The sequence below is a fragment of the Streptomyces sp. NBC_01261 genome, from assembly GCF_036226385.1.
In the GTDB taxonomy this organism is placed as follows: Bacteria; Actinomycetota; Actinomycetes; order Streptomycetales; family Streptomycetaceae; genus Streptomyces.
The window spans coordinates 6,715,409-6,770,000 of sequence record NZ_CP108463.1; the positions used below are offsets into that span (position 1 = coordinate 6,715,409).

45 protein-coding genes (2 of these 45 cut by a window edge) are annotated in these 54,592 nt (G+C 70.6%); 26 read left to right on the forward strand and 19 right to left on the reverse strand.

What is annotated here, in order from left to right:
- On the forward strand, positions 1–68 hold the 3' portion of the coding sequence (locus OG226_RS29930) for a hypothetical protein (RefSeq protein WP_329350579.1). It extends 1,273 nt beyond the left edge of the window; the window shows 68 of its 1,341 coding nt (coding positions 1,274–1,341); its start codon lies off the left edge, out of view; the stop codon is at positions 66–68.
- 2,029 nt (positions 69–2,097) lie between these two features.
- Here OG226_RS29930 and OG226_RS29935 read toward each other — a convergent pair.
- Positions 2,098–3,594: an oligopeptide:H+ symporter gene (locus OG226_RS29935; protein WP_329350580.1), complete on the reverse strand. Its 1,497-nt coding sequence runs from the start codon at positions 3,592–3,594 to the stop codon at positions 2,098–2,100.
- A gap of 459 nt (positions 3,595–4,053) precedes the next feature.
- Here OG226_RS29935 and OG226_RS29940 point away from each other — a divergent pair, with 459 nt between their 5' ends.
- Both OG226_RS29940 and OG226_RS29945 read left to right on the forward strand, forming a co-directional pair.
- Positions 4,054–4,731: a response regulator transcription factor gene (locus OG226_RS29940; RefSeq protein ID WP_174447603.1), complete on the forward strand. Its 678-nt coding sequence runs from the start codon at positions 4,054–4,056 to the stop codon at positions 4,729–4,731.
- 138 nt (positions 4,732–4,869) lie between these two features.
- Positions 4,870–6,147 (forward strand): ATP-binding protein, encoded by a 1,278-nt coding sequence (locus tag OG226_RS29945; RefSeq protein WP_329350582.1) that lies wholly within the window; start codon positions 4,870–4,872, stop codon positions 6,145–6,147.
- Between the two features lie 22 nt (positions 6,148–6,169).
- Here OG226_RS29945 and OG226_RS29950 read toward each other — a convergent pair whose 3' ends face one another.
- Entirely contained in the window at positions 6,170–6,706 is a 537-nt protein-coding gene (locus OG226_RS29950; protein WP_329350583.1) for a GtrA family protein, read from the reverse strand.
- A 163-nt stretch (positions 6,707–6,869) separates the two neighbouring features.
- On the opposite strand from OG226_RS29950, the gene OG226_RS29955 reads away from it, so the two are divergent.
- The 4 genes from OG226_RS29955 (at position 6,870) to OG226_RS29970 (ending at position 11,018) form a co-directional block, all read left to right on the forward strand.
- Positions 6,870–8,009: a 5-(carboxyamino)imidazole ribonucleotide synthase gene (locus OG226_RS29955; RefSeq protein ID WP_329350585.1), complete on the forward strand. Its 1,140-nt coding sequence runs from the start codon at positions 6,870–6,872 to the stop codon at positions 8,007–8,009.
- A complete protein-coding gene (gene purE / locus OG226_RS29960) occupies positions 8,006–8,545 on the forward strand; it encodes a 5-(carboxyamino)imidazole ribonucleotide mutase (RefSeq protein ID WP_328682863.1) in 540 nt (179 codons plus the stop codon). Before OG226_RS29955 ends, purE begins: the two co-directional genes overlap by 4 nt.
- A 32-nt stretch (positions 8,546–8,577) precedes the next feature.
- Positions 8,578–9,756, forward strand: coding sequence for a dipeptidase (locus OG226_RS29965; protein WP_328682864.1), 1,179 nt, complete (start codon positions 8,578–8,580; stop codon positions 9,754–9,756).
- A gap of 119 nt (positions 9,757–9,875) precedes the next feature.
- Positions 9,876–11,018 carry a dipeptidase gene (locus OG226_RS29970; protein WP_328682865.1) on the forward strand — a complete coding sequence of 381 codons (1,143 nt, stop codon included), beginning with the start codon at positions 9,876–9,878 and terminating at the stop codon, positions 11,016–11,018.
- Positions 11,019–11,028: 10 nt separating this feature from the next.
- On the opposite strand, the gene OG226_RS29975 is transcribed toward OG226_RS29970, so the two are convergent.
- Positions 11,029–11,412 (reverse strand): VOC family protein, encoded by a 384-nt coding sequence (locus OG226_RS29975; RefSeq protein WP_328682866.1) that lies wholly within the window; start codon positions 11,410–11,412, stop codon positions 11,029–11,031.
- Between the two features lie 43 nt (positions 11,413–11,455).
- A complete protein-coding gene (locus OG226_RS29980; protein ID WP_328682867.1) occupies positions 11,456–11,821 on the reverse strand; it encodes a VOC family protein in 366 nt (121 codons plus the stop codon).
- 101 nt (positions 11,822–11,922) lie between these two features.
- On the opposite strand from OG226_RS29980, the gene OG226_RS29985 reads away from it, so the two are divergent.
- Entirely contained in the window at positions 11,923–12,423 is a 501-nt protein-coding gene (locus tag OG226_RS29985) for a CGNR zinc finger domain-containing protein (protein WP_329350587.1), read from the forward strand.
- A 127-nt stretch (positions 12,424–12,550) separates the two neighbouring features.
- Here OG226_RS29985 and OG226_RS29990 read toward each other — a convergent pair whose 3' ends face one another.
- On the reverse strand, positions 12,551–13,894 hold the full coding sequence (locus tag OG226_RS29990; RefSeq protein WP_329350588.1) for a UDP-glucose dehydrogenase family protein: 1,344 nt from the start codon (positions 13,892–13,894) through the stop codon (positions 12,551–12,553).
- A gap of 178 nt (positions 13,895–14,072) precedes the next feature.
- Between OG226_RS29990 and OG226_RS29995 the strand changes: the two genes are divergently transcribed.
- Positions 14,073–15,230, forward strand: a complete 1,158-nt coding sequence (locus OG226_RS29995; protein WP_328682870.1) for an acyl-CoA dehydrogenase — start codon at positions 14,073–14,075, stop codon at positions 15,228–15,230.
- Positions 15,231–15,317: 87 nt separating this feature from the next.
- Positions 15,318–16,151 (forward strand): class I SAM-dependent methyltransferase, encoded by an 834-nt coding sequence (locus OG226_RS30000; protein WP_329350590.1) that lies wholly within the window; start codon positions 15,318–15,320, stop codon positions 16,149–16,151.
- Between the two features lie 22 nt (positions 16,152–16,173).
- Here the strand turns inward: OG226_RS30000 and OG226_RS30005 are convergent, their stop codons facing one another.
- On the reverse strand, positions 16,174–17,469 hold the full coding sequence (locus OG226_RS30005) for an LCP family protein (protein ID WP_328682872.1): 1,296 nt from the start codon (positions 17,467–17,469) through the stop codon (positions 16,174–16,176).
- 120 nt (positions 17,470–17,589) lie between these two features.
- On the opposite strand from OG226_RS30005, the gene OG226_RS30010 reads away from it, so the two are divergent.
- The gene (locus OG226_RS30010) at positions 17,590–18,114 is read left to right on the forward strand and encodes an acyl-CoA thioesterase (RefSeq protein ID WP_328682873.1); all 525 of its coding nucleotides are present in this window, start codon (positions 17,590–17,592) and stop codon (positions 18,112–18,114) included.
- 33 nt (positions 18,115–18,147) lie between these two features.
- Here OG226_RS30010 and OG226_RS30015 read toward each other — a convergent pair whose 3' ends face one another.
- Positions 18,148–19,605 carry an LCP family protein gene (locus tag OG226_RS30015; protein ID WP_329350591.1) on the reverse strand — a complete coding sequence of 486 codons (1,458 nt, stop codon included), beginning with the start codon at positions 19,603–19,605 and terminating at the stop codon, positions 18,148–18,150.
- 126 nt (positions 19,606–19,731) lie between these two features.
- On the opposite strand from OG226_RS30015, the gene OG226_RS30020 reads away from it, so the two are divergent.
- Positions 19,732–20,781: a glycosyltransferase family 2 protein gene (locus tag OG226_RS30020; RefSeq protein ID WP_328682875.1), complete on the forward strand. Its 1,050-nt coding sequence runs from the start codon at positions 19,732–19,734 to the stop codon at positions 20,779–20,781.
- A 27-nt stretch (positions 20,782–20,808) separates the two neighbouring features.
- Here OG226_RS30020 and OG226_RS30025 read toward each other — a convergent pair whose 3' ends face one another.
- The 4 genes from OG226_RS30025 to OG226_RS30040 all read right to left on the reverse strand — a co-directional run bounded on the left by OG226_RS30025 (position 20,809) and on the right by OG226_RS30040 (position 26,598).
- On the reverse strand, positions 20,809–22,368 hold the full coding sequence (locus tag OG226_RS30025; protein WP_329350593.1) for an LCP family protein: 1,560 nt from the start codon (positions 22,366–22,368) through the stop codon (positions 20,809–20,811).
- A 129-nt stretch (positions 22,369–22,497) separates the two neighbouring features.
- Positions 22,498–24,225 (reverse strand): LCP family protein, encoded by a 1,728-nt coding sequence (locus OG226_RS30030; protein ID WP_328682877.1) that lies wholly within the window; start codon positions 24,223–24,225, stop codon positions 22,498–22,500.
- Between the two features lie 214 nt (positions 24,226–24,439).
- Entirely contained in the window at positions 24,440–25,624 is a 1,185-nt protein-coding gene (locus OG226_RS30035) for an LCP family protein (protein WP_328682878.1), read from the reverse strand.
- A 230-nt stretch (positions 25,625–25,854) separates the two neighbouring features.
- On the reverse strand, positions 25,855–26,598 hold the full coding sequence (locus tag OG226_RS30040) for a TIGR03089 family protein (RefSeq protein WP_329350595.1): 744 nt from the start codon (positions 26,596–26,598) through the stop codon (positions 25,855–25,857).
- 138 nt (positions 26,599–26,736) lie between these two features.
- Here OG226_RS30040 and OG226_RS30045 point away from each other — a divergent pair, with 138 nt between their 5' ends.
- Positions 26,737–28,068, forward strand: coding sequence for a peptidoglycan recognition protein family protein (locus tag OG226_RS30045; protein ID WP_329350596.1), 1,332 nt, complete (start codon positions 26,737–26,739; stop codon positions 28,066–28,068).
- A gap of 91 nt (positions 28,069–28,159) precedes the next feature.
- Positions 28,160–29,242 (forward strand): NDP-sugar synthase, encoded by a 1,083-nt coding sequence (locus OG226_RS30050; RefSeq protein ID WP_328682881.1) that lies wholly within the window; start codon positions 28,160–28,162, stop codon positions 29,240–29,242.
- 103 nt (positions 29,243–29,345) lie between these two features.
- Here OG226_RS30050 and OG226_RS30055 read toward each other — a convergent pair whose 3' ends face one another.
- From OG226_RS30055 to OG226_RS30070, 4 genes are all read right to left on the reverse strand, one after another.
- Positions 29,346–30,353 carry a DNA-3-methyladenine glycosylase family protein gene (locus OG226_RS30055; protein ID WP_329350598.1) on the reverse strand — a complete coding sequence of 336 codons (1,008 nt, stop codon included), beginning with the start codon at positions 30,351–30,353 and terminating at the stop codon, positions 29,346–29,348.
- Between the two features lie 141 nt (positions 30,354–30,494).
- On the reverse strand, positions 30,495–31,811 hold the full coding sequence (locus OG226_RS30060; RefSeq protein ID WP_328682883.1) for a coenzyme F420-0:L-glutamate ligase: 1,317 nt from the start codon (positions 31,809–31,811) through the stop codon (positions 30,495–30,497).
- On the reverse strand, positions 31,808–32,767 hold the full coding sequence (gene cofD, locus OG226_RS30065) for a 2-phospho-L-lactate transferase (RefSeq protein WP_328682884.1): 960 nt from the start codon (positions 32,765–32,767) through the stop codon (positions 31,808–31,810). The genes OG226_RS30060 and cofD overlap by 4 nt, the downstream gene beginning before the upstream one ends.
- Positions 32,768–32,889: 122 nt before the next feature.
- Positions 32,890–33,399 (reverse strand): cysteine dioxygenase, encoded by a 510-nt coding sequence (locus tag OG226_RS30070; RefSeq protein ID WP_328682885.1) that lies wholly within the window; start codon positions 33,397–33,399, stop codon positions 32,890–32,892.
- 606 nt (positions 33,400–34,005) lie between these two features.
- Between OG226_RS30070 and OG226_RS30075 the strand changes: the two genes are divergently transcribed.
- The 3 genes from OG226_RS30075 to OG226_RS30085 all read left to right on the forward strand — a co-directional run bounded on the left by OG226_RS30075 (position 34,006) and on the right by OG226_RS30085 (position 39,698).
- A complete protein-coding gene (locus tag OG226_RS30075; RefSeq protein WP_003975777.1) occupies positions 34,006–34,269 on the forward strand; it encodes a WhiB family transcriptional regulator in 264 nt (87 codons plus the stop codon).
- Between the two features lie 198 nt (positions 34,270–34,467).
- The gene (locus tag OG226_RS30080) at positions 34,468–38,211 is read left to right on the forward strand and encodes a glycosyltransferase (RefSeq protein WP_329350600.1); all 3,744 of its coding nucleotides are present in this window, start codon (positions 34,468–34,470) and stop codon (positions 38,209–38,211) included.
- A complete protein-coding gene (locus tag OG226_RS30085) occupies positions 38,208–39,698 on the forward strand; it encodes a DUF5719 family protein (protein ID WP_329350601.1) in 1,491 nt (496 codons plus the stop codon). The genes OG226_RS30080 and OG226_RS30085 overlap by 4 nt, the downstream gene beginning before the upstream one ends.
- Positions 39,699–39,728: 30 nt before the next feature.
- Here the strand turns inward: OG226_RS30085 and OG226_RS30090 are convergent, their stop codons facing one another.
- Positions 39,729–40,178 carry a metallopeptidase family protein gene (locus tag OG226_RS30090; RefSeq protein WP_328686468.1) on the reverse strand — a complete coding sequence of 150 codons (450 nt, stop codon included), beginning with the start codon at positions 40,176–40,178 and terminating at the stop codon, positions 39,729–39,731.
- 278 nt (positions 40,179–40,456) lie between these two features.
- Here OG226_RS30090 and OG226_RS30095 point away from each other — a divergent pair, with 278 nt between their 5' ends.
- From OG226_RS30095 to OG226_RS30120, 6 genes are all read left to right on the forward strand, one after another.
- Entirely contained in the window at positions 40,457–40,888 is a 432-nt protein-coding gene (locus tag OG226_RS30095; protein ID WP_266867391.1) for a DUF3499 domain-containing protein, read from the forward strand.
- Between the two features lie 325 nt (positions 40,889–41,213).
- Complete coding sequence (locus tag OG226_RS30100) at positions 41,214–42,578, forward strand: phosphomannomutase/phosphoglucomutase (protein ID WP_328682888.1); 1,365 nt, start codon at positions 41,214–41,216, stop codon at positions 42,576–42,578.
- A 655-nt stretch (positions 42,579–43,233) separates the two neighbouring features.
- On the forward strand, positions 43,234–43,404 hold the full coding sequence (locus OG226_RS30105) for a Trm112 family protein (RefSeq protein WP_327403572.1): 171 nt from the start codon (positions 43,234–43,236) through the stop codon (positions 43,402–43,404).
- Positions 43,405–43,435: 31 nt separating this feature from the next.
- Positions 43,436–44,563, forward strand: coding sequence for an SIS domain-containing protein (locus tag OG226_RS30110; RefSeq protein ID WP_328682889.1), 1,128 nt, complete (start codon positions 43,436–43,438; stop codon positions 44,561–44,563).
- A 109-nt stretch (positions 44,564–44,672) separates the two neighbouring features.
- Positions 44,673–45,824 (forward strand): mannose-6-phosphate isomerase, class I, encoded by a 1,152-nt coding sequence (gene manA / locus OG226_RS30115; RefSeq protein WP_328682890.1) that lies wholly within the window; start codon positions 44,673–44,675, stop codon positions 45,822–45,824.
- Positions 45,825–45,970: 146 nt separating this feature from the next.
- Complete coding sequence (locus tag OG226_RS30120) at positions 45,971–46,951, forward strand: cation diffusion facilitator family transporter (protein ID WP_328682891.1); 981 nt, start codon at positions 45,971–45,973, stop codon at positions 46,949–46,951.
- Positions 46,952–47,012: 61 nt separating this feature from the next.
- Here OG226_RS30120 and lepB read toward each other — a convergent pair whose 3' ends face one another.
- On the reverse strand, positions 47,013–47,705 hold the full coding sequence (gene lepB, locus OG226_RS30125) for a signal peptidase I (protein WP_328682892.1): 693 nt from the start codon (positions 47,703–47,705) through the stop codon (positions 47,013–47,015).
- A gap of 68 nt (positions 47,706–47,773) precedes the next feature.
- Positions 47,774–50,038 carry a fructose-specific PTS transporter subunit EIIC gene (locus OG226_RS30130; RefSeq protein WP_329350602.1) on the reverse strand — a complete coding sequence of 755 codons (2,265 nt, stop codon included), beginning with the start codon at positions 50,036–50,038 and terminating at the stop codon, positions 47,774–47,776.
- A 496-nt stretch (positions 50,039–50,534) separates the two neighbouring features.
- Between OG226_RS30130 and ahcY the strand changes: the two genes are divergently transcribed.
- Positions 50,535–51,992, forward strand: a complete 1,458-nt coding sequence (gene ahcY / locus OG226_RS30135) for an adenosylhomocysteinase (RefSeq protein ID WP_328682894.1) — start codon at positions 50,535–50,537, stop codon at positions 51,990–51,992.
- A gap of 163 nt (positions 51,993–52,155) precedes the next feature.
- The gene (locus OG226_RS30140; protein ID WP_328682895.1) at positions 52,156–52,770 is read left to right on the forward strand and encodes a hypothetical protein; all 615 of its coding nucleotides are present in this window, start codon (positions 52,156–52,158) and stop codon (positions 52,768–52,770) included.
- A 50-nt stretch (positions 52,771–52,820) separates the two neighbouring features.
- On the opposite strand, the gene OG226_RS30145 is transcribed toward OG226_RS30140, so the two are convergent.
- Positions 52,821–53,816, reverse strand: a complete 996-nt coding sequence (locus tag OG226_RS30145) for an RDD family protein (protein WP_328682896.1) — start codon at positions 53,814–53,816, stop codon at positions 52,821–52,823.
- Positions 53,817–53,944: 128 nt separating this feature from the next.
- Here OG226_RS30145 and OG226_RS30150 point away from each other — a divergent pair, with 128 nt between their 5' ends.
- A protein-coding gene (locus OG226_RS30150) for a stage II sporulation protein M (protein WP_329350603.1) crosses the window boundary here: on the forward strand, positions 53,945–54,592 show its 5' portion. It continues 360 nt past the right edge of the window; only the first 648 of its 1,008 coding nucleotides appear in the window; its start codon is at positions 53,945–53,947; the stop codon falls past the right edge of the window.

Here is a 54,592-nt window from a genome sequence, read left to right on the forward strand (position 1 = left end):
CCGGTACGGCGATCCTGCTTGGCGTGGCGGTGTTCACGTTCATGCCGGGACGGAGGCGACTGCGCTGACAAGTACGGGTTGGCTGCCCGCTTCTTGGTCAGTGTCGGGATTGCGGGAGCCGAGTAAAGGGCGCTCCCTGCGGTCGCGTCGGCTGTGCCGATTCCGCTGCGCTCCACCCTTGACTCGTCTCCCGCAATCCCGTGGTGAGAAGCGAGCGGGCGGCCCCGAGGGATGGGTGGCCCGGGTACGCATCCCCCCACCTGTACTGCGTTCCGGGCCGGGGTGTGGGGGCGCGCTGCCGTCTCGCCAGCACGCCGGGCGGGCTCAGCGGCCAACCCCCGGCGGGTCGGCGGGTGGGTGCGGGAAGCCGGGGGTAAATCCAACCACCGTGGCAGGATTTTACTGGTGAGAGATGACCCCGGCTTCCAGAGAAGAGTGGGCCGGGTCGAGGTCGGCGCGCCGGCGTCTGGCCTGCACGTCGGTTCGGCTCAGCGGCCACCGGCCAACGGCCGGTGGGGGGGGGGGTGGAGGCTGTGGGTAAAACTAACCGGTGTGGTGTGCCGTTACCGGTTAGAAAAGACCCCGGTTTCCAGCGAGGGTGGGGTCGGGGGCGAGGTGGCGCGCCGGCGTCGCGCCCGCACGCGGGGCCCGTTCAGCGGCCACCGGCCGGTGTGGCACGCGGGGACCAACGTCACGGGCATCGGGTCCTGGTCGACAGGCTGTGGCTGATGGGCAGTTCCGGGCCGTAGGCATGGCGGAAGGCTCCGGACTCCGGACTCCGGACTCCGGACTGGTTCCGGGCGGCGGCCCGGGCGATGTCCCGAGTGGTGGCCTGGACGGTGAATCCCCGTCGACCGGTCTGCCTTCCCCGGGCCCTGGGGTACCCGGTCCGCAGCAATGTGACACTCGAAGTGGAAGTGTCACACTTCCCGGACCCACCTCCCCCCTCCTGACCCCGGCCTCCGGTCCTGCCCCTTCGGGAGGCCGGAGTCTTTCCTAACCGGCCAAAGGTCAGGACGGTGGTTAGATTTACCCCCGGCTTCCACCAACCACCCACCCATCCAGGGTCGGCCGCTGAGCCGAGGCACGGCGTGAGGGCGAGACGACAAGACGCACCCCCATGCCCCATACCCCATGCCCCCGTGCCCTGTGCCCTGTGTCCTGTGCTCCCGTGTTCTCTCCACTCCACCTGCCGATAGCCGCTGAGCCGGCCCGGCGTGCAGGCGAGACGCGAACGCACCCCCTCGCACCGTCCCGGATCAACCCAAGGCGGCAGTCCCCACCGCACCTCCCACCCCGCCGGCCGTTGGCCGCTGAGCCGGCCCGGCGTGCTGGCGAGACGCGAATGCGTCCCCGCGCACCGGCCCGGATCAGCCCGAGGCGGCGGTCACCACCCGCACCTCCCACCCCGCCGGCCGTTGGCCGCTGAGCCAGCCCGGCGTGCAGGCGAGACGCGAACGCGCCCCCTCGCACCGGCCCGGATCAGGCCAGGGGGCAGGCGCCACCGCACCTCCCACCCCACCGGCCGTTGGCCGCTGAGCCGGCCCGGCGTGCAGGCGAGACGCGAGCGCGCCCCCTCGCACCGTCCCGGATCAGCCCAGGGGGGCAGTCCCCACCGCACCCTCCCACCCCACCGGCAGATAGTCGCTAAACCAGCCCGGCGTGCTGGCGAGACGCGAATGCGTCCCCGCGCACCGGCCCGGATCTGCCCAAGGCGGCGGTCACCACCCGCGCCTCCCACCCCACCGGGCGATAGCCGCTGAGCCGGCCCGGCGTGCTGGCGAGACGCGGACGCGTCCCCTCCACACCGGCCCCCGACGCAGTACAGACAGGGGCCCGCCCACCTTGGCCACCCGTCCTTCCGGGCCGCTCGCTCGCTTCTGGAACGGGCTGGAGCGGCCCTAGTCAAGGGTGGAGCGCAGCGGAATCGGCGCAGCCGACGCGACCGCAGGGAGCGCCCTTTACTCGGGACGCGGAAGCACGACACTGACCAAGAAGCGAGTGGCCCAACGTTCACTGGAAAGCGCCGGGGATGGGAAAGAGCCGCCGTATCCCGAAGGATCCAGCGGCCCTTTGGCGCGTTGCCGTAGACGCATGTCAGTGGACGTCGCCCATGAGTTCCCTGACCTTCTTGCGGTACATCCAGACCGCCGCGCCCGCGAGGACCGCGAGGGCCGCTTCGAGGGTGACGATGCCTGTCTTGTTGAGGTTGACGCCGGCGATGGAGAGGAGGCCTGTCGTGGCGTCGCCTGCCGTGACCGCGAGGAACCAGACACCCATCATCTGGGAGGCGTACTTCGCGGGGGCCATCTTCGTGGTGACGGAGAGACCGACGGGGGAGAGGGTCAGTTCGCCGACCGTCTGGACGAAGTAGATCGCCACGAGCCACATCGCCGCCGCCTTGTGACCGCCGTCGGCGATCGCGAGCGGGGCCAGGAAGAGGAAGAAGGACGCGCCGATGAGGACCAGGCCCATCGCGAACTTCGTCGCCGTGCTCGGCTCCTTGCCGCGGCGGGCCATGGCCAGCCAGGCCCAGGCGAAGACCGGGGCCAGGGCCATGATGAGGACCGGGTTGACCGACTGGTACCAGGAGACCGGGAAGTGCCAGCCGAAGACGGTGTTCTTCGCGGAGGAGTCGGCGAACAGGGACACCGTCGAGCCGCCCTGGTCGTAGATCATCCAGAAGACGGCCGCGGCGACGAAGAACCAGATGTACGCGGACATCTTCGACTGCTCGGAGCGGTCGAGGTCCTTGTCGCGCTTGATGCGGGCGATGACCAGGACCGGGATCAGCAGGCCGGCGATGGTGATCGGGACCAGCAGCCAGTTCAGGGTGTAGTGGCCGGAGAAGCCGACGATCGCGTAGAAGACGACGGCGACGGCAGCCCACAGCGCCGACTTGCGCAGCGTGGCTGTCTTCTCCTCGGCGGACAGCGGCGTGGGGACGATGTCCGAGCGGGAGCTGAGGTGACGCGTGCCGAGCAGGTACTGGGCGAGGCCGATGGCCATGCCGACCGCGGCGAGCGCGAAGCCGACGTGCCAGTTGAAGTTCTCGCCGACGGTACCGATGGCCAGCGGCGCGGCGAACGCGCCGATGTTGATGCCGATGTAGAAGAGCGTGAAGCCGCCGTCGCGGCGCGGGTCGTCCGGGCCGTCGTAGAGGTGGCCGACCATCGTGGAGATGTTGGCCTTCAGCAGACCCGAGCCGATCGCCACCAGGCCGAGGCCCGCGAAGAACGTGCCCGAGGACGGGAGGGCCAGGGTGAGGTGGCCGATCATGATGATCACGCCGGCTACGGCGACCGTCTTGCGGGGGCCGAGGACCCGGTCCGCGAACCAGCCGCCGGGGAGGGCGAGCAGGTACACGAGCGACAGGTACACCGAGTAGATCGCGGTCGCGGTGGCCGCGTTCATGTGCAGGCCGCCCGGTGCCACCAGGTACAGCGGGAGGAGAGCCTTCATGCCGTAGTAGGAGAATCGCTCCCACATCTCGGTCATGAAGAGAGTGGCCAGTCCGCGGGGGTGGCCGAAGAAGGTCGTCTCGGAACCGGGGGTGCCCGGAGTCACCGAGTCCTTCGTCAGGCTGGACGCCATGGTCGTTCCTTGCTGGTTCGGGACGCGCGTGCAAGAGCGGTCGCGCGCCCGGTGGGGGGCGGCCGGCACCGGCGGGATCTGCACATCCGTCCCCACGCCCTCGGGGAGTGCGCCCCGGGTCACCCGGCCACAGGTCATTCCTTTCAAGGCTGGCGACAGCCAGCCCGCACACAAAAGAGACCTTCAGCTGTAAATGCTCGCCAAAGGTCCCCGGTGTTGCTACAGGCGTTCAGGTCACCATACGGCAGGACACCGCCGGAAATGGAAGGACTTGAGACATCGATCACAGGGTGAAGTGGAACCGTGGTCGACTTTTCGAAGGTGAATACAAGGATCACATCCCACAGGCACAGGTTCGGACCAGATTCTTCACCGCTGCGGATCCGACTTGCCCGAAGGTAAGAATCACTCGTGGCGATCACACCCCGACCGCTGTCCGAGGCGGACTACCATCACCTCATGACCCGTGTACTGCTCGCCGAGGACGACGCGTCCATCTCGGAGCCGCTGGCCCGCGCTTTGCGACGGGAAGGTTACGAGGTCGAGGTGCGCGAGGACGGACCGACAGCGCTCGACGCCGGCATCCAGGGCGGCATCGACCTGTGTGTCCTGGACCTGGGCCTGCCCGGCATGGACGGCCTGGAAGTGGCCCGCCGACTGCGCGCCGAGGGCCACACCGTCCCCATCCTCATCCTGACCGCGCGCGCCGACGAGGTGGACACCGTCGTCGGCCTCGACGCGGGCGCCGACGACTACGTCACCAAACCCTTCCGGCTCGCCGAACTGCTCGCCCGTGTCCGGGCCCTGCTCCGGCGCGGCGCGGCCGAGCCCGCGCAGCCGCCCGCCACGCACGGCGTCCGTATCGACGTCGAGTCCCACCGCGCGTGGATGGGCGACGAGGAACTCCAGCTCACGGCCAAGGAGTTCGACCTGCTGCGGGTGCTTGTGCGGGACGCCGGGCGGGTGGTGACTCGTGACCAGTTGATGCGCGAGGTGTGGGACACGACGTGGTGGTCGTCGACCAAGACCCTCGACATGCACATCTCCTGGCTGCGGAAGAAGCTCGGTGACGATGCGGCCAACCCCCGGTACATCGCGACGGTGCGGGGTGTGGGTTTCCGGTTCGAGAAGAGCTAGGTCGGTTTACGCGCGTCATCGCCATGGTGGCTTGGGTGGGTGCGGGGGTGCTGGCTGCGTATGGCTGGTCGCGCAGTTCCCCGTGCCCCTGAAGCGCCCTTGAAGGGGCGCTGACGTCACCCTTTCTCGGAGAGTCCCGTGCGTCGTCGTCTTATTCAGTCCACGCTCGCCGTGGTGCTCGTGGTCATCGCCGTCTTCGGTGTGTCTCTTGTCATCGTCGAGACGCGGACCATCAGCAACAGCGCCCAGGAACGCGTGGATTCCGAGGCGCTCAGGCTGGCCAGCATCGTGGACAGCCGGATTCTCGGGGCGGAGATCGTCGACTCCGAGGTGCTGCGCACGCAGGTCACGGAGGACCGTTACGCCGTGATCCGCATCCCGGGCGACCCGGTGATCGCGGTGGGTACCAAGCCGACCGGTGACGTCATCCGCTCCACCGCCAAGGGCGAGGAGGGCGAGACGGTCACCGTGGAGGAGCCCCGCTCGACCGTCACCCGTGAGGTCGGGCGGACGCTGCTCATCATCGGCGCCGTCGCCCTGCTCGCCGTCGTCGCCGCGGTGCTGCTCGCCGTACGGCAGGCCAACCGGCTCGCCTCACCGCTCACCGATCTCGCGGAGACGGCAGAGCGGCTCGGTTCCGGTGATCCGAGGCCCCGGCACAAGCGGTACAGCGTCCCGGAGTTGGACCGGGTCGCCGACGTCCTCGACTCCTCCGCGGAGCGCATCGCCCGCATGCTCACCGCCGAGCGCAGGCTCGCCGCGGACGCCTCGCACCAGCTGCGTACGCCGCTGACCGCGCTGTCCATGCGGCTGGAGGAGATCACCCTCACGGACGACCCGGACACGGTGAAGGAGGAGGCGACGATCGCGCTGACACAGGTCGAGCGGCTCACGGACGTCGTGGAGCGGCTGCTGACGAACGCGCGTGACCCCCGTACCGGATCCGCCGTCTCCTTCGACCTCGACGAGGTCATCCAGCAGCAGCTCGCCGAGTGGCGCCCCGCCTACCGCAGCGAGGGCCGCGCGATCGTCAGCTCGGGCAAACGGCACCTCCAGGCCGTCGGCACCCCGGGAGCCGTCGCGCAGGTGCTGGCCGCGCTGATCGAGAACTCCCTGATGCACGGCGGCGGCACGGTCGCCCTGCGTACCCGCGTCACCGGCAACCAGGCCGTCGTAGAAGTCACGGACGAAGGGCCCGGTGTTCCCACGGACCTCGGTGCTCGCATCTTCGAGCGGACGATCAGTGGCCGTAACTCCACGGGGATCGGGCTCGCGGTCGCCCGGGATCTCGCGGAGGCGGACGGCGGGCGGCTGGAGATGCTGCAGGCGCAGCCGCCGGTGTTCGGCCTGTTCCTGTCGCGTACGCCGCCGACGAAGCGGCTGCCGGTGGACGACGACGAGCCCACGGTCCGCTAGCGACCGGAGGGAGCGGGCGGGTTCAGCTCACGTGCTGCTTGGGGCGGGGCAGCGGCTCACGCTGCGGCTCGATGAGGGGGGCCTCCGTCTTCGCGACGGGTTCCCCGGCCTCACCCTCGTCCCCGTCCTCCGTCGGCAGCGCCTTGAACACCCAGCTGCGGTACGACCAGAAGCGGAACAGCGTCGCGATGCCGATGCCGAGCACCTTGAAGACGTTGCGCTGCAGCGAGCTGTCCCAGCCGAAGCCGTAGATCGCCGCGAACAGGACGCCGTTCTCGATCACCAGGCCGACCAGGCTGAACGCCAGGAACAGGCTCAGTTCCTTGGTGCGGGCGCTCTTGTCGCGGTCACGGTAGGTGAAGTACCGGAAGCCGACGTAGTTGCACGCGATGGCGACGATCGTCGCGATCACGTTGGCGCGCACGGCCTGCAGGCTGGTCAGATGCCACAGCAGATTCGAGACCGCGAAGTTCACCACGGTGCCCACCACGCCCACCGCGCCGAACTTGGCGACCTCGCGGGCGAGCCGTTTGAAAGGCCCTTCGGAACCAGGCTCCATGGTTGTGCAGGCCCCCGTCTTCTCGGATTCTCGACCCAGCCATGCTAACCACCGCTTTCCCCCGGCGCCCGTGAAGCCGCTCACAGGTCGGGAAGAGACCCGGAAAAGAACGGTAAGAGGTACGGAAATCAGGCCGCCCTGGCGTGACCGATACCCTGGGGGAGTGACGTTTCCGGTAGTCGGCATGGTCGGCGGGGGGCAGCTCGCTCGTATGACACACGAGGCGGGCATCCCGCTCGGCATCAAATTCAAGCTCCTCAGTGACACCCCTCAGGAATCCGCGGCGCAGGTCGTCGGCGATGTCGTCATCGGCGACTACCGCGACCTCGACACGCTGCGTGACTTCGCGCGGGGCTGCGACGTGATCACCTTCGATCACGAACACGTACCCACCGAGCATCTGCGCGCTCTGGAGGCGGAGGGCATCCCCGTGCGCCCCGGCCCCGACGCGCTCGTGCACGCCCAGGACAAGGGCGTGATGCGCGCGAAGCTCGTCGAGATCGGCGTGCCGTGCCCGCGGCACCGCCTCGTCAGCGACCCGGCGGACGTCGTCGCCTTCGCGGCCGAGGGGGACGGCTTCCCGGTCGTCCTCAAGACCGTCCGCGGCGGCTACGACGGCAAGGGCGTGTGGGTCGTCGACTCCCCGGAGGAGGCCGCCGACCCCTTCCGCGCCGGCGTCCCGGTCCTCGCCGAGGAGAAGGTCGACTTCGTGCGGGAGCTGGCGGCGAACGTCGTACGGTCCCCGCACGGCCAGGCCGTCGCCTACCCGGTCGTCGAGTCCCAGCAGGTCAACGGCGTCTGCGACACGGTCATCGCGCCCGCCCCCGACCTGGACGAGTCCCTCGCGCTGCGGGCCGAGGAGATGGCGCTGCGCATCGCCAAGGAACTCGGGGTCGTCGGCCACCTCGCCGTCGAACTGTTCCAGACCCGCGACGGCCGCATCCTCGTCAACGAACTCGCCATGCGCCCGCACAACTCCGGTCACTGGACCCAGGACGGCGCGATCACCAGCCAGTTCGCGAACCACGTCCGCGCGGTCCTCGACCTCCCGCTGGGCGATCCGCGCGCACGTGACACATGGACCGTCATGTGTAACGTTCTCGGCGGCGACTACCCGGACATGTACTCCGCGTACCTGCACTGCATGGCCCGGGACCCCCAGCTGAAGATCCACATGTACGGCAAGGACGTGAAGCCCGGCCGCAAGGTGGGCCACGTCAACACCTACGGCGACGACCTGGACGACGTCCTGGACCGCGCGCGCCACGCAGCCGGCTATCTGAGAGGCACGATCACCGAATGAGCTCCGTCGCAGGACCCGTCGTAGGAATCGTCATGGGGTCGGACTCCGACTGGTCCGTCATGGAGGGTGCCGCGAAGGCCCTCGACGAGTTCGAGATCGCGTACGAGGTCGACGTCCTCTCCGCGCATCGCATGCCGCGCGAGATGATCACGTACGGCGAGCGGGCCGACGGCCGCGGTCTCAAGGTGCTCATCGCGGGTGCGGGCGGCGCCGCCCACCTCCCGGGCATGCTCGCCTCGGTGACGCCGCTGCCGGTGATCGGCGTTCCCGTGCCGCTGAAGTACCTGGACGGCATGGACTCGTTGCTGTCCATCGTGCAGATGCCGGCCGGTGTCCCCGTCGCCACCGTCTCGGTCGCCGGCGCGCGCAACGCGGGTCTGCTCGCCGCGCGCATCCTGGCCACGCACGACGACGAACTCCTCGTCCGTATGCGGGAGTTCCAGCAGGAGTTGAACGACCAGGCCACCGAGAAGGGCAAGCGGCTGCGGGCCAAGGTCGAGGGCGGCGGCGCCAGCGGCTTCGGCTTCGGGAAGTGACGGCGATGACGGCGATGACGGGGACGACGGGGATGACGTCACTGGACCGGGCCCGGGAACTGCTCCGTGAGTTCCCGGTCGTCGACGGGCACAACGACCTGCCCTGGGCGCTGCGCAAGCAGGTCACCTACGACCTCGACGCCCGCGACATCGCCGTAGCGCAGAACGCCCATCTGCACACCGACATCCCGCGCCTGCGCGAGGGTGGCGTCGGTGCGCAGTACTGGTCGGTGTACGTGCGCTCGGACCTGCCCGACCCGGTGTCGATGACGCTCGAACAGATCGACTGCGTACGGCAGTTGCTCGCGCGCTACCCGCGGGACCTGGCGCCCGCGCTGACCGCCGCGGACATGGAGTCGGCGCGCGGGGAGGGCCGTATCGCCTCCCTCATGGGGGCGGAGGGCGGGCATTCGATCGCCAACTCCCTCGGCACGCTGCGGGGGTTGTACGCGCTCGGCGTCCGTTACATGACGCTCACCCACAACGACAACGTGGCGTGGGCGGACTCGGCGACGGACGAGCCGGGGGTCGGCGGACTGTCGGCGTTCGGGCGCGAGGTCGTGCGGGAGATGAACCGCGAGGGCATGCTCGTCGACCTCTCGCACGTGGCGGCGACGACGATGCGCGCCGCGCTGGACACGTCGACGGCTCCGGTGATCTTCTCCCACTCGTCGTCGCGGGCCGTCTGCGACCACCCGCGCAACATCCCCGACGACGTGCTGGAGCGACTGCCGGGCAACGGCGGCATGGCGATGGTGACGTTCGTGCCGAAGTTCGTGCTCCAGGCCGCCGTGGACTGGACGGCCGCGGCCGACGACAACATGCGGGCGCGCGGCCTGCACCACCTGGAGACCACGGAGGAGGCGATGAAGGTGCACCGCGCCTTCGAGGAACTCCACCCGCGCCCCGTCGCCACGGTCTCCACGGTCGCCGACCACCTCGACCACATGCGCGAGGTCGCCGGCGTCGACCACCTGGGCATCGGCGGCGACTACGACGGCACGGCCTTCACCCCGGACGGCCTGAACGACGTCTCCGGCTACCCGAACCTCATCGCGGAACTGCTGGACCGCGGCTGGTCCGAGGCCGACCTCGCCAAGCTGACCTGGAAGAACGCGGTACGGGTGCTGGGCGCGGCCGAGGACGTGGCGCGCGGGATCCGGGCGACGCGGGGGCCGTCGAACGCGACGATCGAGTCGCTGGACGGCTGACCGGCGCGGCGCGGGAGCGCCCACTCCCGCGCCGTACCCCGAACGCCCCGCCCACCAGGTGGCCCCCTCGCGGGCGTGCGACGGTGACCGTACTGCCGTAACGACGTACGGAGCCCGCCATGGCCGACCTCCAGGACCAACTGCACGCGCCGACCGAGGTCGGCGAGCTCGACGACTTGGTCCACGAGCCCTTTCCCGGTGGGCCGTTCCCGCCGGACACCGCGGAACCGTACGACCCCGTCTCCGACCCGGCCGCCGCCCCGCTGGAGCGCGCGCACGCCATCCTCGCCGCGCACCCGGTCGCGGACGGCTACAGCGGGCTGCCGTGGGCGCTGCGGCATCTGCCGTGGTTCGACCTGGAGCTGGGGGAGAGTTCGGTGGACACCGATGTGCCGCGGCTGCGCGAGGGGCATGTCGGCGCGCTGTTCTGGTCGCTGCACCTGCCCGAGGGCCTTGCCGGGGACCGGGCGGTCGGCGCCACCCTGGAGCAGCTGGATCTGGTCAACACGGTGGTCCGCGCCCACCCCGAGGGCCTGCGCCTGGCGTACACCGCCGGGGAGACCACCGACGTGCGCCACTGCGGCCGTATCGCCGTGCTGCTGGGCCCCGCCGGAGCCGCCGCGCTCGGCGACTCCCTGGGCATCCTGCGCTCCCTGCACGCGCTGGGTCTACGGGTCCTCACGCTGTCCGGGGTGTCCTGGGCGAGCGAGGCCGGGCTGACCCGGTTCGGCGAGGAGGTCGTGCGCGAGATGAACCGGCTCGGCGTGCTCGCCGACCTCTCCGGCGCCTCCGACGGCACGATCCGCCGCGCGCTGGCGGTCTCGAAGGCACCGGTGCTGTTCACCCGTTCCGCCGCCCGCACGCTCCGCCCGCACCCGGCGAACCTCTCCGACGAACTCCTCGCCGCGGTCGGTGCCGCCAAGGGCCTGTGCATGGTGCCGCTCACCGCCGAGCAGACCGGGCCGTCCGTCCGGGACGTCGCCGACCACCTCGACCACGTCCACGAGGTCGCGGGCCGCGAGTGCGTCGCCCTGTCCGGCACGTACGACGCCGGTACGGCCCACCCGCAGGACCTCGCCGACGCCTCCTGCTATCCGAACCTCATCGCCGAGCTCCTGCACCGCGGCTGGTCCGAGCCCGACCTCGCCCTGCTCAGCTGGGGCAACGTCCAACGCGCCCTGCGCAGCGCCGACTTCACGGCCCGCGCCGCGCAGCAGCGCCGCGAGCCGTCGACGGCGAAGATCGCCGAGCTGGACGGGTAGCGCACAGGACCTACGGGTGGTCGATCCGGCAGAGGCAGAAGGGATGCCCTGCCGGATCGGCGTACACCCGGAAGTCCTCCTTGTCCTCCTGGTGCAACGGCCGCGCGCCGAGCGCCAGCGCCTTCGCCTCCGCGACCTCCAGTTCCTCCCAGGTGGGCCCGGAGTCGAAGTCGAGATGGAGCTGCTGCGGCCGGTCCGCGCGCGGCCACTCCGGCGGGGTGTAGTCCGTCACCCGCTGGAAGGCGAGCCGCGGCCCGTCCGGGATGTCGAGTACGACCCACTCGTCGTGGGCGACGTGGGGTGTGCCGCCGAGGATCCCGGCGTAGAACTCGGCGAGCGCGAGCGGGTCGGGGCAGTCGAGCACGGTGGAACGGAAACGTGCCACGGCGGTCATGGTGATCTCCCTGGTGTCGGCTGTGTGGGCTGTGTCGGCGGTCTCAGCAGGCGCAAAGACAGAACGGGTGCCCCGCCGGGTCGGCGTACACCCGCCACGCGCGCGAGCGGTCCTCGGTGTCCAGCGGCGTCGCGCCCAGCGCCAGTACGTCCTTCTCGGCCGCGTCCAGGTCCGTGACGGTCAGGTCGAGATGGAACTGCTGGGAGCCGCCGGGCGCGGGCCACTCCGGCGGTGTGTGCCCGGGGGCCTCCTGGAACGCCAGCGTCCGCCCGCCCGGCAGCTTCAGGTCCACCCACTCGCCGCCGTCCTCGTCCTCGACGGTGCCGCCCAGGATCCCGGCGTAGAAGGCGGCGAGCGCGCGCGGATCGGGACAGTCCAGGACGACGGCACCCAGCTCGGCGATGGCCATGACGGACTCCTTCGGGTTACCTGTATATACCGTCAAGCAGTAACGGTTACTGCATGCTCCCGCATGGGAGGTAACGTCGCAAGCATGAAGCGGTCGCAGCCATGAGTGAACGAGGTCCCGCCCCCGGCGACCTGGCCCTGATCGAGGCCCTGGTGAACACGCTGGACATCGAGGCGGGGGCCGACGCGCTCGACACGGAGGACGGCCGGACACCCTTCGGACTCACCGCGCACCAGGTCCCGCACGCCCGCGAACTCCGCGAGTCCCTGCGCGCCACGCTGCTGGCCCACGCGGGCCACCCCGCGCACCAGGACGTGACCCCGCTCGGTGAACTCCTCGCACGGGCCCCGCTGTTGATCGAACTCGACGCCCGCGACGGCTCCGCCCGCCTCGCCCCCGCCGACGCGGACCCGCTGCTCTCCCGCGTGGCAGCCGCGATCGCCGGGTCCCTCGTCGCGGGCACCTGGCCCCGCCTCAAGGCCTGCGAGGCCCCGACCTGTCACTGGGCGTACTACGACCGCAGCCCGGCCGGCCGGGGGCGCTGGTGCTCGATGGCGGTCTGTGGTTCGCGCGCGAAGATGCGCCGCTACCGCGCCAAGTAGCCCTAGCGGAAGGCGACTTGAGCGGTCCCGACGCCCAGCTCGGCCCAGTGGTGCAGAATGCAGCCAGACGCCGGTCCGGCCGACTGAGCCTCGGCCGGACCGGCGTCGTCCGGCTGCGGGCTGCCGCCTATGCCGTGGGACGCCCCATCGCCCGGAACGTCCACCCCGCCTTGCGCCACAGCGCCGGGTCGAGCGCGTTGCGCCCGTCCAGGACCACGCGGGCGCGTACGGCCTCGCCGAGGGTCGCCGGGTCCAGTTCGCGGAACTCGCGCCACTCCGTGAGGTGGAGGACGACGTCGGCGCCGCGTACGGCCTCGATGGCGGTGTCGGCGTAGCCCAGGGTCGGGAACAGCCGTAGGGCGTTGGGCATGCCCTTCGGGTCGTAGACCGTGACCTGGCCGCCCTGGAGGTGTATCTGGCCGGCGACGTTCAGCGCGGGGGAGTCGCGTACGTCGTCGGAGTCCGGCTTGAAGGTCGCGCCGAGGACGGCGACGCGTTTGCCGAGGAAGGAGCCGCCGCCGAGGGCCTCGCGGGTCATCTCGACCATCTGGCCGCGGCGGCGCATGTTGATGGAGTCGATCTCGCGGAGGAAGGTCAGCGCCTGGTCGGCACCCAGTTCACCGGCGCGGGCCATGAACGCCCGGATGTCCTTCGGGAGGCAGCCGCCGCCGAAGCCGATCCCGGCCCGCAGGAACTTCTTCCCGATCCGCTCGTCGTGCCCGATCGCCTCCGCCAGCTTCACCACATCGCCGTCCGCGGCCTCGCAGACCTCGGCCATCGCGTTGATGAAGGAGATCTTCGTGGCGAGGAAGGAGTTCGCGGCCGTCTTCACCAGCTCGGCGGTCGGGAAGTCCGTCACGACGAACGGCGACCCGGCCGCGATCGGCGTCGCGTACACCTCGCGCAGCAGCTTCTCGGCCCGCTCGCTGCGGACGCCGACCACGATCCGGTCCGGGTGCAGCGTGTCCTGGACGGCGAAGCCCTCGCGCAGGAACTCCGGGTTCCAGGCCAGCTCGGCGTCCGCACCGACGGGCGCGTGCTCGGCCAGATACGCGGCCAGCCGGTCCGCCGAACCGACCGGCACCGTGGACTTGCCGACGACCAGCGCGGGGCGCGTGAGGTGCGGGGCGAGCAGCTCGAAGGCCCGGTCGACGTACGACATGTCGCAGGCGTACTCGCCGTGCTTCTGCGGGGTGTTCGTGCACATGAAGTGGACGTCGCCGAACTCCGCGACCTCGGCCCAGTCCATGGTGAAGCGCAGCCGCCCGGTGGAACCCTCTATCCCGGCGACGTGCTTGCGCAACAGCTCCTCAAGCCCCGGTTCGTACATCGGGACCTCACCCCGTTGGAGCATCTCGATCTTCTCGGGGACGACGTCCAGACCCAGCACCTCGTAGCCCAGCTCGGCCATGGCCGCGGCGTGCGTGGCGCCCAGGTAGCCGGTGCCGATCACGGTGATCTTGAGGGCCATGAGTGCTCCAGAAGGGGTACGGGGGCGATGCGCGCCCGAGCATAACCGGCGCTCTCACCGGGCACCTTTCCCCCTGTCGCCAAGCTCACGTATCCCTCCCGTGGGCGGGCCCCTAAAATTTGGGTTACTTAACGGTAATTAGCACTGTGATCACAGCGTCCTTGGAGCGTGAGAGATCTTGGCCGGATCGGCTGACTTCGACCTGTACCGCCCGTCGGAGGAGCACGACATGCTCCGCGACGCGATCCGTTCACTGGCCGAGGCGAAGATCGCGCCGTACGCCGCAGCGGTGGACGAGGAGTCACGCTTCCCGCAGGAGGCCCTCGACGCCCTCGTCGCGAACGACCTGCACGCCGTCCACGTCCCCGAGGAGTACGGCGGCACCGGCGCCGACGCGCTGGCCACCGTCATCGTGATCGAGGAGGTGGCCCGCGTCTGCGCGTCCTCCTCCCTCATCCCCGCGGTGAACAAGCTGGGCTCGCTCCCGGTGATCCTCTCGGGCTCCGAGGACCTGAAGAAGCGCTACATGACCTCGCTCGCCAAGGGCGACGCGATGTTCTCGTACGCCCTCTCGGAGCCGGACGCGGGCTCGGACGCGGCCGGCATGAAGACGAAGGCGGTCCGCGACGGCGACCACTACGTCCTGAACGGCGTGAAGCGCTGGATCACCAACGCGGGCGTCTCCGAGTACTACACGGTGATGGCGGTGACGGACCCCGAGAAGCGCAGCAAGGGCATCTCCGCGTTCGTCGTCGAGAAGTCGGACGAGGGCGTCTCCTTCGGCGCCCCGGAGAAGAAGCTCGGCATCAAGGGCTCCCCGACCCGCGAGGTCTACCTCGACAACGTCCGCATCCCGGCCGACCGCATGATCGGCGCCGAGGGCACCGGCTTCGCCACCGCGATGAAGACCCTGGACCACACCCGCATCACCATCGCGGCCCAGGCCCTCGGCATCGCCCAGGGCGCCCTCGACTACGCCAAGGGCTACGTCAAGGAGCGCAAGCAGTTCGGCAAGCCGATCGCCGACTTCCAGGGCATCCAGTTCATGCTCGCCGACATGGCCATGAAGATCGAGGCCGCCCGCGCCCTCACCTACCAGGCGGCAGCCGCATCGGAACGCGGCGACAAGAACCTCACCTTCCAGGGCGCCGCCGCCAAGTGCTTCGCCTCGGACGTCGCCATGGAGGTCACCGTCGACGCGGTCCAGCTCCTCGGCGGCTACGGCTACACCCGTGACTACCCGGTCGAGCGCATGATGCGCGACGCCAAGATCACCCAGATCTACGAGGGCACGAACCAGGTCCAGCGCATCGTGATGGCGCGCAACCTGCCGTAGCCGACGAGCAGTTACGAGCAGCATCGGCGAGGGCACCCCCGGTCTCCCGGCGGGTGCCCTCGCCGTTCCGTCGGGCATGCTGCGGCCATGACCGACCCGACACAGACCCAGCGCCAGGCACAGACCGCCTTCGACACCGCCGAACGCACCATGTGGTCCGGCCGCGCCCACGCCTACGCGGCGAGCTTCGCCCGGCTCTGCGCGCACCCCGTGGAGCGGCTTCTGGACGCCGCCGGCATCGAGACCGGGGCGTACGTCCTCGACGTCGGCACCGGAACCGGTACGGCGGCCCTGGCCGCGCTGGCGCGGGGCGCACGGGTGGGTGCCGTGGACGCCGATGCCGGGATGGTGGCGGTCGCGCGGGAAGCGGGGGTGGCGGCCCGGGTCGCCGCGCTGCCCCAACTGCCCTTCCCCGACGGCGAGTTCGATGCGGCCATAGGCAACTTCGTCGTCAACCACGTCGGCCGCCCCCGCGCCGCCCTCGCCGAACTGCGCCGCGTGCTGAAGCCGGGCGGCCGGGTCGCGCTGACCCTCTGGGGTGCTCGGAGGGGCGCCGGGCAGGAGCTGTTCGGGCGGGCGTTCGCGGCGGCGGGGGCCGTGATCCCCGCGGATCTGCCCCGGCTCGACCCGGCCGAGGACTTCGCGCGTACGGCGGACGGATTCGCGGAGCTGCTCCGCGAGGCCGGCTTCACGGACGCCGGTGCCGACGAACTGGAGTGGGACCACCGCACCACCCTCGACGAGTGGTGGGACGGACCCGCCGCCCGTGTCGCCACCGCCGGGATCGTCATCACCTCGCAGGACGAGGGGACGGTCGTACGGATCAGGCGGGAGTACGAGCGGCTGGCCGGTGAATTCGCCGCAGGGGGAGACGAGTTGGCCCTGCCGCACATCGCCTTGGTGGCGTGCGGCAGGGCCTGACGACTACCGGTCTCCCCGTCTCTCAGTTGCCGGAGACCGTGACCTTCTGGTCGTTGTTCAGCTCGTTCACCAGCGTCTTGACCTTCGCCTTGTCCCAGACGAGGTTGCCCCCCGTGGAGCCGGAGATCGGCATGTTCATCGAGGTGCCGTCGCCGCCGCTGACGCCCTTCATCGCCCAGAACATGGAGGCGAGGTCCCAGAGCGACATGTCCTTGTCGACGCTCAGCGAGTCCAGGCCCGCGCCCAGCGTCGGGTAGAGCTTGAAGGGGTTCAGCAGGGTGCCCGGGGTCGCCACCTGGTGGGCCAGGGCCGACAGGAACTTCTGCTGGTTCTTCGTGCGCTGGAGGTCGGAGGCGGCGAACGCGTGCCGGGTACGGACGAAGGCCAGCGCCTCCTCGCCGTTCAGCGTCTGCTTGCCGGCCTTGAAGTCGGCGCCCGAGTACGAGTCCTTGAAGCCCTTGTCGATGTCGATGGTGACCCCGCCGACCGCGTCCACGATGTCCGCGAAGCCGTTGAAGCCGATCTCGACGTAGTGGTCGATGTGCAGGCCCATGTTGTACTCGACGGTCCGCACCAACAGCGTCGGCCCGTCCTCCGCGTACGCCGCGTTGAGCTTCTCCTGCCGACCCGTGTTCTTGTACGTCTTGCCGGAGCTGGATCCCACGTACGACGGGATCGTGACGTTCGAGTCACGCGGCAGCGAGACCAGGGTGTCGCCGCTGTCGCCCACGTGCAGGATCATCATCGAGTCCGTGCGCTTGCCCGCGGCGGAACCGGTGTGCAGCTTCTTCTTCTCGGCCGCGGACAGCCCCTCGCGGCTGTCGGAACCGACGATCAGGTAGTTCGTGCCGTCGCCCGCCTCCGGCCGGTCGATCACCTTCGACAGGTCGACGTCGCGGTTCAGCTTGGAATCGGCCCAGAAGTAGGTCGCCACGGAGGTCACGACCAGCACGGTGACCAGGGTGATCGCGCCCCACTTGATACGACGCCGCCAGTTCGGCGGCCGGCGTGGGCCACGCCCGCCATCCGGCCCCTGCGGTCCGCCCGGCCCGCCACCGCCGTAGACCTGGCCGGTGTTGTAGCCGTCGTACCCGTCGTTGTCGTGGCCGCCCTGGCCGTAGCCGTTCTGGCCCTCGTCATAGCCCTGGCCGCCCGTGTACGACGGCTGCGGCGGGACTCCGGCGCCGTACGGCGGGGCCTGCGGGCCGCGTCGTACCTGGCGCATCACACGTGCGCTCTCCGGCTGTGCGTTCGCGCTACCGCGTCCGTACTCGTTGCCGCGGTTGCCGCCGGACCATCCCTCGGGCCAATCGTTCATGGGGCCCAGTGTGCAGGTAGCGGCCATGTCGTTTACAAGGGTCGTAGGAAAATCAGGGCACGGCTGTTGCGAAGCCAACACAAAGTCCGCAGATGTCCACCCCGGCATAGGGTGGCGACCATGACAGACCTGCCGGGCAAGCCGACGTCCGCCTCCCGGACCACCCTCAGCCACATCATGACGAACGCCGACACGAACCTGCTGGGCACGGTGCACGGCGGGGTCATCATGAAGCTGGTCGACGACGCGGCGGGCGCCGTCGCCGGGCGGCACAGCGGCGGACCGGCCGTCACCGCGTCGATGGACGAGATGGCGTTCCTCGAACCGGTCCGGGTCGGCGACCTCGTCCATGTGAAGGCCCAGGTCAACTGGACCGGGCGGAGCTCCATGGAGGTCGGCGTGCGGGTCATGGCCGAGCGGTGGAACGAGTCGACCCCCGCCACCCAGGTCGGCTCCGCGTACCTCGTCTTCGCCGCTGTCGACGCCGACGGCAAGCCCCGCGCGGTGCCGCCGGTCCTCCCGGAGACGGAGCGCGACGAGCGCCGCTACCAGGAGGCCCAGATCCGCCGCACCCACCGCCTGGCCCGCCGCCGCGCCATCATGGAACTGCGCGAGAAGCGGGCGGCGGAGGGCCTCGATTTCTGAAATGTGACACTCGGCCCCCCGAGTGTCACATTTTCAGGAACACCCCACCTCGTCCCCGGTCACCACCCCGAACTCACCCTGCTGCACATCCGTCGCCCGCACCCGCGTGACCTGCTTGAAGTCACTCCCGGCGATCACCTTCAGCACCGGCCCCTGCCCCTTCACCGCGCGCAGCTCACTCCCGGGCAGCGCGGCGGAGAGGGACTTCGCGGAACGGTCCCAGCGGGGGTCGTAGGCCACGACCGTCCGGCGTACGGCGTGATCGGCCGCGCTCGTCGGCAGGTGCGTCGTACGGAAGCCGGTCGCCGCGAGCGCCGCGTCGACGCGCTTGCCGAGACCGCCCGCCGCCGTGCCGTTCTCCACCTGGACCTGGATCTGCTGCGGGGCCACATCCACCTTCACGGCGTTGGCGTGCGCCGCCTTGTGCACGGTCAGGGGCTTGTCGTCGCGCAGGGCCTGGAAGAGCTTGGCCGCCTTCGGCTCGTCCCACTTCAGGGTGGAGCCGATGCCCTTCACGACGTATCCCATCTGCCCGATCGGGACCGTCGTGAACTCGGAGGAGGACGGCGAGAAGGTGCGCATCGCCCGCCCGAGGTCGAGGAGTTCATCGGTGCCGAAGCCCTTGTCCGCGCGGACCGAGCCGAGCACCGCGCGGGTCACGTCACGGAACTTCAGCGGGTTCAGCAGCACCCCGGAGGAGGTGGCCTGGTCGATCAGCGCCGCGAGGAAACGCTGCTGGCGCTTCATCCGGCCGAGGTCGGAGGCGCCGTCGACGTGCCGAGAGCGGACGTACTGCAGGGCCTGCCCGCCCATCAGGGTGTGCGAACCGGCGGGCAGATCGAGACCCGTGTACGAGTCCTTGAGCGGCTCGGCGGTGCAGATCTTCACGCCGCCCAGGACGTCGACCGTCTTCATGAAGCTGGTGAAGTCGACCTCCAGGTAGTGGTCGATCTTCACGTGGGTCATGGACTCGACCGTCCGGACGGTGAGGTTGGGACCGCCCTCCGCGTACGCCGCGTTGAGCTTGATGGGGTGCGGGCCGTGGTGGTCGCCGGTGGTCTGGTCGACGTGCGGGGGCGTCTCGGCGTAGGAGTCGCGGGGGAGGCTGACCACGCTGGCGCGCTCCCGGTCCTCCGAGATGTGCACGATCATGATCGTGTCGGTGCAGTGGCAGGGCGCGCCGCCGAGGTGGTACTGGCGCCGCTCCTGCTCGGTGATCTTGTCGCGTCCGTCGGTGCCGACGAGCAGGACGTTCATGCCGTGGCCCGCGCGCGGGCGGTTCTTCATGTCCTTGAAGGGGTCGACGCGGGCGATGTCGGCGTCGAGGCTGGTGACCACCGCGTGCCCGATCCCGGCGGACGCGAGCACCACCACGGACAGCGTGGTCGCCGCCCGCATGGCCCAGCGGGGCTTCTTCTTCGGTCGTACGGGGGGCCGTGGGCGCCGCTGAGGGGGACGGGCGGCGGGGGAGCGGCGGGGCGGCGTGGGCATGGGGGACACCTCCGCGAGGGCCGTACGTGGGATCTTGAGCACCGTAGGCCGATACGATCTGATACGACGGCAGACGCCCGGGCGGGGCGCGTCCGTGTCCCCCGTTCGCGGTAACGTGAGCCCCCTATGAACGCCAAGCCCGACGTGCGACTCCCCGCCGTTTCTGTGATCATGCCCGTCCTCGACGAGGAGCGGCATCTGCGCGGAGCCGTCCAAGCGATCCTTGCTCAGGAGTACGACGGCGAGATGGAGGTCGTGATCGCCATCGGTCCCTCGAAGGACCGTACGGAGGAGATCGCGGCCGAGCTCGTCGCCGAAACCGCGACTTCCGAGAACAAGCGCGTGCACACCGTCCCGAACCCGACCGGTCGCACGCCCGCCGCCCTCAACGCCGCGATCAAGGCCTCCCGCCATCCGATCGTCGTCCGCGTCGACGGCCACGGCATCCTCTCGCCGAACTACATCGCCACCGCCGTACGGCTCCTGGAGGAGACCGGCGCGCGGAACGTCGGCGGCATCATGCACGCCGAGGGCGAGAACGCCTGGGAGGACGCGGTCGCCGCCGCGATGACCTCGAAGATCGGCGTGGGCAACGCGGCCTTCCACACGGGAGGGGAAGCGGGCTCCGCCGAGACGGTCTACCTCGGGGTGTTCCGCCGCGAGGCGCTGGAGCAACAGGGCGGCTACAACGAGGAGTTCATCCGCGCCCAGGACTGGGAGCTGAACTTCCGGATCCGCGAGGCGGGCGGCCTGATCTGGTTCTCGCCCGAACTCCGGGTCTCGTACCGCCCCCGCCCGTCGGTGAAGGCCCTCGCCAAGCAGTACAAGGACTACGGCCGCTGGCGCCACGTCGTCGCCCGCTACCACGAGGGCTCCATCAACCTCCGTTACCTCGCCCCGCCGACGGCGGTCTGCGCGATCGCGGCGGGCATCGTGGTCGGCGCGGCCCTGACGCCCTGGGCCTTCCTGATTCCCGCCGGCTACCTCGCGGCCATCACCCTCGGCTCCCTCCCCGCAGGCAAGGGCCTCTCCCTGAGGGCCCGCCTCCAGATCCCGCTGGCCCTCGCCACCATGCACATGTCCTGGGGCTACGGCTTCCTCACCAGCCCCAAGTCCCTCGCCCGCAGGGTGATCGCGTCCCGGCGGCCCGCGGTGCTCAGCTCGACCAGCAGCTGAGCACCGCCACACCGACGACCCGGACTGCTACCAGACGTAGTTCGGGTCGACGTGCATGCACGCCGTCGTGTCCGAGCCGTTGAGGGCGTCCGCCGAGGTCGGGGTTTTGTCGTCCTCGGTCGGGGCCTTGTACTTGGTGCCGGTGGTCCAGTCCGCGCCGACGACCAGGGTGACGCCGGAGACGCTCGTGGACTTCTTCACCGCGCTCGTCGGGATGCCGAGGGCCTTGGCGACCCGTTGGGCGTCGCCCTCCAGGTCGGCGCTCGGGTAGCGGACGAGCGTGGTGGCCTCGCTGGGGGTCGTCGAGGAGTCGGCGACCGCCTCCTTGAAGCCCTTGCCGACGAGGAGGTGGGCGATCGAGGTGGCCCGGCCGCGGACCGCGCCCGTCGTGTCGGTACGGGTGCCGTTCTCGACCTGTACGGCGATCTTGTCGTCGGCGGCGGCCGGGTCGGTGGACGCCTTCGCCGGCGTCGTCTTCTTCTTGTCCTTGCCGTCCAGCGCGATGTCCTCACGGACCAGCCGGAACAGCTGGTCGGCGTCGGTCGTCCTGGGCACCACCCGGCCGCTGCTGCCCGAGTACTCCCACGGCATCGTCGTCATGGTGATCCGGCCCGTCGGAACCTTCTTCAGCTCCTTGCTCAGGTCGTACAGCTTGGCCACGGTCCCGAGGCCGTTGTCGACCGTGAGCGCCTTGGTGGCCGTCTCGGCGAGGCTGCGCAGCTTCGTCGGATTGCTGAGCGTCGCGTTCTCCCGCAACTGCCGGACCATCGAGTTCATGTACTGGTGCTGCGCCTTGGTCCGGGCGATGTCGGTGTCGTCCTCGAAGCCGTAACGCGTCCGCAGCCACTGCAGGGCCTGCGTGCCCTTCACCGCGGTGGTGCCCTTCTTCAGCTTCAGGCCGGAGCCCTTGCCGGAGGAGGTGTGCGAGTAGATGTTGGCGTCCACACAGACCGGCACCCCGCCGATCGCGTCCGCCATCGACACCACACCCGCGAAGTCGACCATCATGAAGTGGTCGATGTGGATGTCGGTCAGCTTCTCCCAGGTCGCCACCGTGCACCCGGGGCCGCCGCGGCCCAGCGAGTCGTTCGTGATGACGTCCGTCTCGGCCGCGTACGCCTTGCCGGTGTCCGGGTCCGTGCACTTGGGAATGTCCGTCAACGTGTCGCGCGGCATGCTCACGACCGACATGTTGCTGCGGTCCGCCGAGACGTGGAGCAGCATCTGGACGTCGGCACGGGCCGGGGTGTCGAACGTGTCCTTGGCGCCGCCGAGTTTCTGGTTCTCCGCGGAGTCCCGCGCGTCCGAACCGATCAGCAGGATGTTCAGCGGCTTCTGCCCGGCCGCGTTGGCCCTGGACTCGGCCGCCCGGTCCTTCTCGTCCCCGATGTTCAGGGGGTCTTTCTTTATGTTGTGGTTGAGGTGCTGGTAGTACAGGAATCCGGCGCCGGCCGTCCCGAGTATGACCAGCACGAGGACACTCGCCGACCAGCGCAACGCCCGTCGGCTACGACCCCTGGGTCTGCCCCCGTCCGACGGTCCCTTCCCGGCCGCCGGTCTCTTTCCGTCCGCCGACGTGAGCGACATCGTGTCCTCAACCGCCGGCACCTCCCCACGCACGCTGCTCCGAGTCAAGTCCCCACCCCTCCACGACGCGCCCTGACGCACGGGTCCGCCCCGCGCCCTGTTAGACGCGGAACGGACCCGTGTGGTCACTTACTTGGCGCACTCAACCTTGTCCGCCGTGGACTTCTGGACCCCCTCCGGCGTCGACCCCGCTGTCGAGGTGAGCGGGACGCCGGCTCCCTTGAAGTCCTTGCCCAGGGTCAGCGTCATCGCCGGCAGTCCCTGGGAGTTCTGCACACTCTTGCCCGGCTTCAACGCGGACCCCGAGAGACCCATGATGGCGGCGAGCCGTCGAGCCTGGTCCGCCTGGTCGGGTGCGTACTCAAGGGTCGTCTTCGCGAGCGCCGCCGGAGCGTTGCCCGCGTTCTCGGACTTGAGCACGCCCTCATCATTCTGCAGCCACGTAAGAGTTTCCTGTGCGCTGCCGGCGACGGCCCCTCCGTTGAGGATCCGCACCCGCACCGCGGAGGCGGCGGACTTGGTGCCCTTGAGCCGGGCGGCCACGGCGGCCTTCTCCTTCGCCGCCTGCTGCTTGACCGCGGTGAAGGAGGTGTCGCTCTTGATCAACGAGAAGACCTGCGGGGCGGTCGTGTTGTTGAGGACGACCGTCACCGGGGTCTTCTCCGCCGGGTTGTCGACGACCGGCACGGTGGTGAAGGTCAGGTTCTTCGGGTTGAGCTTGCCCAGCTCCAGACCGAGGTCCTTCAGCTTGCCGATGGTGTCGAGGTTGTCGTCGACGGTCAGCGCCTTGGTGCCGGCCTCGGCCAGCTTCAGCATCTTCTCGGGGCTGGTGAGCGTGGAGTTGGACTTCAGCTTCCGCATCAGCGCGCTGAGGAACTGCTGCTGCAGCGTGATCCGGCTGAGGTCACCGCCGAAGCCGACCGAGTGCCGGGTCCGCACGAAGGCCAGCGCCTGCTCGCCCGAGAGGTTGTGCGTGCCCTTGGACAGCTTCAGATGCGAGTCGGCGTCGTCGATGTTCTTGGCCAGACAGACCTCGACCCCGCCGACCGCGTCGGTCAGCGTCTTCACGGCGTTGAAGTCGGCCACCATGAAGTCGTCGGGCTGGATCCCGGTCAGCTCGGTGACCGTCCGCACGGTGCAGCTCGCCGTACGGCCGTCCTGGCCGAGGCTGGTGTTGAAACGGACGCTCGTCGTGCCCGGGATGACCTTGGTCGTGCCGTCCGACTGCGCGGTCTGGCAGTCCGGGACGTCGGTGATCAGGTCACGGGGGATGCTCAGCGCGGTCGCGTTCGAGCGGTCCTTGGACACGTGCAGCAGGATCGTGGTGTCCGCGTGGCCGACGCTGCCCGCGTCGCCGTAGCCCTCGTTGCCCGAGCCGGTGCGCTTGTCGGTGCCGATGACCAGCAGGTTGATGGCCTTGCCCTTGCTGAAGCCACCGGTGCTGGCGCCGTCGTCGGAGACGGACGTGATGTTGTCGTTGAGGTGCTTGATGTAGAGATATCCGGCCGCGGAGACGGCGACCAGCACGAAGGCCAGACCGCCGCCGGTCCACATCAGGATCTTCTTGCCCTTGGCCTTCTTCTTCACCGGCCGGCGCCCGCGCCGCGCCGGTGGCTCCTCGGGCGCGCCCCGCCGTCTGCGCGGCGACGGCACCTCACGCTCGGGACTCTTCGGGACCGTCTCCCGCTCCGGCGCCGCCACACTGCGGTTCTGCGCAGTGGCTCTACGGGGCCCCGGCACCGCTGACTGCGGTGTGGAAGGAGTCAGTCGCAGTTCGTATTCACCAGTGTTCGGATTGAGTACCCACTGGTCTGCGGGGTCGATGTCGCCCGCCCGCCCACGGCCTTGCGCGTCCACGGTTTACCGAATCCTCCGTCGGGGCCACGCGGCGCCTTCCCCCTCCAGGCGCTCGGGTCTCGTTCATCCGGTGCGCAAGCACACAGCACACCGGATCGCTCACACTATCCGTCCAGTTGAGCGTCAAGTGACTGTGGTGACAAATTCCACGTCCCTACAACCGGTCAATCCGTCCTATTTTTCGGAACAAAAGTTCGTCTGCCTGGCGATCGCTTTACCCGCAGGTGTCCTCGGCGGCGGTGTTCCCGCGAAACGTGGGCGCGGGCGAGACTCCTGAACTGGGCGCCGTATTACGGGCGTTTGCCACGGAATCCTGCGGAACCTGCCGCGTCACGGCGACGGCCGCGTCCGCCCGGAGCCGGGCGAACAGCTTTTCGGCCTCGGGCTCCACGAGCTGGTCGCGATTCGCGTTGTAAATGTACGACTCCCGCGGAACGGTGAGGAATTGCACATGTTCGGTGGGGATGTTCCGCAGCCCGCGCACCAGTTCGTACAAACCGCGCAGATTCGCCAATTCCGGATCGGTGGTGAGTGACGAGGTGGCCGCGTCCAGCACGGGATACAACTTCACCGGATTGAACAGCACGTCGTCGCTCTGCACCTTGTTGACGAGTGCCCCCAGAAACCCCTGCTGACGGTCCATCCGATCGGTGTCGCTGCCGTTCCCGAGCGACTTCCGGGCCCGCACATACCCGAGCGCCTGCTCCCCGTCGAGGGTGACCCGGCCCGCGGGCAGCCTCAACTTGGCGGCCTTGTCCCGGATAGGAGCCTTCAGACAGACGTCCACCCCGTCCACGGCGTCGACCATGTCCTTGAACCCATGGAAGTCCACCACCATGTGATGGTCGATCCGCACGTTCGTCAGCTTCTCCACGGTCCGGATCGTGCACCCCGAACCACCCACCTGGAACGCGTAGTTGAACATCGCGAACATCGGCTCGGTCCGCGTCCCGTCCGGCCGCAGACACCCCGGCACATCGACCATCAGGTCCCGCGGCAACGACACGGCGGTGGCGCTGCGCCGGTCCGCCGCCAGATGCAACAGGATCGTCGTGTCCGACCGCTCGGTCCCCGAGTCCCGCCCGTACTCCGCGTTCCCGTCCCCCGACCGCGAGTCGGACCCGATCAGCAGAATGTTCTGCGCCCCCTTCACGAGGGCGGTGGGCCGTTCCTTCTCGTACCGGGCGAGCTCGGCGGCGGCGGCGTCGTCGGGCGTGATGTTCGAGTCGAGCTTGGCGTAGACACCCCATCCGACCCCGGCGGCCCCTACGACGACCACTCCCACCCCGGCCCCGACCCACCGCACCCACCGCCGACGCCGCCGTCGTACGAGCCCCGGCCCGGAAGCGGAAGCCCCCGCACCCGGCCCGAGAACGCCTCCTGCGGTGTCGTCGAACACGTGCGGTTCCACCCCTCATGGCTGAGTAAGAGCGCGTGGTCCTGCGTGCGGTTCTGCTCTTACGACCATGGCGTGGATGGGGTGGGGGAGGCGGGCGTTGCTGACCCATTCGGGTGACCGGTGCTTCCTGCTTTCAGGGGCGCGGGGCTGTATCGATTGGCGGCTCCGCCGCGTGGGCGCGACCAGCCCCCACCGGCCGAAACTCGCCCAACAACCGTCACCACCCCCTTTCAGAGGCGCGAAACGGTCACCCGCTCACTCTCCACCCGCTTCGCCAGCGATTCCTCACTCAACTCCGCCAGGTTCCGACACAGGACCACGGACCCTCCGGAGGCAAGCGGCGCGTACAACCCCGCGCTCAACCCGTCCCACGTGTCGTACGACAGCCCCGACAACACCCGGCCCCCCGCATCCACACCCCCGTCGGCAACAGCCCGCTCGACAACCTCGGCCCCCGTGAACTCGCTCCCACCCACGACCAGAGCGGGCTCCCCAGGATCGACCGGTGAGAACGCCACGAACCGATCCCCCTGCCCCGGCACCTCGACGGCATAGTCGACAAACCCGGCCGGAGTCTGCGGAAACCGCCCCCCGAGCGGGCGCAGGGCAAGAGCGACCCGCTCCCCGCCGCAGGCGCGTGCCGCTTCCAAGGACTCCGGCCCACTGACCACCACATCGGCCCCGGAGGGATCGCCCCCCACGTCAGCGACAACCCCCACGGACGAACACGCCAGCAACCACACCGCCGTCTGCCAGTGCGCCGGCAACAGCACCGAGACCCGGTCACCGGGCCCGGCACCGAGATCCCCCTGAAGGAGATTCGCGGTCTTGGCCACCCAATTGGCGAAGGTGGCCACGGACAATTCGACACGTTCCCCCGTGGCGTCGTCGTAGAAGGTCACCAGGGGGCGGCCGGGATCCGCGGCGAGCGCGGAACGCAGCAGGTCGGCAGGGGTGCGATCGGTGGCGTTCACCCGCGCAAGCGTACGCGGGCGCCCGCCGCGGCACGCCCCCGCGTCCGGCGCCGTACCACCGGTTCGGACGAACGGCAGCCGACGGTCCGTCAATTCCCGGATGGGCGGATATGTATGGCTATGTTCAGAATCAGGGGCATGCGTGGATTCCTTGCTTCCTCGATCGGCGTCACCTGCGCGGCCGCACTGGCCCTCCCGCTCACCCTGCCCGCGTCCGCGGCGCCGGCACCGGCATCGGCGGCGCGGTCGACGAGCGGCGCGAGAACCGCGTCGACGACCGCCGCACCGGACCTCCCCGGCAGCACCCAGTCGCTGCCCCTCACCCCCCGTACCCGCGACCGCACCCTGGGCGCGGCCCCCGAACAGGGCCTGACCCGCGCCGGCGTCCACCGTTTCTCCCTCGTCGGCGTCACCTGGTCCGACCCCGACACCGAACTGCGCGGCCAGGTCCAGGTCCGCACCCGGGCCACCGGCACCGGCACGTGGTCCGGCTGGCAGGACATCGACACCCACAACGAGGACCACGGCGCCGACCCCGGCACCGCCGAACGCGACTCGGGTCACGTCCACGGCTCCACGGCCCCGCTGTGGGTGGGCGACTCGGACGGAGTGGACGTACGAGTAAGAGCGAACACGGCGGCGACACGGACCGTGGGAAACACCGACGAACAGCCGTCCCTCCTCCCCACCGGCCTGCACCTGGAACTGGTGGACCCGGGCGCGGCACCGGCCCCGTCCGCAGGCGCCCGCCCCGCGACCGCCAACCGCACCGCCACCCCCCGCCTCGCCGCCACCGAACTCCCGGCGCTGAGCAGGCAGGCCACGGAACGGGACATGGTCGCCCTGGGCGCCAAGGCGCAGCCGTACATCGGCCCGCGCCCGCGGATCGTCACCCGGCACGGCTGGGGCGCCGACGAGAAGCTGCGGGAGAAGGGGTTCGTGTACACGAAGAAGGTCAAGGCGGCCTTCGTGCACCACACCGCGACCGGCAACAACTACCGTTGCTCGCAAGCGCCTTCCGTCATTCGCGGTATCTACCGCTACCACGTCAAGAGCAGTGGCTGGCGCGACATCGGCTACAACTTCCTCGTCGACAGGTGCGGGACCATCTACGAGGGCCGCGCCGGTGGAGTCGCGAAGGCGGTCATGGGAGCCCACACCCTCGGTTTCAACACCGACAGCATGGGGATCGCGGTCCTCGGAACCTTCGGCAGCGCCAAACCGTCCTCGGCGGCAGTGACCGCCATCGCCAAGCTCACCGCATGGAAGCTCGGGCTCTACGGGGTCAATCCGCGCGGCAAGACATACCTGAAGTCCGGTGGTGGCAATCTCTACCGAAAAGGAAAGAACGTACGACTCAATGTGATCTCCGGCCATCGGGACGGGTTCGCCACGGAATGCCCGGGAAGGCAGCTCTACGGCAAGCTCGGCTCGGCCCGTTCCACGTCGGCCCGGTACCAGGGCCGCTGACCGGGGCGGACCGACAGGGGGCCGTGGTCTGCACACACTGGCCGGCCGAGTCGACACCTCGGCCGGTCCCGGCAGGAAGCAGAGACGACAGGTGACAGAAGCGATCCTCCTGGTCGGCGGCAAGGGCACCCGGTTGCGCCCGCTCACGGTGCACACCCCGAAGCCGATGGTCAGGGCGGCGGGGGTGCCGTTCCTCACGCATCAGCTGGCGAGAGCGAGAGCGGCGGGCGTGGACCACATCGTCCTGGCCACCTCCTATCTGGCGGAGGTGTTCGAACCGCACTTCGGTGACGGTTCGTCCCTCGGCCTCCACATCGAGTACGTCACGGAGGACGAGCCCCTCGGCACGGGCGGCGCGATCCGCAACGTGGCCTCGCGGCTCCACTCGGGTCCCGACGAACCGGTCCTGATCTTCAACGGCGACATCCTGACGGGCCTGGACATCAGGGCCCTGGTGCGCACCCACGAGACAACGGGCGCGGACGTCTCCCTCCACCTCACCAAGGTCACGGACCCGCGCGCCTACGGCCTGGTCCCCACGGACGGGACGGGCCGGGTCCTGGCCTTCCTGGAGAAGCCCCAGACCCCCGAGGAGATCGTCACCGACCAGATCAACGCGGGCGCGTACGTCTTCCGCCGCTCGATCATCGACACGATCCCGGCGGGCCGCCCGGTGTCGGTGGAACGGGAGACCTTCCCGGACCTGCTGGCCGCCGGCGCCCACCTCCAGGGCCTGGTGGACTCGACGTACTGGCTCGATCTCGGCACCCCGGCGGCCTTCGTCCGAGGCTCGGCGGACCTGGTCCTGGGCCGAGCCCCGTCCCCCGCGATCCCGGGCCGCTGCGGCGACCGCCTAGTCCTCCCCACGGCCCAGGTAGCCCCCGACGCCAAACTCACCGGCGGCACGGTGGTCGGCGAGGGCGCTTTCGTGGCAGAGGGCGCGAGAGTCTTCGGTTCGACGATCCTCCCGGGCGCGGTGATCGAACCGGGCGCCGTCATCACCGACTCCCTCATCGGCACCCGGGCCCGAGTCGGCGAACGCTCCGTCCTCACCGGCACGGTCGTCGGAGACGGCGCGATCATCGGCGCCGACAACGAACTCCGTGACGGCATGCGGGTGTGGTGCGACGCGCGGATTCCGGCGGGGGCGGTTCGGTTCTCTTCGGATCAGTGAGGGGGCCGGGGGCCGGGGGTGCCTGGGTGGGCATAGGTCTAGGGGGGCTGGGGGCGGAGCCACCAGGGACGCCAACTGGAGCCCCCGGCACCTCACAACAACCTCACAACGCCCCGATGTCACCCCGTGGCATCTTCGGCGCCCGTCTCGCCGGAGTCCGCCCGCTCAGCAGAATCAGCCGGACCGCCCGATGCCGCTGCCCCGCATACGGCTCCAGCAACGACAGCATCACCGAGTCGTCCGCGTCCCGGTCCCCGGCCAACGCCCAGCCCACGATCCCCGGCAGATGCAGATCCCCCACGGTCACCGCATCCGCCGCCCCATGGCTCCGCTGGACGGTCTCCGCGGACGTCCACACCCCCACCCCCGGCACCACCTCCAACCGAGCCCGCGCATCCTCCGCGGACATCGCCCCCGCCTGCTCAAGCCGCGCGGCAACCCGTACGGCACGCAGAATCGTCGAGGCCCGCTTGTCGTCGACCCCGGCCCGATGCCACTCCCACGACGGGATCAACGCCCACGCCCGCGGCGCCGGCATCACCCACATCCGCCCGCCCACAGGACCAGGACCGGGCGCCGGCACCCCGAACTTCCGTACCAACAACCGCCAGGCCCGATACGCCTCGTCGGTCGTCACCTTCTGCTCCAGCACCGACGGGATCAACGACTCCAGCACCAGCCCGGTCCGCGTCAACCGCAACCCCGGCCGCCGATGCCGAGCCACCGCCACAAGCCGATGCCGGGGCACGAACGCCTCCGGATCGTCACCGGCGCCAAGCATCTCCGGCAACCGCTCCAACAACCACTCCGCCCCCGGCCCCCAGGCCTCTCCCCGCACCTCACCCCCGTGCGCGGACACCCGCAAGGTCCCCGGCCCCACGGGCGTAAGACTGGCCCGCCACACAGCCCCGTCCGCGTCCACCCGGAACGTCGGATCCCCGGGCCCCCGCCGCAACGGCCCGAGCACCAGCCCCAGATCGAGCGGCCCGTCCGGCACCCACCTCCGCACCCGCCCGGCCTGCACACCCTGCCGAGGCACACCCCCGGGCAGGACGACATCCCCACCTCGCACAGTCGTACGAGTGGGCCGATGAACGAAGCGTCCGGCCACAGTGAGATCCAGGGGGTGATGTGAGATACCTGAAGAGTCTTACGAACCTAGGCCGTAGCGCCCCTTTTTAGGGGCGCGGGAACTGCGTGACCAGCCACAGGCGACCCGCACCCGCAACGGACACCAGCCCCCAACGGCGATTCACCGCACCTCGATAAACGCCCCCGCACCCCGCTCAGCCCGAGCGGCAGGCGCCGCCGCCGCGTGCCCCACAGCCACCGCCCCCATCGGATCCCACCCCTCGGGCAGTCCCAACACCCCCCGCACGACATCCCGGCAGAACATCGTCGACGAAACCCACGCCGACCCCAACCGCTCCCCGGCAAGCGCCACCAGGAAGTTCTGCACGCCGGCCCCCGCCGCCACCACGAACATCTCCCGCTCCGCCCCGTCCCGCCGCACATCCCCGTACGTGTGCGCCCCGTCCATGACGAGACACGGCACCACGAGATACGGCGCCCCGCGCAACACGTCTCCGCGCCGCACCCGCTTCGCGATGGACTCCTCGGACTTCCCGTCCCGCCGCAGATCCGCGATCCACGCGTCCCGCATCGCATCCAGCAACGCGCCCCGCGACTCGGCGGACTCCAGCAGCACGAACCGCCACGGCGTCGTGTGATGCGGCGCCGGCGCGGTCACGGCCGCGGCCACGGCCCGCCGTACGGCACCGGGGTCGACCGGCTCGTCCGTGAAGGCCCGCACCGTACGACGCTGGGTCACCGCCTCCCGTACCGCCTCCGAGGTCCCCAGCCGGAACATGTCGTCGCGCCCGCCCCGCACGATGGCCCGCGCCCCCGCCCCGTCGTCCTCGGCGGTCACGACATGCGGCAGCCCCCGCACCACGGCGACCGGCAGCCCCGCGGCCTTGCCCTTGACGAGATCACCGGCGGCGGCCAGTTCGTCGGCCGTAGCCACGACGGTCGCGCTCAGCGGATTGCCGTAGGCATCCGTGCCCCCGCGCAGATCGTCCAGCACGCGCACCCCGGCGGCGCCGATCGCGACGTCCGTGAGCCCCGTGCGCCACGGTCGCCCGAAGGTGTCGGTGACGACGACGCCGACGACGACGCCGAGCGCGTCCCGCAGCCCGTCGCGGATCGCGCGCGCGGACGCGTCCGGGTCCTCGGGCAGCAACAGCACGGTCCCGGCAGGGGTGTTGGAGGCGTCGACGCCGGCCGCGGCCATGATCAGCCCCTGCCGGTTCTCCACGATCCGCAGGGCCCCGCGCCGCGCGACGACCCGTACGGTCTCGGCGTCGATCGCGGCCTCCCGGTCGGCCGCCTCGACGATCCGACCCTCCGCCTTGGACACGATCTTCGAGGTGACGAGGAGCACGTCCCCGTCGACGAGCCCGGGCTCGGCCGCGGCGATCAGCTTGGCCAGATCGTCCCCGGCCGCCACCTCGGGCATCCCGGGCACGGCCCAGACCCGGTACCCCTCCACCGGCGCCACCTCGCTCATACCGCCCGCACCTCCTCCGCCAACGCCAGCGCCTCCCGCGCCATCCGCGCGGTCGCCTCGGTGTCGGTCATCATCAGCGGTACGGCCCGGCAGCGGATGCCCGCCGCCTCGACATCCGGTACGGCAGCGGCGTCCACGGTGTCGACGAGCCAGCCGTCGAGCAGCCCCGAGCCGTAGTGCTCGGCCACCGCCGTGGCCGTGGACTCCACGCCCACCGCCGCGAGCACCTTGTCGGCCATCCCGCGCACGGGCGCGTCCCCGACGATGGGGGAGAGACCGATCACGGGCACCCCGGCCTCGGCGATCGCCTCCCGGATGCCGGGCACGGCGAGGATGGTGCCGACGGAGACGACCGGGTTGGACGGCGGGAAGAGGATGACGTCCGCCTCCGCGATCGCCTCCAGGACCCCGGGCGCGGGCTTGGCCTGCTCGGCCCCGACCGGCACGACGGCTACGGCGGCGACCGACGCGCGCAGCCGTACCCAGTACTCCTGGAAGTGGATCACCTTGCGCTCGCCGTCCACCTCGACGGCGACATGCGTCTCGACGCGGTCGTCCGTCATGGGGATCAGCCGCACTCCGGGCTGCCAGCGGTCGCACAGCGCCTCGGTGACCGCGCTCAGCGGGAAGCCGGCGCCGATCATCTGCGTCCGCACGATGTGCGTCGCGAAGTCCCGGTCGCCGAGCCCGAACCACTCGGGCCCGACCCCGTACGCCCCGAGCTCCTCCTTGAGGTGGAAGGTCTCGTCGGCCCGACCCCAGCCCTGTTCCTCGTTGATGCCGCCGCCGAGCGTGTACATCACCGTGTCGAGGTCCGGGCAGACCTTCAGCCCGAAGAGGTGGATGTCGTCCCCCGTGTTGCCGATCACCGTGATGTCCGCGTCCGGCACGGCCTGCTTGAGACCGCGCAGGAACCGGGCACCACCGATACCGCCTGCCAGAACCACAATGCGCATGGGGACAAGTCTTGCAGGCGGGTCCGACAACGCGGCGGGCAGTCGCCGGATCGAGGGCCGGGCGGTCGTCGTAGCGCGCGCCCGGCGGTCACCGCGTCGCGTCAGGCGGTCACCGCGTCGCGTCAGGCGGTCACGGCGTCGACCGGCTCGGATCCGGTGCGCCGCGCGCACGCCGTGTGCATCGGCATCTCGGTCAGGCCGGGGAAGTAGACGTGCAGGCTTATGGCCGGTTCGAGGGTGTCGTTGACGACCTCGTGGACGTACCCCGGCGCGAACACCCGCTGCGCGCCCGCCCCCAACGCGCGCGTGCCCCCCTCGGTGCGCTCGGTCAGCGTGCCGTCCAGGACGGTCAGCACACCGGAGGAGGGGCCGTGGTCGTGCGGCCCGCTGCCCTGTCCGGGCACCCAGGACAGCAGCCACACCTCGTAGCCGGGGCCGGTGCGCAGCCGGTGGTACCAGCGGGTCGTCGCGTCGAACTCGACGAGGTGCTCCCACTGGGCGCGGTCGGCCGCGACGGAGCGCGCCAAGCCGACGAACTCGGCCACGGTGGCGGGGTGTTCGCGCGGCGGCTGGAGGAGGTGCGGGACTTCGAGGATGTCGCCGGCGATCTGGAGGTCGCTGTCGCTGTTCATGGGGGTGCGGTGGTTCCTCGGCGTAAGAAGTAACGGCGGGGGCTGGGTGTCACCAATGAAGAAAGCAGGCAGGGCCGGAGCGCGTGGGCTCAACAGCCGGAACAGCAACAACAGCTACAGCGAGCGTGGGCAGCACCGAGGGACCCGGCGGTGCGGGTCGAGGTGGATGCCAAGTTCGCGAGCATGCCCACAAGGACAGCGGTTCACACCCGCACTGTCAACTCGACGCCCGGTATGTGGGACATGTTTCACCCCATCCGGTTCATCTTCGAGGTGAAAGGTTTGTTCAGGTGTCTACCAGGACACATGGCGCACAACCGGGCGCACGAACCCCAGTGGAACGAGATCGAACTCCTGGGCGTCCTCCCCCGTACAGGCTCCGTCTCGGGGTAGGAGGCGCTCGGGGGGTCTCTTCTGCTTGTCAAGGTTTATGCCGATTTGAACACTTTCCGCTAGCCCTTGGTTCCGCAGAGTGAATAAGGGGCCCAATAGCAGATCTCGGCTTGACTCGCCCGGAGCAGCACACTTGTAATTTCACTCGTGTCGTTCAGCCGACATCGGTAACGGCCACATCACGGGGACGCGAAAGACGGACGAGGGGCGCACATGACCGAGCTGGTGCAGCAACTGCTGGTCGACGACGCGGACGAGGAGCTCGGCTGGCAGGAGCGCGCGCTGTGCGCCCAGACCGACCCCGAGTCCTTCTTCCCCGAGAAGGGCGGCTCCACCCGCGAGGCCAAGAAGGTCTGCCTGGCCTGTGAGGTGCGCTCCGAATGCCTCGAATACGCCCTCGCCAACGACGAACGCTTCGGCATCTGGGGCGGCCTCTCCGAGCGCGAACGCCGTCGGCTCAAGAAGGCCGCCGTCTGAAGCCGGACGGCACACCTCCGCACATACCTCGGGACACACCTCGGGACGCACCGAACGGCCCGTCGCAGCTGGGTTATCCACAGGCGGCGGGCCGTCGTCATGCCCAGCCGATAGTGTGGGCGCTCGTCCGAGACGTACCGCGGTCCCCTCGGGACACGGGCGTCCACCGCAGTCCATCGAACCGGGGCCCGTACCTCGATGTCCGTGCACAGCCACACGGCAGGCCAACACGACGCTGCCACTCCTGAGTTCCCGCGTCACGTGGTGACCGCGGTGCTCGTCTCCCACGACGGCGCCCGCTGGCTGCCCGACGCGCTCGCCGGGCTGCTCGGCCAGGAGCGCCCCGTGCAGAGCGTCATGGCCGCCGACACCGGCAGCGCGGACGACTCCGCCCAGCTGGTCACCGACGCCCTCGGCGCCGACCGCGTGCTCCACCTCGCCCGGCGCACCGGCTTCGGCCAGGCCGTCGAGGAGGCCAACCGCACCTCGCCGCTGCTGACCCCGGACGAGCTGCCGTACCTGAAGCGCCCCAGCGGCTGGGACCCCGTCACGCGCACGTGGCGCGACGACGCCTACGACATGCCCGAACTCCCGCACGGCGAGCCCGTCCAGTGGCTGTGGCTGCTGCACGACGACTCCGCCCCGGAGCCCGACGCCCTGGCGCAACTGCTGCGGGTCGTGGACCAGGAGTACGAACTGGGCCGCGACGACGTGGCCGTCGTAGGCCCCAAGCTGCGCGGCTGGTACGACCGGCGGCAGTTGCTGGAGGTCGGCGTCACCATCGCCCACTCCGGCCGCCGCTGGACCGGCCTGGACCGCCGCGAACAGGACCAGGGACAGCACGACCACGTACGGCCCGTGCTGTCCGTGTCCACCGCCGGCATGCTCGTCCGGCGCGACGTCTTCGACGAACTCGGCGGCTTCGACCGCCGGCTGCCCCTGATGCGCGACGACGTCGACCTGTGCTGGCGCGCCACCGCCGCCGGCCACCGCGTCCTGGTCGCCCCCGAGGCGGTCGTACGGCACGCCGAGGCGGCCTCCCGCGAGCGCCGCGCCGTCGACTGCGCGGGCCGCACCGTCGCCTCCCCGCACAAGGTCGACAAGGCCGGCGCCGTCTACACCCTGCTCGTCAACAGCCGTACGGCCGTGCTGCCCTGGGTCCTCTTCCGGGTCGTCGTCGGCACGCTGCTGCGGACCGTCGCCAACCTCGTCGGCAAGGTCCCCGGACAGGCGCTCGACGAGATCCGCGGCCTCCTGGGGACCCTGCTGCGCCCCGAGCGGATCCTCGCCGGACGGCGCAGGCGCGCCGGCGCCCAGATCGACAAGGCCGAACTGCGGCCCCTGTTCCCGCCCCCGGGCGCGACCGTGCGGGCCACCTTCGAACAGGTCGCCGGAAGCTTCGTCGACACCTCCGACCCCGAGATCACCTCCGGAGCCGGCCGGCACGGCGGCGCCGTCGAGTCCGGACCCGGCGGCGACGACGCGGACTTCCTGGAGATCGAGCAGTTCGCGCGCGTGAAGCGCATCGCCCGCAAGCCGGGCCCGGTGCTGTTCCTGGTGCTGCTGCTCGTCTCCCTCGTCGCCTGCCGCGGCCTGCTCGCCAGCGGCGCGCTCACGGGCGGCGCGCTGCTGCCCGCCCCGGGCGACTCCAGCGAGCTGTGGTCGCGCTTCCTGGACTCCTGGCACCCGGTGGGCGTCGGCGGCACCCCGTCCGCGCCGCCGTACCTCGCGTTCGTCGCGATGCTCTCCTCGCTCCTCTTCGGCTCGACCGGCCTCGCGGTCACGGTCCTGCTGGTCGCGTCGGTCCCGCTGGCCGGGTTCACCGCCTACTTCGCGTCCCGCCCGCTCGTCGAGTCGCGCCTGCTGCGCGCGTGGGCCGCCGTCGTCTACGCCTTCCTGCCCGCCGCCACCGGCGCCCTCGCGGGCGGCCACATCGGCACCGCCGTGCTCGCCGTACTGCTCCCGCTGATGGCCCGCGCGGGCATCGCGGCCAGCGGCCTCACGCACGCCTCCGGGGCCCGCGGCAGCTGGCGCGCCACCTGGGCGTACGCCCTGCTCCTGACGGTCACCACGGCCTTCACGCCGATCATCTGGCCCATCACGCTGCTCCTGGGCGTCGCGCTGCTGGCCGTGCGCCGCGGCGACCTCGTCGGCTACGGTCCGCGCTTCCTGGCCCAGTACGGCACCCCGCTGCTGATCCTGGCGCCCTGGTCGCTGCCCCTGCTCCCGTTCGGCTTCTTCCAGCAGGCGGGCCTGGAGTACGGCTCCGGGTCCGCGTCCCCCCTCGACCTGCTCGGCGCCAGCCCCGGCGGCCCCGGCACGGTCAGCGGGCTGATGCTCATCGGCATCGTGCTGGCCGCGCTCGCCGCCCTCCTGCGCAGTGAGCGTCAGTTCGGAATCTGGACGGCCTGGGGCGTCGCCCTGGTGGGCCTCGTCTTCGCCGTCCTGTCCAACAGCTCCACCTGGGCGGGCCCCGCGACCCTCGTCTACGGCCTCGCCCTCCTCGCCGCCGCCGCGCTCGGCGCCGACGGGGCACGCGCGCGCGTGGCCGAGCAGAGCTTCGGCTGGCGCCAGCCGGTGGCCGTCCTGATCGCCTTCGCCTCGGCCGCGGGCCCGCTGCTCGTCGCCGCCGGCTGGATGATCCGCGGCGCCGACGGCCCCCTGGAGCGCCACGACCCGACCCAGGTGCCCGCGTTCGTCGCCGAGGAGAGCGGCACCCGGGACCAGGCCCGCACCCTCGTCCTCGACAGCGACTCCCCCGCGCACGTCGGCTACATGCTGGTGCGCGGTTCCGGCACCCGCATGGGAGACGGCGAGTTCGCCGCGGCGGACGGCGAGAACACCAAGCTCGACAAGGTCGTCGCCAACCTCGTCGCAGGGTCCGGCGCCGACCAGGCCGACGAACTCGGCGGCTTCGCCGTGCGCTACGTCCTCGTCCACAAGGGCGCGCCCCGCGAGGTCAGCCGCGTCCTGGACGCCACCCCCGGCCTCAGCAGGCTCAGCCAGGCCGACGGCAGTGCCCTGTGGCAGGTGGACGAGGAGGTCTCCCGCGCGGCGATCGTCACCGGCTCCGCCACCCCGAAGCCCGTCGCCGCCGGCCCCGTCGACATCCACACCACGATCCCGTCCGGCGCCACCGGCCGCGTCCTGCGCCTCGCCGACTCCGCCGCCGCGGGCTGGACAGGCACCCTGGACGGCAGGCCGCTCACCCGCACCACGGTCGACGGCTGGGCCCAGGGCTTCGAACTCCCCGCCTCCGGCGGCAGGTTGGACGTCACCTACGACGACCCGATCGGACACACCGCCTGGCTGTGGACCCAGGGCGCGCTCGCCCTCGTCCTCGTCGTGCTCGCCCTCCCGGGCCGCCGCCGCGAGATCGACGACGACCTCCCCGAGGAGGAGCTGATCCCGGCCCAGGCGGTCGCGGGCGAGGGCCGCAGGGCCCGCCGCCTGCGCGCCCAGGCGGAGGCCGAGTCCACCGACGAGACCGACGACCCGGCGGACACCGGCCAGTTCGACGCCTTCGCGACGAACACCATGCCTCCTCCGGAGGAGGAGGCCGTCGCCGCGATCCCGCAGCAGCAGTCCTACGGCGAGTGGGACGCGGCGAGCTACGCGGGCGCCGAGTACGGCACCTACGGCGGCGAGCAGTACCAGGCCAACGAGCAGTACCCGGCGGGTACTTACGACCAGTCGTACCAGGCGGACCCCTACCAGACCGGTCAGGGCGGCCAGTACGACCCGTACGCGTACGGCGGCCAGCCCGCGACACCGGCGTACGACCCGACGTACGACCCGGGCTACGACCCGAACCAGGGCCCGAACCAGGGCCAGAACCAGGGCTACGACCCGAACTACGACCCCGCCTACGACCCGACGTACGACCCGGACCAGCAGCAACGACCGCACGGCAACGAGCGCCCCGACGGGAGCCAGCAGTGAACCGCCCCACCCTGTCCTTCCTCGCCGGTGTGGTCGCGCTCGCCGCCGTCACCGGGTTCGCCGAGATGAAGGCACCGGCCGCGTCCGGCACCGGCACCGCCAGGACGGCCGCCCGGCTGCCCGTGGAGCGCACCAGCCTGCTCTGCCCGGCGCCCAGCACCTCCGACCTCGCCGACACCTCGTACACGTCCTTCACGCCCGTCACGACGGGCACGGACAGCGGCGGCAAGGCCGAACTTGAGTCCGCCACCGAGGAGTCGGGCGACGGCACGAGCAGCAAGAAGAAGCCCGCCAAGCCCGTCCTGGAGCCGAAGGCCCCCGGCACCGCGGCCACCGGCGACAGTTCCGGCGCCGACGCGCCCGCGCTGCTCGGCACCGCCGAGGGCAAGTACGCGCCCGGCTGGTCCGTCCAGGAGACCACCGAGGTCGCCGCGGGCAACGGCCGCGGCCTCCAGGGCGTCAACTGCACCGCCCCGGACACCGAGTTCTGGTTCCCGGGCGCCAGCACCGCCACCGGCCGCACCGACTACGTGCACCTCACCAACCCGGACGACTCCGCAGCCGTCGTCGACATCGAGCTCTACGGCAAGGACGGCGACCTGAAGTCGACGGTGGGGGAGGGCATCACGGTCGAGCCGCACGCCAGCGAGCCGATCCTGCTGTCCACGCTCACCGACGACCCGGAGACCGACCTGACCGTGCACGTGAGCGTGCGCAGCGGCCGGGTCGGCGCGTCGGTGCAGGCCCTCGACTCCAAGCTCGGCGGCGACTGGCTGGCCGCGTCCACGGACCCGGCGGGCAGCCTGGTCATGCCGGGCATCCCGAAGGACGCCACCTCCGTGCGGCTGATCGCCTTCACGCCGGGCGACTCGGACGCCGACCTGAAGGTGCGGCTGTCGTCACCCACCGGGATGATCACGCCGGCCGGGCACGAGACCGTGCACGTGAAGGCGGGCATGACGACCGCCGTCGACCTGGGCGACGTCACGCGCGGCGACCCGGGCTCCCTGGTGCTGACACCGACCGACCAGTCCGTGCCGATCGTCGCCGCGCTGAAGGTCGTACGGGGCAAGGGCAGCAAGCAGGAGACGGCGTTCATCCCGGCGACGAGCGCGGTCGGCACGCGCGCGACGTCCGCCGACAACAGCGCCAAGGGCTCCACGCTGTCCCTGGTCGCGCCCACCCGCACCGCGACGGTCAAGGTCACCGCGTCCGCGGGCAGCGGCGGCGGTACGCCCGTCTCGAAGACGTACACGATCAAGGCCGGCACCACCGAGGACGTCGAACTCCCGGTCCCCGCAGGCCTGAAGGGCACCTACGCGCTGACGGTGGAACCGCAGTCTGGCGGTCCGGTGTACGCGGCCCGCATGCTGTCGGCGACCGAGGAGGGCGTACCGGGCTTCACCATCCAGACGCTGCCCGACGACCGGGGAACGGTGTCGGTGCCCCAGACGGACGAGGACCTGTCGGTGCTGCAGAAGAAGTAGGAGCCGGGGGCACGCGCGCGTGGGGAGGGTTCAGTCCTCCCCGTAGCGCGGATCGACCGTCTCCGGGGTGAGCCCCAGCAGTTCGGCGACCTGCTCCACGACGATCTCGTGGACGAGTGCGGCCCGTTCGTCGTGCCCCTTCGTGCGGATCTCGACCGGGCGCCGGTAGATCACCACGCGCGCGGGCTGTCCCTCGCGGGCGGCGATCGTGCCACCCAGGGGCACCGACTCGTCGTTCCAGCCCTCGCCCGCACCACCCAGTCGAGGGACTTCCAGGACGAGGAAATCGATGTCGGACAGCTGCGGCCAGCGCCGCTCCAGGCGCTCCACGGAGTCCTGCACCAGATCCGCGAACGCGTCGGCGCGGCTCGCGGCGAGCGGAACCTGGGGCGGCGCGATCGGGCCGCGCATGCCCCGGCCGTGGCGATCGCGGCGGCGGGGCCCGGGGCCGGCGGCGGAGGGCGGTACGGGGGTGTCCATCACTGGTGAAGCGTAGTCCCCGTAGGGTCCGGCCGCCCGACTCCACCGCCGTCGGACGCTCCGCACGGCATGTCGCCGGATGACCGTTCCAGCCAAGGTTGGGCTCGATTTCGTATGTCTCGAAGACCGTCCCTCTCAAGGCAATTGACGGTGTTTGTGCCGAGTGGTGACGGGATTCGACCCCGTTCGAGATCGCGGGAGAGGGTGTCCGCGCAGGTCAGCCGCGTGTTGCCGGTGGGGTGTGTGGGACGTTTCACAGCCCGACACGGTGGGGTGACCTGGGGGAGAGTCGTCGCGGCCCGCTCAAGAGTGCGGTACCGTCCAACGTCGTGAGCCCTGTACGTCGCTGTTCGCGCACCGCTTGCGGCCGCCCCGCCGTCGCGACGCTGACGTACGTCTACGCCGACTCGACCGCGGTCCTCGGCCCGCTCGCCACCTACGCCGAACCCCACTGCTACGACCTGTGCGCCGAGCACTCCGAGCGCCTCACCGCGCCCCGCGGCTGGGAAGTCGTCCGTCTCCTCGACAGCTCCGCCCCGGCCCGCCCGAGCGGCGACGACCTGGAAGCGCTCGCCAACGCCGTGCGCGAGGCGGCCCGCCCCCAGGAGCGGGCGGCAGGGGCCGGCGGCGGAGGCGGGGCCCGCACGGTGGACCCGATGGAGGTCGCGCGCCGGGGGCATCTTCGGGTGCTGCGCTCACCGGACAACTGACGGCGCCTGTCCAGGAGTTCGTTGCCGGAGTTCGTTCAACAATCCCGTTGTCCAGTCGGCCGGTCGTTCGACGATCCGGTTGTTCAGTGAACCCGTCGTTCAACGATCCACTCGCTCGGTGATCCGGTCGTTCAACGATCCGCCTGGCCCGCGGGCGAGTTGTTCAACGATTCACGCGGCCTGGCCCCCAACCACCTTGTGCCGCTGGGGTAGATGCCGCTCTGAGCTGAGGTAACGGTGTGTGGACGGCTCGGTTGCCGCACGTCGTATGCCGGTCCTGGCGGGTAGTTTGGGGCGACCGATAGGACTTTCTGGAGGGTTGGCCGTGTCTGCTGATCTGTCACAGCTCGTGAAGGCGTACGACGTACGGGGCGTCGTCCCGGACCAGTGGGACGAGTCGTTGGCCGAGCTGTTCGGAGCGGCCTTCGTCCAAGTGACCGGCGCGAACGCGATCGTGACCGGGCACGACATGCGGCCCTCGTCCCCGGGTCTCTCCGCAGCCTTCGCGCGCGGGGCGGCGGCGCGCGGCGTCGACGTGACCGAGATCGGCCTGTGCTCCACGGACCAGCTGTACTACGCGTCGGGCGCCTTCGACCTGCCCGGCGCCATGTTCACGGCCTCGCACAACCCGGCGAAGTACAACGGCATCAAGATGTGTCGGGCGGGCGCGGCCCCCGTGGGCCAGGACACCGGCCTCGTGGAGATCCGCCAACTCGTCGAGTCCTGGCTGGACTCGGGCACGCCGGAGGTCTCCGGACCGACGGGAACGATCACCCGGCGGGACACGTTGGAGGACTACGCGGCGCACCTCCGCGGCCTCGTCGACCTGGCCTCCATCCGCCCCCTGAAGGTCGTCGTCGACGCGGGCAACGGCATGGGAGGCCACACGGTCCCGACGGTGTTCGCCGGCCTGCCGCTCACCCTGGTCCCGATGTACTTCGAGCTGGACGGCACGTTCCCGAACCACGAGGCCAACCCGCTCGACCCGGCCAACATCGTCGACCTCCAGGCACGCGTCCGCGAGGAGAGCGCCGACCTCGGCATCGCCTTCGACGGCGACGCCGACCGCTGCTTCGTGGTCGACGAGAACGGCGACCCGGTCTCCCCGTCCGCCATCACCGCCCTGGTGGCCTCCCGCGAGCTGGCGAGGAACGGCGGCAAGGGCGTCATCATCCACAACCTGATCACCTCCTGGTCGGTCCCCGAGGTCGTCAAGGAGAACGGCGGCACACCGGTACGCACGCGCGTGGGCCACTCCTTCATCAAGGCCGAGATGGCGAAGGCCGGCGCGATCTTCGGCGGCGAGCACTCCGCGCACTACTACTTCAAGGACTTCTGGAACGCCGACACGGGCATGCTGGCCGCCCTCCACGTCCTCGCCGCGCTCGGCGGCCAGGACGGCTCCCTCTCCGCCCTCGTGGCCCAGTACGACCGCTACGTCGGCTCCGGCGAGATCAACTCCACGGTCGACGACCAACAGGCCCGCCTCACGGCGATCCGCACCGCCTACGCGAACCAGACCGACCTCACCCTCGACGAACTCGACGGCCTCACCGTCTCCTCCGCCGACTGGTGGTTCAACGTCCGCCCGTCCAACACGGAACCGCTGCTGAGGCTCAACGCGGAGGCACGGGACGAGGCGACGATGGGGAAGGTGCGGGACGAGGTGCTGGGGATCATCAGGGGGTGACGGCACTGCGGCCGGCGGCTCTTGTCGATGCCGGTCGGTGGATCCAGGGCGCCCGGCGTCTGAGGTCGAGTTCGCTGTCCTGAAACCCCACCTACCCGGAGGCGAGACCTCTGCGGCGGCGGTCGGCATTCTCAGCCGAACCGGTGTCCGAGACCAAGCGCACCGTCCGGCCCGCACACAGAGGGGGCTCACCCCTCCAACACGGGCCCGCATTTCCACCTCGCCCGGTGTCGGGGGCCGAGTTGGCCGTCCCTCACCCCCATCCGCCCCGGTGGGGGCTCACACCTCCAACACGGGCCCGCATTTCCACCTCGCCCGGTGTCGGGGGCCGAGTTGGCCGTCCCTCACCCCCACCCGTCCCGGAGGGGGCTCACACCTCCAACACGGGCCCGCATTTCCACCCCGCCCGGTGTCGGAGGCCGAGTTGGCCGTCCCCAACCCCCACCCGCCCCGGCGGGGGTCCACCTCTCCAGCACCGGCCGCCATATCCAGCCCGTCCGGCGTTTGAGGACGAGGCCGTTCAGGCCGAAGGGGGGTCTGGGGGCGCAGCCCCCAGGGACGTCGGCCCCAACCCCGGCAAGCCTCCTCAAGCGGCGGTACCCTGACCAGGCACATCCGCCCAAGCGTCGCAGACACCCCCTCGGAGGGACACCTCATGCCGCTCGAAGCCGGCCTCCTGGAGATCCTGGCCTGCCCGGCCTGCCACGCCCCCCTCAAGGAGCAGGACACCGAGCTGATCTGCACCGGCGCGGACTGCGGTCTGGCCTACCCCGTCCGGGACGGCATCCCCGTACTGCTCGTCGACGAGGCCCGCCACCCCGCGTAACCGACGACGACGCGATCGGAGGCCGCCGCCCATGCTCGACGAATCGCTGCTCGACACCCCGGAGGCACTGGCCGAGGCCGACCGCCGGGCCCTGCTCCGCGGTGCCGCCGAAGCCGGTGCGCGGGTGCGCACAGCCGCCCGGCACGCCGCCGAGGCCGGCGTCCACGACCTGAAACCGGACGGCCGCCCCCGCGCCATCCTGATCGCCGGCCCCGGTGCCGCCGCCACCTGCGTCGCCGACCTGCTCGGCACCCTCGCCGGAGCCAGCAGCCCCGTCACCCGCCTGGCACCCACCGGCGTGGCCCCCGCGGCCGGCGCCCTGCGCTGGGAACTCCCGGGCTGGGCGGGCTCCGTGGACCTGCTGGTGATCACCACCCCGGACGGCACCGAACCCGGCCTGTCCCTCCTCGCCGAGCAGGCCTACCGCCGCGGCTGCACCGTCGTGGCCGTGGCACCGACCCGCAGCCCCCTCACCGAGGCGGTGGACGGCGCCCACGGCCTCTTCGTACCGATGGCGACCGCCCCGTACGAACACGACGAGCCGTTGGCAGCCTCCGCCCCCGGAGTCCTCTGGGCGCTGCTCACCCCGCTTCTCGCGATCCTGGACCGCACCGGCCTGCTCAGCGCGCCTCCGGAGGCCCTGGAGAAGGTCGCCGACCGGCTCGATCAGGTCGCCGAGCGCTGCGGGCCCGCCGTCGCGACGTACAGCAATCCCGCGAAGACCCTGGCCTCCGAACTCGCCGACTCGCTCCCGGTGATCTGGACGGAGGGCACGTCCGCTGGTCCTGCGGGCCGCCGATTCGCCGCCGCGCTGGCGGAGTTGGCCGGCCGCCCCGCGCTCGTCTCCGAACTCCCCGAGGCACTCGCCGAGCACAACGCGCTGCTGGCCGGTCCGCTCGCCGGCAGCGCCGATCCCGACGACTTCTTCAGGGATCGCGTCGACGAGGCGCCCGCGCTGCACGCACGCGTGGTGCTGCTCCGGGACCGCCCGATCGGTGGCCTCACGGCAGCTCCGACCGCGCGTGACCTGGCCCTCAGTCACGACACGCCGATCAGCGAGCTGGAGCCCGAGGAGGGCGGCGAGCTGGAGACCCTTGCCGAGCTGATCGCCATGACGGATTTCGCCGCCGTCTACCTGGCGCTCGCCTCGGGCGCCTGATCCTGTCGTCGAAGCCCTGAGCCGCCGTACACCGTCGTACGGGGCGCGAAGCCACGTCGTACCCAGGTCGTCCTCGGGTCGTACGCAGAGAGAACCGGTAGAGAGCCACATGGACCGCCTCGACAACACCGTCCGCCCCTACGCCTGGGGTTCGACGACCGCCATCCCCAAGCTGCTCGGCGTCGAGCCGAACGGCGAACCGCAGGCGGAGATGTGGATGGGCGCGCACCCGGGGGCACCCTCGCGCACCGCGCGCGGGACGCTCGTCGAGGTCATCGAGGCGGCTCCGGAGCGGGAGTTGGGGGAGAAGGCGGTGGCGAAGTTCGGCCCGCGCCTGCCCTTCCTGCTGAAGATCCTCGCCGCCGGCGCCCCGCTCTCCCTCCAGGTGCACCCCAACCTGGAGCAGGCGAAGGAGGGTTACTCCGACGAGGAGCGCCGGGGCATCCCCGTGGACGCCCCGCACCGCAACTACAAGGACGCCAACCACAAGCCCGAACTGATCTGCGCGCTCACGGAGTTCGACGGTCTGTGCGGCTTCCGCGACCCGCTGCGCGCCGCCGACCTGCTCGCCGGCCTCGGTGTCGACTCCCTGAAGCCGTACGTCGACCTCCTGCACGCACACCCCGAGGAAGCCGCCCTGCGCGAGGTCCTCACTGCGATCCTCACCGCCGACCCGGAGGAAATGCGCCACACGGTCACCGCCGCGGCGACCGCCTGCACCCGCCTGGGCGGCGACTACGCGCCCTACGCCGACATCGCCCACCACTACCCGGGCGACCCCGGCGTCATCGCGGCCATGCTCCTGAACTACGTCCGGCTCCTGCCCGGCGAGGCCCTGTTCCTCGGCGCAGGCATCCCGCACGCCTACCTCAACGGCCTCGGCGTCGAGATCATGGCCAACTCCGACAACGTCCTGCGCTGCGGCCTCACCCCCAAGCACGTCGACGTCCCCGAACTCCTGCGTATCGTCCGCTTCGAGGCGAGCGACCCCGGAGTGCTGCGCCCCGAGGCGTCCCCCGACGGCGAGGAGGTCTACGAGACCCCCATCGACGAGTTCCGGCTGTCCCGGTACGTCCTCCCGGAGGGCACCGGCGCCCACGACCTCACCCTCGACACCCCGCAGATCCTGCTCTGCACGGCCGGTGCGGTGAAGGCGGGCGAGTTCGAACTGGCGCCCGGTCAGTCGGTGTTCGTCCCGGCGGGAGACACGGCGGAGGTGTCCGGAGTGGGCACGGTCTTCCGGGCCACTGTGATCGTATGACCGGGCCTGTGGATACCTGACGAGCCGTCGCCGGGCAGGGCTGCAAGAATGGCCCACCGGCAAAGGACGGGCAAAGACGGTCGGACGGCCCATCCGGGGCAGACGTCCGACGTAGACGTACGAAGGCGAAGGGACACCGCGAACAGATGAGCGCGTCAGGCGGCACCAAGGCGATCGTGGCGGCACTCGGCGCCAATCTCGCGATCGCGGTATCGAAGTTCGTGGCGTTCGCCTTCAGCGGCTCGTCCTCGATGCTCGCCGAGGGCGTCCACTCCCTCGCGGACTCGGGCAACCAGGCCCTGCTCCTGATCGGCGGCAAGAAGGCCCAACGCGAGGCCACCCCGCAACACCCCTTCGGCTACGGCCGCGAGCGGTACATCTACGCCTTCCTCGTCTCGATCGTCCTCTTCTCCGTCGGCGGCATGTTCGCCGTCTACGAGGGCTACGAGAAGATCAGACACCCGCACGAACTGGAGCACTGGTACTGGCCGGTCGGCGTCCTGGTGTTCGCGATCATCGCCGAGGGCTTCTCGTTCCGTACGGCCATCAAGGAGTCGAACGAACTGCGCGGCACGCACTCCTGGGCGCAGTTCATCCGCCGCGCCAAGGCCCCCGAGCTGCCCGTCGTCCTCCTGGAGGACTTCGGCGCGCTCATCGGTCTCGTCCTCGCCCTCGGCGGCGTCGGCATGGCGCTGCTCACCGGCGACGGCATCTGGGACGGCATCGGCACCCTCTGCATCGGCATCCTGCTCATCCTGATCGCGCTGGTCCTGGCCGCCGAGACCAAGTCCCTGCTGCTCGGCGAGTCCGCCGGCATCGAGGACGTCAAGAAGATCGAGACCGCGATCGTCGACGGCCACACGGTCACCGGCATCATCCACATGCGCACGCTCCACCTCGGCCCCGAGGAACTGCTCGTCGCCGCCAAGATCGCCGTCCAGCACGACGACACGGCCACCGAGGTCGCCACCGCGATCAACGCCGCCGAGTCCCGCATCCGCGAAGCCGTCCCGATCGCCCGCGTGATCTACCTCGAACCCGACATCTACAGCGAGTCGGAAGCAACGAAGGGCGCGGACCGCGAGGCGACTCCGGGGGGCCCGGCCCAGCACCCCGCCGAGCACTGAGCCCCTCCGCTGCTACGGCAGCAGGGCCGGCCGAGACGCTCGACGGGCCCTGCTGCGCCAGCTACTGGCCCTGCTGCACGGGCCACGGCGCGACCGGCGCCACCCTCCGCCGCCGTACGACGAACGCGGCGATACCCAGGCCGATACCGACCAGGGCGAGCACGACCCCGCCGATGACGGCCACCCCGATGCCGGAGGCGGCCGTACGGTCGTCGGTCACCCGGCCCCGGACGGCGGACTCGGCCACCGTCCCGTCGTGGTCGCTCGCGAAGAAACGCGAGTCCATCGCGTTCGCACGGTTGTCACCGAGCAGGAACAGCCGCCCCTTCGGGACCGTCACGTCGTACGTCTTGCGCACACCGTCGACATCGCCCTGCTTCACATAGGGCTCCGCCAGCGGCTTTCCGTTCACGGTGATCCGCGCGGCCGTGCCCGAACCCGTGCAGCACACCACGCGGTCACCGCCCACCCCGACGACCCGTTGCATCACGCTCGCGCTGAACCCGTAGCGGTCCGGCGCCGAGAACAGCACGACGTCACCGCGGCGCACCTCGCCGCCGCCGACCTGCTCGTAGATGATCCGTTCGCCCGGCTTGTACGTCGGCGCCATGCTCTGGCTGCTTATGGTGGAACTGCCGTAGGCATTGCGTGCGTACGCGAGCGCGCCGACCGCCAGCACCACCCCCAACAGCCCCACCACGACAGCCGCGACCCCGAGTCCCCGCCCCTTGCCCGACATCGTTTCCCTCCCCATGCGGCCCTTCCGCGGGCGCGAGGCCAGCGGGTCTCTGTGAACAGTCCGCGCGGGCCCGCACCGGCCGGCTAACCGGCCTCGCTCAGCACACCGAGCACCGCCGACTCGTCCTCGGCCGCCGACAGCCGCTCCCGGAACCCGGCATCCATCAACTTCCGCGACAGCAGCGCCAGAATCCGCAGATGCTCATCACCGGCGGCCGCCTCCGGTACGGCGATCATGAACACCAGCCGGGCCTTCGTACCGTCCAGGGAACCCCACTCGACCCCCTCAGCCGACCGCGCGAACCCGACCACCGGCGCACTCACCGCATCCGTCTTGGCATGCGGAATCGCGATCTCCTCCCCGAGCCCGGTCGTCCCCTGCGCCTCCCGCCGCAACGCGGTCGCCACCAACTCCTCGACGTCCACGACCTTTCCGGTCCGCGCCAACAACCCGGCCAACTCCCGGATCGTGCCCTCCTTGTCACCCGCGTCGAGCCCCACCTTCACGGTCTGCTCGGTGAGGTAGCCGGAGAGGACTTCGGGGGGAACCTCAGGGAGAGCCTCGGGGAGAATTCCGGGGCGGATCTCCGGGCCGGGACTCGCGGCGGGGGAGCCGGAGCCGGAGCCGGAACCGGGGGCACCTTCAGCGTCGGCCGAGTCGGAGGTGACCGAGCCCGAGTTCGCTGAGTCGATGTCGGCCGAGCCGGCGTCGGCCATGATCTCAACGGCAGCCGCAGCACCCGCACTTGACCCTGCCGACCCGACCACACCGGCCGACACCGCGCCCCGACGCGAAGCCCGCTCCGCTACGACGCCCCCGGCGCCCGGCGCTCCGGCCCCGACCAACGCAAGCTCGGGTTCGTACGGGCTGACCTCGTGCCCGACGGACTCCCCGCGCCGCTTCCGCTCGCTCACATCGACCAGCGCGACCGTCGTCACCGCGGTGACCGCCGTACCGATCGCCACCGCCACGAAGAACATCGGTACGCCGCTCACCGCGCCCAGCACCGCGACGATCGGCCCGCCGTGCGGCACGGCGTCCTTCACCCCGGCGAGCCCGGCGACCGCACCGGCCACCGCGCCGCCCAGCATGTTGGCGGGGATGACCTGCGCCGGCCGAGCCGCCGCGAACGGGATCGCGCCCTCGGAGATGCCGAAGCAGCCCATGAACAGCGAGGCCAGACCGGTCTCCCGCTCCTGCTCGGTGTAGGACCGCTGCCGTATCAACGTGGCCAGGCCCTGGCCGAGCGGCATCACCGGGATCGCTGCGGCGCACATGCCCATGACGGCCTGGTTGCCGGTCGCGATGAGCCCCGCGCCGAACAGGAACGCCGTCTTGTTGACCGGCCCGCCCATGTCGAACGCGATCATCAGCCCCAGGATCGTGCCGAGCAGGATCGCGCTGGTGCCGGTCATCCCGCCGAGCCAGCTGGTGAGGTGCTCGAACACCCAGGAGATCGGCTTCCCGATGACATAGATGAAGAACAGTCCGAGCGCCGTCGTCGCCACGATCGGGATCACGATGATCGGCATGATCGGCTGCGCGAACTTCGGGACCTTGGCCTTCTTGATCCACAGCACCAGATAGCCGGCGAGGAACCCGGTCACGATCGCCCCGATGAACCCGGCGCCCGCCTTCGAGTCGTACAGCGAACCGGTGTTGGCGATCCATCCGCCGATCATGCCCGGCACGAGCGCGGGCCGGTCGCCGATCGCGTAGGCGATGTAACCGGACAGGATCGGCACCATCAGCGTGAAACCGATCACGCCGATGTTGTTCACGTCCATCCAGAAGGAGTCCTTCGGGATGACCAGACCGCCGGAGGGGTCCGGGTGGCCGCCGAGCGACAGCGAGATCGCGATCAGCAGCCCGCCGACCACGACGAACGGGATCATGTAACTGACCCCGTTCATCAGCGCCTTGTACGCGACGCTCCGCTCCTTGCCACCCGGCGCGGTTGCTGTCGCGGCCGTACCGCCCGCCGTGTGCACGGGCGCGGACCGCACCTGCTCGATCAGCCGTTCGGGATGCCGGATGCCCTCGGCGACCCCGACCACGAGGACCCGCTTGCCGACGAAACGGCTCAGGTCCACGTCCTTGTCCGCGGCGATGATGACGCCGTCCGCCGTGCTGACATCGTTGTCATCGAGGACGTTCTCAGCCCCGATGGATCCCTGCGTCTCCACCTTCATGTCGATGCCGCGGCTCTCGGCGGCCTGCGCGAGTTTCTCAGCGGCCATGTACGTGTGGGCGATGCCGGTCGGGCACGCGGTCACCGCGAGCAGCCGCAACCGCTGCCGTCCGCCATCGCCGCCGCCCGTGGGGGGAGGGCCGGCCGTACTCGTCACGTCGTTCTCCTAACACCTTCGTCCAACACCTGCGTCGCGCGGAACGCCGTCCCGGACGTCCCGCGAGATCGATCAGAGACTCCTGATCTCCGTGCATCCTGCGACATCCGACATCCGACATCCGACGCCCGACCCAAAGACGCGGAAGTCCCTGGTCGCCGTCGTCCGGTCCCCTCCGCCCACGCTCGCGGGCATCTTGTTGCGGCTCCCCCGGAAACCCGGTCCGACACCGGACACCCACCGGAGTTCGGCCGGATCCGTCCGGAGGTGGGCTGGGGGCGGCCGGGTCCACCGGTGTAGCTTGGGTGGGAGCCAGACGTCGCTGCTGATGGCGGTCGGGCGGTCCCGACGCGGACCGACCGAGGGAGAGAGGGCCTCCGACGGACTGCGCTGCGCGTACGGGGGCATTCCTGTGCCCTCCCTCGGCCACCCCTGTGTCCGCTGCCGCGCAGACCAGCCGTATCCACAAGGCCCCAATCCCTAGGAGCTCCTCGTAATGACGACTGTCGACAACCGACAGGACTTCAAGGTCGCCGATCTCTCCCTGGCCGAGTTCGGCCGTAAGGAGATCACCCTCGCCGAGCACGAGATGCCCGGCCTGATGTCGATCCGCCGCGAGTTCGCCGAGGCGCAGCCGCTGGCCGGCGCCCGCATCATGGGCTCGCTGCACATGACCGTGCAGACCGCCGTCCTGATCGAGACCCTGGTCGCCCTCGGCGCCGAGGTCCGCTGGGTGTCCTGCAACATCTTCTCCACCCAGGACCACGCGGCCGCAGCCATCGCCGTCGGCCCGAACGGTACGCCCGAGAACCCCCAGGGCATCCCGGTCTTCGCCTGGAAGGGCGAGACCCTGGAGGAGTACTGGTGGTGCACGGAGCAGGCGCTGACCTGGCCGAACACCCCCACCGGCGGCCCGAACATGATCCTGGACGACGGCGGCGACGCCACCATGCTCGTCCACAAGGGCGTCGAGTACGAGAAGGCCGGCAAGGTCCCCTCCCTCGACACCGCCGAGTCCGACGAGCACCGCGTCGTCCTCCAGGTCCTGACCCGCACCATCTCCGAGGGTTCGCAGAAGTGGACCCAGCTCGCTTCGGAGATCCGCGGCGTGACCGAGGAGACCACGACCGGCGTGCACCGTCTCTACGAGATGCACCGTGACGGCACCCTCCTGTTCCCGGCGATCAACGTGAACGACGCCGTCACCAAGTCGAAGTTCGACAACAAGTACGGCTGCCGCCACTCCCTGATCGACGGCATCAACCGCGCCACCGACGTCCTCATCGGCGGCAAGACCGCGGTCGTCCTTGGCTACGGCGACGTGGGCAAGGGCTGCGCGGAGTCCCTGCGCGGACAGGGCGCCCGCGTGATCGTCACCGAGATCGACCCGATCTGCGCGCTGCAGGCGGCGATGGACGGCTACCAGGTCACGACGCTCGACGAGGTCGTCGACAAGGGCGACATCTTCGTCACCACGACCGGCAACAAGGACATCATCATGGCCGCGGACATGGCCAAGATGAAGCACCAGGCGATCGTCGGCAACATCGGTCACTTCGACAACGAGATCGACATGGCCGGCCTGGCGAAGATCCCGGGCATCGTCAAGGACGAGGTCAAGCCGCAGGTCCACACCTGGAAGTTCCCCGACGGCAAGGTCCTCATCGTGCTGTCCGAGGGCCGCCTGCTGAACCTGGGCAACGCCACCGGCCACCCCTCGTTCGTGATGTCCAACTCCTTCGCGGACCAGACCCTGGCCCAGATCGAGCTGTTCACCAAGCCCGAGGAGTACCCGACCGACGTCTACGTGCTGCCCAAGCACCTCGACGAGAAGGTCGCGCGCCTCCACCTGGACGCGCTCGGCGTGAAGCTGACCACGCTCCGCCCCGAGCAGGCGTCGTACATCGGCGTCGAGGTCGAGGGTCCGTACAAGTCGGACCACTACCGCTACTGATCCGGCGACCCCGCCCGCTGTGACCGCGTCCGTGCACTGACGCGGTTCTCAGCGGCGGGTCCTCAGCAGCAGATCCTCCGAGGCAGGCCCCCGCACCCCCGTGCCGGGGGCCTGCCCCTTTGGTTCCGTCGGCCGGACCGGCCCGTCAAGACCCAGGACCCCGATGCCCCGCGGCCGTTATTCGCTCCACGATCCGCACGATCACACCCCCCTCGCTGTCGAACACTTCCATTGCGCCCCCGGCCCGTCCGGCTGGCGTTTTGTCTCCCAACTCACCACCCCCTCGGGCGACCACAGCGGTTCCGTCGACCTCACCCTCGACGAACTCGGCCGCCCCATCCGGCTGGAACTCCACGCGGCGAGCTGGCAGGTGCGCGGCGCCGCTCTCGACGGCGTCACCTGGGTCCGCACCGACCCCACCGGCACCGATGCCACCGAAGGCAATGTCCGCGCGCACGCATTCACCGGCACCTCTCCCGCGTTCCTCATCGCCACCACCCGTCTCCTGCGCCTCACCCCTTCCGCCTCCGCGACCCGCGTCCGCCTGGTCAGCCTCACGGAACCGGTCCTCGCCCCCCGCACCGTGGACCAGTCCTGGGCCTTGCTGAAAAGAGAAACACACGGCACTGACAACGGCCCTCTGACCGTGGACGAATACCAGGTCACAGCCCTGGACACGGGCGAGCAGCACGCCGTACACATCGCCGGCGACGTGGTGCTCGCGGCACCCGGCATCGAGCTGGAGGAGTTGGAGACGCCACCGTCCGTCTTCGGCTGAGTGGTGGCGTCCCGGCCCGGTCACTGAGCCGCAGGACACGGCCGGGAGCGTCAGGCGGGCGGCGCGAATCCGGTGGAGGACCGGGGTTCGGCGGGCGCTGTGTTCCGCGGCGCCGACGGCTCGGGGCTGGACGCGACTTGATCGGCTTCCGCACCTGCAGCAGGGGCACGCCAAATCGGGGGAGTGGAACCGTACGGCTGCTGAGGAGCCGGCGACGGCTGGAACGCCGAGTTGCCGAAGGCACCCGGCACACCCGCCCCGGGCCCGAAACCGCCGGCCGGTACGCCCCCGACCGCGCCGTTCCCGAAGGCCCGCCGGACATCCCGCGCCTGCCGCTCCTGCACCACCGCAGCCAGATACGCGGCCGGCGGAACACCCTGCGGAGCCGGAGCACCCGTACGAGCCACGAGGTCCGCGGCGAGCCGCTCGGCCATGGCCCAGCCGACCTGCGGATCCAACTGCTGCATCCGCGTCAGGTACTGCCGGATGGCCAGCCACAGCCCATCGGGAACGGCGGACAGATCAAGCTCGGCGAAACGTCCCGTCAGCCACGGCGGCGGAGGAGGCACAAAGGCCGTCTGCCCGGCGGACACTCTTTCCCGTACGACCAGAGTGCCCGCGAACACATCACCGAGCCGCCGACCGCGCGCCGAGACGAGCGAGGCGATACAGGCGACGACCCCGAAGGTCATCAGGATCTCGATCACACCGATCGCACCCCGCACGAGCGCGTGCCGGAACCGGATCGGTCCGCCGTCGTCCCGCACCACGCGCAGCCCGAACGCCAGCTTCCCGAGCGAGCGCCCATGGCTCAGCGTCTCCACCGCTATGGGACCGCCGACCAGCACCAGTACAAAGGCCGCGATCGACATCGCGACCTGTGCCGCGTCGTCCAAAGAGGCGGTGGAAAACATCAGCGCCACGGTCACGCCGGTGTAAGCGGCGATGGCCACGATCAGATCGAGCAACACCGCCAGCGCCCTGCTGGGCAGCCTCGCGGGGCGCAACTCCAGCGCCACCGCCTCGCCCGTCACCAGCTCACTCACGCCTGCCGCCCTTCCCCTGCCCTGCCCCTGGAACAGCCAGTCTGCCAAGCTGAGGGCACATCGCGCCCCAGTACGACAAGCTGATCCCGGACCAGTAGTCGACGAGCAGCCGAGGAGCAGGCAACCAGATGGACCTCGACGTCTTCGTCTCGGCCCACCGAGCCGAGTGGGACCGCCTCGACGCGCTGCTCCGCCGCCGGCGTCGCCTCAACGGCGCCGAGGCCGACGAACTCGTCGCTCTGTACCAGCGCACGGCCACCCATCTCTCCCTGATCCAGTCCAGCGCCCCGGACCCCCAGCTCACCGGTCGGCTCAGTCAACTCGTGGCACGCGCGCGTAGCGCGGTGACGGGAACCCGTCGCGCCTCCTGGCGCGATGTCACACGCTTCCTGGGGCACAGTTTTCCGGCCGCGGTGTACCGAGCACGCCACTGGTGGGTCCCCACCGCGCTGCTGTCGACCGTGGTCGCGGTACTCCTGGGGTGGTGGATAGGCACTCACCCCGAAGTGCAGTCCTCCATCGCGGCCCCGAGCCAACTGCGCGATCTCACCCGCCCGGGCGGCGAGTACGAGACCTACTACTCAAGCCACCCGGCGGCGGCCTTCGCGGCACAGGTCTGGACGAACAACGCCAAGGCCGCCGCGATGTGCCTGGTCCTGGGCGTGTTCCTGGGCCTGCCGGTCCTCTGGATCCTCTTCGAGAACATGCTCAACCTGGGGGTGGGCATCGGCCTGATGTCGTCGGCAGGCCGACTCGACACGTTCCTCGGCCTGGTC

Excerpts from the sequence above, each read along its gene's own strand:
- OG226_RS30020 (WP_328682875.1), top strand. The coding sequence starts at position 19,732 with ATGAACGCCAAGCCCGACGTGCGACTCCCCGCCGTTTCTGTGATCATG.
- OG226_RS30045 (WP_329350596.1), top strand. The coding sequence starts at position 26,737 with ATGCGTGGATTCCTTGCTTCCTCGATCGGCGTCACCTGCGCGGCCGCA.
- OG226_RS29990 (WP_329350588.1), bottom strand. The coding sequence starts at position 13,894 with ATGGCCCTCAAGATCACCGTGATCGGCACCGGCTACCTGGGCGCCACG.
- OG226_RS29980 (WP_328682867.1), bottom strand. The coding sequence starts at position 11,821 with ATGGCCATCGCCGAGCTGGGTGCCGTCGTCCTGGACTGTCCCGATCCG.
- OG226_RS29985 (WP_329350587.1), top strand. The coding sequence starts at position 11,923 with ATGAGTGAACGAGGTCCCGCCCCCGGCGACCTGGCCCTGATCGAGGCC.
- OG226_RS30060 (WP_328682883.1), bottom strand. The coding sequence starts at position 31,811 with ATGAGCGAGGTGGCGCCGGTGGAGGGGTACCGGGTCTGGGCCGTGCCC.
- ahcY (WP_328682894.1), top strand. The coding sequence starts at position 50,535 with ATGACGACTGTCGACAACCGACAGGACTTCAAGGTCGCCGATCTCTCC.
- OG226_RS30015 (WP_329350591.1), bottom strand. The coding sequence starts at position 19,605 with ATGCCCACGCCGCCCCGCCGCTCCCCCGCCGCCCGTCCCCCTCAGCGG.
- OG226_RS30105 (WP_327403572.1), top strand. The coding sequence starts at position 43,234 with ATGCCGCTCGAAGCCGGCCTCCTGGAGATCCTGGCCTGCCCGGCCTGC.
- OG226_RS29965 (WP_328682864.1), top strand. The coding sequence starts at position 8,578 with ATGACGTCACTGGACCGGGCCCGGGAACTGCTCCGTGAGTTCCCGGTC.
- OG226_RS29975 (WP_328682866.1), bottom strand. The coding sequence starts at position 11,412 with ATGACCGCCGTGGCACGTTTCCGTTCCACCGTGCTCGACTGCCCCGAC.
- OG226_RS30090 (WP_328686468.1), bottom strand. The coding sequence starts at position 40,178 with ATGGACACCCCCGTACCGCCCTCCGCCGCCGGCCCCGGGCCCCGCCGC.
- OG226_RS30080 (WP_329350600.1), top strand. The coding sequence starts at position 34,468 with ATGTCCGTGCACAGCCACACGGCAGGCCAACACGACGCTGCCACTCCT.
- OG226_RS29970 (WP_328682865.1), top strand. The coding sequence starts at position 9,876 with ATGGCCGACCTCCAGGACCAACTGCACGCGCCGACCGAGGTCGGCGAG.
- purE (WP_328682863.1), top strand. The coding sequence starts at position 8,006 with ATGAGCTCCGTCGCAGGACCCGTCGTAGGAATCGTCATGGGGTCGGAC.
- OG226_RS30140 (WP_328682895.1), top strand. The coding sequence starts at position 52,156 with ATGCCCCGCGGCCGTTATTCGCTCCACGATCCGCACGATCACACCCCC.
- lepB (WP_328682892.1), bottom strand. The coding sequence starts at position 47,705 with ATGGGGAGGGAAACGATGTCGGGCAAGGGGCGGGGACTCGGGGTCGCG.
- OG226_RS30000 (WP_329350590.1), top strand. The coding sequence starts at position 15,318 with ATGACCGACCCGACACAGACCCAGCGCCAGGCACAGACCGCCTTCGAC.
- OG226_RS30025 (WP_329350593.1), bottom strand. The coding sequence starts at position 22,368 with ATGTCGCTCACGTCGGCGGACGGAAAGAGACCGGCGGCCGGGAAGGGA.
- OG226_RS30110 (WP_328682889.1), top strand. The coding sequence starts at position 43,436 with ATGCTCGACGAATCGCTGCTCGACACCCCGGAGGCACTGGCCGAGGCC.
- OG226_RS29940 (WP_174447603.1), top strand. The coding sequence starts at position 4,054 with ATGACCCGTGTACTGCTCGCCGAGGACGACGCGTCCATCTCGGAGCCG.
- cofD (WP_328682884.1), bottom strand. The coding sequence starts at position 32,767 with ATGCGCATTGTGGTTCTGGCAGGCGGTATCGGTGGTGCCCGGTTCCTG.
- OG226_RS30005 (WP_328682872.1), bottom strand. The coding sequence starts at position 17,469 with ATGAACGATTGGCCCGAGGGATGGTCCGGCGGCAACCGCGGCAACGAG.
- manA (WP_328682890.1), top strand. The coding sequence starts at position 44,673 with ATGGACCGCCTCGACAACACCGTCCGCCCCTACGCCTGGGGTTCGACG.
- OG226_RS30070 (WP_328682885.1), bottom strand. The coding sequence starts at position 33,399 with ATGAACAGCGACAGCGACCTCCAGATCGCCGGCGACATCCTCGAAGTC.
- OG226_RS30075 (WP_003975777.1), top strand. The coding sequence starts at position 34,006 with ATGACCGAGCTGGTGCAGCAACTGCTGGTCGACGACGCGGACGAGGAG.
- OG226_RS29950 (WP_329350583.1), bottom strand. The coding sequence starts at position 6,706 with ATGGAGCCTGGTTCCGAAGGGCCTTTCAAACGGCTCGCCCGCGAGGTC.
- OG226_RS29935 (WP_329350580.1), bottom strand. The coding sequence starts at position 3,594 with ATGGCGTCCAGCCTGACGAAGGACTCGGTGACTCCGGGCACCCCCGGT.
- OG226_RS30120 (WP_328682891.1), top strand. The coding sequence starts at position 45,971 with ATGAGCGCGTCAGGCGGCACCAAGGCGATCGTGGCGGCACTCGGCGCC.
- OG226_RS30010 (WP_328682873.1), top strand. The coding sequence starts at position 17,590 with ATGACAGACCTGCCGGGCAAGCCGACGTCCGCCTCCCGGACCACCCTC.